The sequence below is a fragment of the Candidatus Polarisedimenticolia bacterium genome, from assembly GCA_036001465.1.
Taxonomy (GTDB): domain Bacteria; phylum Acidobacteriota; class Polarisedimenticolia; order Gp22-AA2; family Gp22-AA2; genus Gp22-AA3.
This window is the reverse complement of the sequence record DASYUH010000086.1, coordinates 1-57,671: the sequence shown is the minus strand read 5'-3', so window position 1 is coordinate 57,671 and position 57,671 is coordinate 1. Positions and strand designations below refer to the sequence as shown.

The following is a 57,671-nucleotide window of genomic DNA, read 5'->3' as shown; positions in this document are numbered from 1 at the left end:
ACCAACTGGGCGCCCCCCCCGTTGAGCGTCGCGAGAATCCGGTGCATATCGGCCGGCGACTCCACCCGCACCAGCAGGCGATCGTCCCGGCGCGACACCACCTGTCCGCAGGGGAGGTTGCCGTTCTTCACGCCCTGGAGCGCCACCTCCCAGTACGGGATGTCGCGCGAGACCAGGTCGTCGATGCGCCCCACCGCCTTCAGCGATCCGCGCACCAGGAGCCCCACCCGGTCGCAGATCATCTCCGTGTCGGACAGGATGTGCGTCGAGAAGAACACGGTGCGGCCGCGCCCCTTCAGCTCCAGGATGATGTCGCGGACCTCGCGTCGGCCGATCGGGTCGAGCCCGGACATCGGCTCGTCCAGGATCACCAGCTCGGGGTCGTTGATCAGGGCCTGCGCCAGACCGATACGCTGCAGCATCCCTTTGGAGTAGTGCCGCAGCTGGCGATCGCCGCGGTTGGCAAGTCCGACCCGGCCCAGGAGCTCGCGGACCCGCCCGCGCCGCGTCGGCGCGTCGATGCCGAACAGCCGCGCGTGAAAATCGAGGAACTCCTCCCCGGTCAGGTAGTCGTAGAAGTACGGGTTCTCTGGAAGGAACCCGACCCGTCGTCGCGCCTCCGCCGGCACCCCCTCCTCGCCGAACAGCCCGACGCTTCCGGAATCCGGAAAGATCAACCCGAGGGCGAGCTTGATGGTGGTCGTCTTGCCGGCGCCGTTCGTGCCGATGAACCCGAAGATTTCCCCCGGCTCGATCGACAGGGAAAGTCCGCGGAGGACCCAGTGCTTCCGGATCGACAGGTGCGAGCGGTAGCTCTTGTGAACGTCTCTCAGCTCGAGGACCGGCATGACACCGCCAATATAGTCTTCCTGCCCATCATTTCAAGACGTTACCCCTCAAGGGGTTACGAACGAATCAGGATGCCGCGGCGAGGTTCCCGCCTCCGGGGCGGGCGATCGGGGCATCATTATTAGTAATGCTGGAACGGCCGCCGGACACGTTCCTCCGATTGCGGGTGATCTCCAGGTACAGCCGCTCCTGAGCCCGCACCATGCCGTCCATGTCGAACTCCGGCAGGACGGCCCGGGCCCTCCGGGCGAGGGCGGATGCGAGGTGCCGATCGTCGAGAAGACGGAGGACGCCGGACGCCATTCCCTCGGCGTCGAGCGGCGCGCAGACGATCCCGGTTTCGCCGTCCCGCAGGATGTCGCGCGTCCCGTCGACACCGGTCGCGACGATCGGCACGGAGGCCGCGATCGCCTCCGGCAGGACGCGCGGCAGCCCCTCCCAGAGGGAGGTGTGCAGGAGCACGTCGAGCCCCGCCATCAGCCGCGGGACGTCCCGCCGCCAGCCGAGGAGGCGCACGCCGGCGGAGAGATTCAAATCGCGGATGCGTCGTTCGAGTTCCCGGCGCAGCTCGCCGTCGCCGGCCAGGACGAAGACCGCCCGGGGCGCCTGCCGGACCACGCGGGCCGCGACCTCGACGAACGTCCGGGGCGACTTCTGGGGCTTCAGGCAGGCGATCATCCCGATCAGGGGCGCATCGGGCGCCACCCCGAGCTGCCGGCGCAGGGCGTCACGCGCCTCGCGTCGCGCGCCGCCGCGGGTCGCCTCTTCGAACGCCTCGAGGTGGACCCCGCTCCGGATCAGGGTGACGCGATCGCGCGCGAAGAGCCCGAGGGCGATCCCCGTCTCGAGGTTGGCGCGCGACACGGCGATGAAGTGCGACGTCGCGCGCGCCGCCAGCCGCTCGGCGCCGACCAGGGCACGGCGGATCGGCCACGGCTGCCCGGCGTGGAATCCGAACCCATGGATCGTGTGCACGACGTGCGGCACGCCGGCCAGGCGCGCCGCCAGCCGTCCGACGACCCCCGCCTTCGACGAGTGCGTGTGCACGATGTCGGGTCGCATCTCCCGGAAGAGCCGATGGAGGTGAACCAGCGCCGCCAGGTCCCGGTGCGGCCTGATGGGGCGCTGCAGGGAAGGGACGAACCGGACCGGCACCCCCAGGCGCGAGGCCTCTTCGTCCAGGATGCCGCCCGGACCGCAGAGGAGGCTCGGCACGAACGGCGCTCCCAGGTGGGACACGGTATACAGGGTGTTGTCCTGCGCCCCGCCGAGCTCCAGCCGGGTGATCACGTGGCAGACGCGCACCCCCCGCTCCGTCATGCCGCCTCTCTCGCCGGCGACGCGCGCCGGGACTGCAGCCACAGCTCCAGGACCAGGAGCGTCCAGATCATCTCGTCATAATTCCTCTGGCCGAGGCGGTGGATCTTGAGGACCGCCGCCACCGAGTCGGAGTTGAGATAGTCGCGCGACAGGGCACCCGGTCCCAGCAGAAGGTCATGCGCCACACCATGAAGATCGGATCGGAACCAGTGATCGATCGGCATCCCGAACCCCTTCTTGCGCGACCGGCGGACGCTCTCGGGAATGTGGCCCCGGTACACCCTGCGCAGGAACCGCTTCCCGCCCCGCGCGCCGATCTTGAGGGCGGACGGCAGGGAGGCGGCGAATTCCACCACGCGGTGATCGAGAAACGGGCTCCGGAGCTCCAGGCCGAAGGCCATCGAGGTGATGTCCGCCTTGAACAGGAGGTCGTCGGGCAGGTAATGGAGGAGATCGGCCCGCAGGAGGCGATCGATCAGGCTCTCCGATCCCCAGTCGTTGGGAATCATGCCGAGGGCGCGGGTGGGGTCGATTCCGGCGACACGCGCGGCAAACTCGGGCCGGTACAGTCGCGCGATTCGGCGCGCCCCGGGGTTCGCCATCCACAGGGCATTCCGCTCGCGCGCCGGCAGCTCCCATCCGTCGAAGAAGCGTCGCAGCCGCCCGGAGAGGTTGTGCCTGGTCTTCTCGGACGACAGCGCCTCGAGGAGGGCGTGGAACGGCGTGCGCGACACCACGCCGGGGAGCCATCCCATCCGGTCGGCGAGCCAGTGCGCCCGGTAGCGGTCATATCCCGCGAAATTCTCGTCCCCCCCGTCCCCTCCCAGCGCCACCTTGACGTGCCGGGACACCGCGCGCGCCAGGTGCCAGGAAGGCACGATCGACGGGTCGGCAAAAGGAGTTTTCAGGTGCCTCACGATGGCCCCGAGCGTGTCGATCACCGGCTCCTGGACGGTCATTTCCTCCAGGCGGATGCCGAAATAGGCGGCCGTGGCGCGCGCCCGCGGCCGCTCGTCATAATCGGTCTCCGTGAAGCCGAGGGTGAAGGCCCCGAAGGCCCCGGCGTGGTTCCGCCGGATGTGGTAGGCCACGGCGGTCGAGTCGAGCCCGCCCGACAGCAGGAGCGCCACCGGCACGTCGCTGCGCAGTCGGATCTTGACCGCGTCGTCCATCAGGAGCCGATAGCGCTCCTCCCACTCCACCGGCCGCCCGCGCGGAGGTCCGGCGTTCTGCGGCAGGGACCAGTACGGCTCCAGGCGGATCCGGCCGCTGTCGTAGAACAGGACGTGCGCCGGCGGCAGTTGCCGGATCGAGGTGTAGGCGGTTCCCGGGTGCGGAATGAAGCGCAGCGCCAGGGCGTGGTGGATCGCCCGCGGATCGAGGTCGGGATGGAAGCCCGGCTCGGCGAGAAGACCTCCGATCTCGGACGCGAAACGGATGCCGCCGTCCTCGAGCCGGTACACCAGCGGCTTGACGCCCAGCCTGTCCCGGGCCAGAAGCAGCGTGCGCCGGCGCTCGTCCCATAGGGCGATGGCGAACATGCCGGCCAGCCGGCGCAGGAAATCGGGGCCGTGCGCCAGGTAGAGCTGGAGGAGGACCTCGGTGTCCCCGGTCGAGCGGAACCGGACTCCGTGCCGCTTCAGCTCCTCCCGCAGCTCGACGTGGTTGTAGATCTCGCCGTTCCACGACAGGACCACCTGTCCGTCGGGGCTGGCCATCGGCAGGTGCCCCGCCGGAGACAAATCAAGGATCGCCAGACGGCGGCTGGCCAGGCCGATGCCCGGACCGATGTGCTCCCCCGCGTCGTCGGGGCCGCGGTGCGCCACGGCGTCGGCCATGGCGCGGAGCGCCGCCTCGTCGGGGCGGCGTGTATCCCGGTACGCGATGCCGGCCAGCCCGCACATGTCAGTCTCCCCTCACGGGCACGCCCGGCGGGCGCGCCGGCCCCCTCCGAGCGCTGCGTCCAGCCGCCCTGCGAGCTCCATGCCGGCCTGGATCGCCCCTTCCATCGAAGAGTATTCCCACGATCCGAACCGACCCGCGGAATGGATGCCGGCGGCCTGCAGCGTCTCGTGCACCCTCGGCAGGCTGCCCGCGCGGAAGCGGTCGTAGATGACGTACGCCGGATCGAGGACCTGGACACGGCGGTACACGACCCGGTCCCCTTTCCACAGGATCCCGGCGCGCCGCAGATCGTCGACCGCCGCCCCGACGACCTCGTCCTCCTCGAACGGCTCGTCGCGCAGGAGCGATCGCTCGACGTACAGGGACGAGCAGCCGCGCGGTGCCAGCGAGGGGGACAGGTTCGCGGGGAAGCCCACGCGATAGAAGGAGAACTCCGGCTCCGGGAAGTAGATCCAGTGCGCCCCGGAGATCGGATCGCGGTCCACGCCCAGGCTGATGTTGAGGACCCGCACGGCGCGCAGCCGGGCGCCGACCTCGGGCAGCCCGCCGTCGAGGCCGCGCGTGATCCTGAGAAGATGGTCGAGAGGCAGGGTCGACACCAGGGCCTCGTACCGCACCTCGCGGCCGCCGGCGAGTCGCACGACGCGGGCGCGCGCGTCCACCGCTTCGACCGTCTCGTTGAGGCGCACCTCCGTGCCGCGCCGCGCCAGCGCCTCGGGCAGGGCGCTGATGCCTCCCCGCCGGGGATAGAGAAAGACCGGGTTGTATCCGAGGCCGCGCACGGTCGCGCCGAACGCCCCGTCGAGGACCTCCTTGAGCGCCGGGCGGGGGATCGACCACGAGACCCAGCCGCACTCGATCTCGTCGAGGTCCGTGCGCCACAGCTTGGTGTTGTACGGCACCATGAAGTGCCGGGCGATGCCCGCGCCGAACGTGCGCGAGGCCCACTCCCTGAATGTCAGCTGCGTCATGTCCGGCTCCCCCTCCGCCGCCCGACGCACCAGGGCCTCGACGAATCCGCCGACGCACTCCTGCACGACCTCCGGCGGCAGGCCGTGGAGGTTGGCCTGGAACGGGTAGGGGGTGAACACCTTGTTGGAATAGATCATCGCCCGGCGCTCGTGACGCGCAAAGGCGCCCGGCAGGATGGCATCCACCAGCGATTGCACCCGGGGGTCGCGCAGGTGGAGCAGGTGCCCGGTGCAGTCGAAGGTGAAGCCGTTCTCGCTGTGGGTGCGCGCCAGACCGCCGACCTCACGCTCCCGTTCGAGCACGACGCTCGGCGTGCGCAGGTGGTAGGCGGCCGACAGGCCGGTGAGGCCCGCTCCCAGAATCACCACCGGACAGGAGTCGCTCATCCGTTGACCTCCGGTCGCACGGAAGCGCCCGTCATAAGGACATGTCGATGCGCCGGAGACACAGCGCCAGGACGATCGAAGCCAGGGCGATGCCGGCCAGGATGCCCAGGGCGACCGGCCCCCCCGCCAGCATCATGGCGATCGCCAGTCCGCCGAGCACCACGGTCGCCGCCCAGGAGGCCCGGACGGTCTCCACGGTCGTCAGCCGCCACTTGCGCAGCCGCAGGGCAAAGTGGTCCGGGCTGCCGAGAAAAACCGGCAGGCCGCGGCGGTACCGCACGTACATCACGAAGAGCATGTCGAAGATCGGCACGCCCAGAATGACGACGGGGGCGACCGAGGCCACCAGGTTCTGCCGCGTGTACGAGTTGTTCATGGCCAGCGCCCCCAGCATCAGCCCGATGAACATGCTGCCCGTGTCCCCCATGTAGATCCGGGCCGGCGGGACGTTGTAGCGCAGGAACCCGACCAGCGACCCGCACAGGGCGGCGAGAAGAATGGCGTACGCCTGCCGCCCGTTGACCGCCGCGATCAGAAACAGGATGAAGGACGCCGCGGCGGCGACACCCGCCGCCAGGCCGTCCATGACGTCGATCAGGTTGAAGGCGTTGATGATCCCGAGCAGCCACAGGAAGGACAGGACGATCGCCACGGGGGGGGGCAGGAATCCGAGCTTGATGTACACGGAGGCGTTGATCAGAGTCAGGACGGCCACCACCTGGCCCGCCAGCTTGATCCCCGGGGACAGCACTCCCAGATCGTCGATGAGGCCGAGGATCACGGCGATCGCCCCGCCCAGGAGCATCCCCAGCACCTCGGTCGAGTCGAAGCGCCGGGTCGCGGTCAGAGCCAGGAGGAACGACAGGTAGATCGCCAGACCGCCGAGGTACGGCACCGGCTCCGCCTGATTCTTCAGACGGCCGTCGGGCCGATCGACGATCCCGAAGCGCAGCGCAGCCGTGCGCATGAGGGGAGTGGTGTACAGGCTGATCACCAGGGCCAGCCCGAAGGCCAGGGCGCATTGCAGCAGCCACCCGCTCAACTCCCGCTCCGCCGGCCGCCGGCCGCGGCCGGTGCGGCCTGGCCACGGCTGCGATCGAGGAGATCACGATAATGCTCCTGGAGCTCCCGCACCATTCTCTCGATCCCGAATCGCTCGCGCGCCCGCGCGCAGCCGGTGCGGGCCAGGCGCTCCGCCAGGCCGCGGTTTCTCAAGAGAAGCCCGCACGCGGCGGCCAGGGCCGGGGCATCACCGGGCGGCACGAGGACCCCGGTCTCCCCGTCCACCACGACCTCCACAACACCGCCGACGCGGCTGGCCACGACCGGGGTGCCCACGGCCATCGCTTCGACGGCCGTCAGCCCGAATCCCTCCCACAGCGAGGGCTGCACGAACAGGTCGAAGGCGCGCATCACGTCCGGAACGTCGCGCCGGGGTCCGGCGAAGGTGGTGCAGTGGCTGACGCCCTCGCGCGCCGCGCGCGCCTCGAGGGAGCCGCGCGCCGGGCCCTCGCCGACGACGGCGAACCGGAGGCGCGGAAAGTCCCGCGCCAGAAGGCGCGCCGCCGCGAGGAAGACCGCCAGTCCCTTCTTCGGCTCGACCAGGCGGCCAAGGGACCCGATCAGCAGATCGTCCGGCGAGGCCCCGAGCTCCCTGCGAATCCGCTCGCGCGTCCGGGGTTCACGAGACTCGTCCGGGAGCTCGATGCCGTTTGGCAGGGTGCGCACCAGCCCGGCAGGCAGGCCGAGGACATTCAGCGCGTGGTGCCGCACCGCCTCCGAGCAGGCCGTGACCGAGTCCGACAGGGGGGCCGTGAGCCGCTCGATGAGGCGGTGGTAGAAGCGCATCCAGACGTCGGTGTCGTGGTGGGCCGTGACCACCACGGGCACGGAAGCGAGGCGCCCCAGGATCCGCGCGGCGACGTTGGCGCGGAACATGTGCCCCTGCAGGATCTGGATCCGGTCGCGCCTGAGGATCGACAGGAGCCGCCCGAAGGCGCGCAGATCCCACGCTCCCCGCCCTCCCAGGGCCACGGCGCGCACACCGCACGCCTCGAGCTCGTCCCCCAGGAGCCCCCAGCCCTTGAGACCGACGATCGTGACCTCGAAGCCCTCGCGCTGCAGCCTGGGTGCGGTCGTCAGGATGAGCTGCTCCGCGCCTCCGATACCGAATCCGACCGTCAGGATCAGCAGGCGGGGCCGGCCGCCCCCTGGCGCCGGATCCGCGCGCGGGGCGGAGCTCTCCTCGCGCTCCGGCGGCGGCGACGGTTGCGTCCGGGCGGAGATCATCGCGCCCTCCCCAGGACACGGGCGTAGAGGGCATCCACCCGGGCCGCCTCGGACTCGATCGAGTGTCGCTCCGCCGCCCGGAGCGCCGCCGTCTCTCCCAGCCGGCGGGCCGCGGCGGGATCGAGCAGGATCGCGATCGAAGCGGCGGCCAGCGCATCGGGATCGCCGGGAGGAACCAGGACGCCGGACTCGCCGTCGTCCACGATCTCCGGGATTCCCCCCACCCGGCTGGCGACGACGGGAAGCCCCGCCGCCATCGCCTCGAGCAGGCTCAATCCGAACCCTTCGTAGAGGGAGGGCTGCACGAAAAGGTCCAGGGCCGCCAGGACCCGTGCGACGTCCCGCCTCTGCCCGAGAAACTGCACCCGGTCTCCCACTCCCAGGAGCCTGGCCTCCTCCTCGAGCGCGCGGCGCTGTCCCCCCTCGCCCGCCAGGACCAGGCCGGCGCCCGGCAGCGCCCGGAGGATGGCGGGAAGGGCCCGCAGGAGGTGCGCGTGCCCTTTCTCGGGCGACAGCCGCCCCACGGCCCCCAGGAGGGGATCGAGAGGGCGCAGGCCGAGGGCCCGGCGCGCCTCGGCGCGCGGCACCGGGGCCACGGGGGCCGCCACACCATGCCCGATGATCGTCATCTTCCGCCGCGGCAGGCGCTCGCACGACTCCAGGAAGGAGGCCAGCCCCTCCGACACGACGATCACGGCGTCGTCCATCGCGTACGCCAGCCTCTCGAGGAGAAGAAACGGGCCGCGCTTCCAGGTGCGCCGGGTGCGAAACTCGTCGGGAGCGTGCTTGGTCGAGACCACCGCCCGGGCCCCTCCGAGCCGCGCCGCGAGCGCCCCATGGAAGTCGGCCACGTCCATGTGGGTGTGCACCAGCTGGATCCGCTCGCGCGCCACGTAGCGTCGCAGGCGGAGGCAGCAGAGCGGATCGAAGCCGGCGCACGGCCCCATCGGCACCACGGGCGCTTCGATCGCCTCGAAGTCCGGGGCCAGGAGCGGCTCCCCTCTCAGGAACGCCACCCGGAAATCGTAGCGGCGCCTGTCGAGCGCGGCCAGGAGGCGCAGGACGGAGATCTCCGACCCGCCCGGGAGAAGCGTCGAGAGGACGTGCAGGACCCTCACCCTCGCGCCGGCCGGGGCCGGCTCGAGGTCGGCGCGTTCCCGTCTCGCCGCCAGCGTCATCGCCGGACTCCCGCCGCCGCGAGGAGCGGCCGGCCGGAGGCGGCCGCGATCTCCGTCTGCAGAGACGCGAAGCGCCGGTCCCACGTGTGGCGCCGCGCGAAGTCTCGTCGCTCCATCCTCCGGCTCCCCCCCTCGAGCCTTGTCCGTTCGAGCGCGGCGGCGAACTCCTGCGGGGTCGCGGCCACCTCGATCGGCGCCCCCATGGCGGCGGTCTCGCGCATCGGAGTCGCCACCACCGGCAGGCCGGCGGCGCAATACTCGTACACCTTCAGAGGATGGATGGCGTGCGTGAGGGGGCTGAGTTGAAAGGGCACGATCCCGGCGTCGGCCGCGCCCATGTAGGCCGGCAGATCGCCGTAGGGTCGCGGCCCCAGGACGCGGACGTTCGGCAGGTCCCGCAGGATCCGGAGATCGGCCCGCGCCGGTCCCAGGAGCACGAAACCCCAGGCGGGCAGCAGCCGCGCCACCCGCGCCACGAGCCCCGCGTCGAACCAGTGATCGAGCGCCCCGACGTAGAGAGCGCGCGGCCGCGGCGTCCCGCCCAGGTCCTCAGGCTCGGGCGCGTCGGACGATTCGAACGGGGCCGGATCGCACGCATTCGGCAGATGCAGCACCCGGCGTGCTCCCAGCCCGCGGGCGCGCGCCTCGAGCGTCCGGGCGGTCGCCAGGACCAGGCCGGCGCGTCGGCACACTTCCGCCTCCAGCGCCGCGAAGCTCTTCGGCGTGTCGGGGAAGGCGGTCGTCTCGTCGCTCATGCGATAGATCGAGAGATCGTGCGGCACCTCGTCCAGGAGGGCGAGGAACGGGCTGCCCGTCGACATCCACAGGATGTCGAACCGGTCGAACCCGGCCCGCGCCAGGACGTCCCTGAAGCGCGGCAGCGTGGCGCGGAGCGTGAGGCGCTGCATGATGGGCCGATCGAACAGCGGGTAGGGGCGGTACGGCAGGAGAGTCATGGGGGCGTAGGCGAACATCCGGTCGTCATGGAGCCACGTGCCACCGCGCCGCCACAGCTGGAACCGCGCCCGGGTCTCGGCGTTCGACTTGACGAGATTGACGGGCGAGAGCGGGCCGGCGCACCAGACGACCCGCGAGCCTGCGGCCAGGAAGCGCTCGGCATAGTGGTGCCCTCCGACCTTGATCGGGCCCCCGGGCGCGAACGACTCCCACATGAGGATGTTCATCGCTCCCCCCGCACCGCCCGCGCCACGGCGAAGGTGGCGCGCATCGTCGCCTCGATCTCGTGGAGCGCGATCACCCCGTGCGGCTCGCCGCGCAGCGCCCGCCCGATCTCCTCCCACTGCCCTTCGAAACCCTTGTCCTGCCTCCCCAGGTCGAGCGATCCGCCGGCGCCACCGTGCACGGTGAGGCGGATGAAATCATCCAGGACGATGGCCGCCCCGCCCTTGAAGATCTCCAGTCTCTCTTTCGGCAGTCCCGGGTCGCCCAGGCCGCTGTAGACGAGAACGGCGCGCGATCCACCGCGGAGATCCAGGGTCGCGGCGAACGAATCGCCGTTCACCACGCCGACCCCGTCCGACGGCACCGCCGTGGCCCGCGCCGCCAGGACGTCGGGCCCCGCCAGGTACAGCATCAGATCGAGAAAATGGCAGCACTCGCCCAGAATCCGCCCGCCGCCCCGGACGGGGTCCTGCTGCCAGTGCGAGGCCGGCAGGTACCCGGCGTTCACGCGGTAGACCAGGAGCCCGGGCCCCGTGAGCCGCCCCAGGACCTCGCGCGCCCGGCGCGCCAGCGGGCTGTAGCGCCGGTTGAACCCGACGGCCAGGAGCCGCCGCGCCCGGCGCGCCTCGTCGAGAAGCGGCGTCACCTCGGATTCCTCCAGGCAGAGCGGCTTCTCGACCAGGACGTGCCGGCCTGCGCGCAGCGCCTGCAGGGCCTGCGGGGCGTGCAGATCGTGTCGCGTCCCGATCAGCAGCAGGTCGATCGAGTCCTCGCGCAGCAGGTCCTGGACGTCGGTGGTGGCCAGATCGAGGTGGAATCGGCGCGCGGTCTCCCGCGCGTTGAGCGGCGAGGCGGTGGCCACGCCGCGCAGACGGAACGCCCGGTCGCGACGCAGGAGCGGCAGGTGGACGGCCTTGACGAACTCCCCGGCTCCGACGACCCCGACGCCGATGGGGCGCGCCGTGACCAGGCGATCGAGCGCCGAAGGCGCCGGCGCGACGCCGCCCGGCCGCTCGCCGGGCGTGGCATCCCGGGTGTCCGCCGTCGCCGCGCGCGGGGCGATCGAGCCCCCTCCGTCCTCCGTCCCGGCCTCCGGAGGCGCGGGATAGCGCAGGAGGACGCCAACCGGCCTCTCCCCCGGCGTGTCCCGATCGATGGCCTCATACGCCGCCGCCGCTTCGGCGAGGGGAAAAACGCGATCGATCAGGGGGCGCACGCGCACCCGGCCGTCGCGCAGGAGATCGAGAAAGGCCGCCATGTTGCGGTTGAGCGTCCAGCGCACGTACGGAGCCGGATAGTCGATCCCCTGCTCCTCGTAGGAGGGGTCGTACCTCCCCGGACCGTAGGATGTGCTGATCACCACATCCAGCTCCTTGTCGTACATCAGCGCCCGGTCGAGATCCATCCCGACGTCCCCCACGATGACGACGCGCCCCTTCTTGCGGCACAGCCGCATCGCCAGGTTGGCCACCTCCGGGCCCCGCGCCGCCGCGCAGACCACGACCGCGTCCGCCAGGAGGCCCCCCGTCGCCCGCGGAACCTCCTCGCGCGGATCGCGCGCGCCGAAGTCGTGGGCCTCGAGGCCGAGGGCGCGGCCGAGAGCGGCCCGGCCGGGATCGGGATCGAAGCCGAGCACGCGCGCGCCCGCGGCGCGCAGGACCTGGCCGGCGAGCGTTCCAATCAGCCCGAGTCCCAGGACGACCGCGCATTCGCCGACCTGGATCCCCGACCGCCGCACGCCCTGCAGGGCGATCGACCCGAGGGTGGCGAAGGCGGCCTCGTCGAGCGGCACGCCTTCGGGCACCGGCACGGCGAGCATGCGCGGCACGGCGATCCACTCGGCATGGGAGGCGTGCCCGGCGCCGGCGCAGGCGACCGCCGTGCCGGGCGGAAGGTCGAGGACGCCCGGGCCCGCCGCCTGCACCCGTCCGCTGGCGGCGTAGCCGGGCGCCACGGCGTGCGGCTCCCGGGCGCTCCGGATCCGATCCAGGATGGCGCCGGGCCCCTCGGCCGCCAGCACATCGAGCGCCTTGCGGAGCGCCGACGGGTCGGCGATCCGGTTCAGGATCGAGGCCGCCTCGCCGGCGTGGAGCGCGGCGCGCTCCGTGCCGGCGCTGAGCACGGAGTACAGCGTGCGCACCAGCACCCGCCCCGGACCGGCCTGGGGCGCGGGAACCTCCTCCAGCACCGCCCTTCCCTCTTTGAGGAGCACCTGCTTCACGGCCACTCCTCCCGAAGCGTCCGGGCGGGCCCCCCGGAAGGGGCTCCGGGCTCGATGGCGAAGCGTGCGATGGCCGGCAGATCGCCGGTCCACTCGTAGCGCACGACGCGCGCGCGCTCGACCCGGCCGTACCCCGGCGAGAACAGATCGTCCTCCAGGTAGCCCCGGGCCCCTTCCGGCAGGGACACCGGCAGGAGACCGAACTCGACCCCGCCGCTCCGGAAACGCGACGGGCAGCCGAGATCCCGATCGGCCAGCACGCAGCGCGGTCCCAGGTGGAAGAACCATTCGATGCGATGCCGGCCCCGGCCCTCGAGTCGATCCTCGATCACGAAGCGACGCGTCCTCTTGTTCAGAAGGACGATGCGGCGATGCACGACGGGATCGGGAAGGCGGGCGTATCCGTGGTGCAGCGCCTCGGCCAGGTCGAATCCGGTGCGCGACTCGAAGCGCACGACCTCGGGGCGATCGATCCCCGGCAGCTCGAACGGCCTCCCGGGGAGCGGGTTGATCTCCTCGCCGTCGACCCGCACCGTATTATGGGCCGCAGTCGACCGGAAGCGGTCCCTGAGCGGCAGGTCCGGCGTGTAGCCCCCGGTCCCCGGATCGACGAGCAGGTCCTCCCCCAGCGCCTGGATCTCCACCGCCAGCGTATCGTTGTGGGCGTGCGTCCCGAGCCCTCCCAGGCCCACCGGGCCCGTCTCGAAGAAGGCGTACAGGTCGTCGTGCCGGAGAAGGACGGCGCCGCCCTCCTTGAAGTGCCTTCCGGTCACGCTGACCCGGGGCGCCGCCGGCGACTCCAGCCGCCGGGCGCAATCCTCTCCGAAGAACCAGAACGCTTCCTCCCAGCGTCCCCCAGCCAGGGCGAAGAGGGCGCCGTCGTCGAAGGCACACCCGCCGAGCGCCAGCAGGTGCCGGTGATCGCGCCGATCGGCGTCGTAGTCGCCGAGGATCTGCAGGCGTCCGTCGTCGTTGTCCCCCACCTGCGGCGCCAGGCCGTCCGGCTTGGTGTAGTGCGCGACGTAGCCGACCATGGCGTGCACGCGGTGCCGGAGGGCCGGCAGGCGGAAGCCGGCCCGTTCCAGGAGCAGCAGGGACGTCAGGGCCATCTCGGTCATCAGGCGGTGGTAGGAGGTCGAGGCTTCGTAGTCCACTCCGTCCGGGCCGGTCTGCCGCTCGTTTTCGCGGGCGATCTCGGTGATCGCCAGGCCCCTCCAGGAGTCGGCCTCCGGAGCGCCCCGGAACAGGAGCCCCAGGAACAGCAGCCCCACGAGATCGGCGAAATAGTGGTTGCCGCTCGGTCCCGCACCGGCCTCGAGGTTCAGGACGATGAACCGTCCGTGCACGAACAGCGAGCGGAACAGCAGGGACGCGAGCGGACGATCCGCCAGGATCTCCGGCCGGAACAGGGCGTACGCCCAGATCCAGTTGACCGCCCGGATGGCGACGTCCATGGCGCACGTCCAGTTCACGCCGCGCCCCGGGCGATTCCCCGCAATCCAGTCGAGGACCTGGGCGCGGAACTCCGCGTAATATCGCCCATCCCCGGTCAGCCACAGGGCCTGCCCGAGCGCCGGCAGGTGCTGGAAGCGGGAGAGCTCCCAGGGGACCTTCACGTCGAAACCCCTCCCGAAATCCCCTTCGAGGCGGGCGCGCAGGTCCTCGAAATGGGCGCCGGGCTCCCAGTGATGCCCCGCCTTGAAATCGGCGTGCCAGGGGATCCGGGGTCCCAGGTCCCGGTCTCCCGAGCCAAGGAGATCGAAACGGTGCGCCAGGACCCGGTCGGCCCGGGCGATGACGCGCGCCCGTCTCTCCGGGTGGCGCGTGGCGAAGTACGTCGCGGCGAATTCGCGCCGCAGGTCGCCGAGGAGCAGGCGGCTCGAGGCATCGTGCCCGGCGGCCGCCAGGAACTCCTCGAACGTGCCGAAGCGCCCCCCGAGGTCGCCGAGGAAGGCGTTCTCGGACGGCAGCGCCAGGCGCGCGCCGTCCTGCAGGCGGCGCACCGCCCGTCCGACGCGCCTCTTCAAATCGCGCGCCGCGCCGATCGGCAGCTGGAGCGCCCGGCTCAGCTCCATCGCAGAAGCCCCATGTCGCGCAGGCGTGACAGAAGCCCCTGGGCGCGCGACTCCCAGGTGTGGCGCTTCTCCGCGGCGGCGCGCGCGGCCCGGCCGAGCCGGTCTCTTTCATCGGGACGGTCGACGAGCCGCAGGATCGCGGCGGCGAGCGCCGCCTCGTCCCCCGGCGGCACCAGGAGCGCGGTCCGCCCGTCCTCGAGCACCTCGCCGATCTGCTCCAGCCGGCTGGCCACGATGGCGCGCCCCATCGCCATGTATTCGAAGAGCTTGGTCGGTGATCCGAAGAACCGGCTGCCATCCGCGTTCGCGACGTGCGGCGCCACCAGGATGTCCATGGCCGCCAGGTGACCAGGCCCGTGCTCCTGCGCGACGAGCCCGGTAAACCGGGCGCGATCCAGGACGCCAGCCTCCGCCAGGATCGCTTCCGCGGCGCCCCGCTCCGCGCCGTCGCCCACGAACAGGAAGCGCGCCTGCGGCCGCGCGGCGAGGACGCGCGACGCCGCCCTCGCCATCACGCTGGCCCCGTGCCAGACGCCGAACGTGCCGATGAACCCACAGACGCAGGATCCGCTCAGGCCCAGCCGCGTCCGGACCTCGGTGGCGTCGAGGCCGGGATGGTAGCGCTCGGGATCGACGGCGTTCGGCAGCACCACGACCCGCCCGGGCTCGACGCCGCGCGCCACGACGTCGTCCCGGAGCGCCCCGGAGACCACCGACACCAGGTCGGCATGGCGCAGGTTGATCGCCTCGATCCTCTCGTACAGCGCCCGCTGTCCGAGCGGCCGTCCCCAGTGATCGGCGATCCAGACTTCGGAGCCGTTGTATTCGAGCACCAGGGGAATATCCAGGCGGCGCGCCAGGGCGACCCCGGCGTGATTGGCCGGATCGAAGCGCTGGTACAGGAAGCCGGGCGGATTCTCCGCGAGGAGGCGGGCGGCGTGCTTCTCGAAGTGAAACGAGTGCGCCAGCGCCGCGACCTCGCGGCCGACGTTGTACAGGCGCTTCGGAGCGACCACGCGCACCTCGTGCCGGCAGATCCCGATCGCCCCGGGACGCCCCGAGGCGATGAAGCCGACCTCGCACCCGGCGGCCGCGAGCCCCGCGGCGACCCCGGCGGTGTGCCCGACCGATCCGCCCGCCCGGATGCCGGACCAGAAGTCGGTGCGCAGGTAGACCACGCGGCGCCCGGTCGCGGGCTTCGGACGATGGCGTGCCACAAGGGCCAGGCGGCGGACGCGCGCCGCCGTCCTCAGGAGGGCCCCCGCCGACGCCGCCAGTCCCGCGACGAGAAACGGCAGGTCGCGTCCGAGAAACCGCCCGGGCGACAGACGCAGGCGCCGTCCCTGCAGGTCGAGAATGGAGGTCGGCCTCCCCGCGGCCGCGGCACCGAGAGCCTGGATGCGCCAGAGCCTTTCGTGGGCGTCGAGGTCGTCGATCAGAAAGACCACCTCGGCGCACGGCAGGGACCGGAGCATCGCGGCGGCGCCCCACGGTCCGGCCCCCGCGAGGTTCTCGCGTCGCACCTCCAGGACGGCACGGCCCGGGAGCAGGCGCGGCAGAAGCCTCCCCGCCTCCGCCCGATCCCGTGCCAGGAAGACGACCGCGGCCGCAGGCTCGGGAGCACCCCTCTCTTCCCCGGGGATCGCGTCTCGCAGACGGACGGCCGCGCCGGTCATCTCAGGCGGCCTCCCGGGCGATCCAGTGATCGTACCAGCCGCTCAGGTTGTACAGCGTCCACAGGTGCCAGCTGTGGTCGCGCGCCCCGCTCCGATGCGCCTGGAACAGGCGCTCGACATGGTCGTAATCGAGGAGGTTCTCGCTTCGCAGGCGCGAGTTCATGACCCCGGAGAAGGCGGGGGCGTACAGGTCGCCGCGCAGCCACTCCTTGATCGGCGCCCCGAATCCCTGCTTGGGACGATGGATGATTTCGTCGGGAAGGATCCCGGCCATCGCCTTTTTCAGAATGTACTTGGACTGGCCCTGCCGGATCTTGAGATCCGTGGGCACGCGCATGGTGAACTCGACGAGCGCATGATCCAGGAAGGGCACGCGCGCCTCGATCGACGACGCCATGGTGATCTTGTCCACGCGCATGAGCAGGAGCTCCGCCAGCCGGTTCTTGAGCTCCAGGTAGATCATCCTCTTTCCGAAGTCGCTGTCCTTGATGCGGCTGCGCGCCGTCCGGTCGATCCCGAGGACGACGTCGTGCGAGCTCAACCCGTCGATCCGGCGGAGCACCTCGTCGGACAGCAGGCGCCTCTTTTCGGCCTCGCGCCAGGCGATCGCGCCGCCCCAGAAGAAGGTCTCGTCGAGCGCCACGGAGCGCAGGAGATCGAGCCGCTCGCCTCCCCGGCGCAGGAGGAATGCGAGGCCGCGCGCCGCATGGTAGGTCAGGGCGCGCAGCACCCGCGGCAGCCCCATCAGGGGCTTCACGAAGCGCGCCTGGTTCCTGTACATGCGCAGGTAGTGATCGTAGCCGAAGAACTGCTCGTCGCTGCCCTCCCCGACCTGGACGACGATCGTGCCGCTCCGCCTCGCAAGGCGCGCCACGTAGTGCAGGGGCACGCACACCCAGTCGGCGATCGGCTCGTCCTGGTGGAACACCAGCTCGGGCATGAAGTCGAGAAGGTCGCGCCAGCCGATCTCCACCTCGTGATGGTCGGTCTTGAACAGCTGGGCCACCTTGCGGGCGTAGGTGAACTCGTTGTGCTCCGGGTGGTCTCTGAAGCCCACGGAAAAGGTGCGCACGGGCCGGTCCATGATGCGCGCCATGAGCGCCACGTTGGCGGAGGAGTCGAGCCCGCCCGAGAGGAACACGCCGAACGGCACGTCCGCCATCATCCGCTTTTCGATCGATTGCGTCAGCAGGTCGCGGACGCGGGCGACGCAGAAGTCCTCGTCCTCGTACCGCGCCCCCTCCTCGGGCGGGGCGTCCATCGGATCCCACCAGGTCTCCGAACGGATGGTCCCCCGGCTGTCGATGATCACGCGGGTCGAGGGCGGCATCTTGTGGACCCCCTGGAACAGGGTCCGCGGGGCGGGCGAGGCGATGAACGTCAGGTAGTGATAGAAGGCGGCCAGGTCGATCCGCCGCGACATCCTCGGGTGCTCCAGGATGGCCTTGATCTCCGAGGCGAACAGGACGGTCCCCGGCAGGACCGCGTAGTACAGCGGCTTGACGCCGATCCGGTCGCGCGCCAGGAGGAGCTCCTTGCGGCGGTCGTCCCAGATGGCGAGGGCGAACATCCCCTCCAGCTTGCGGACGAAATCGGGGCCCTCCTCCTCGTACAGGTGCAGGAGCGTTTCGGTGTCGGTGCGCGATCGATACACGTGCCCCCTGGCCTCGAGGCCGGGGCGCAGCCGCGCGTGGTTGTAGATCTCGCCGTTGAAGGTGATCCAGATCGTCCCGTCCTCGTTCGTCATCGGCTGGCGGCCGGCGGGAGACAGATCGATGATGGACAGCCGCCGGTGTCCCAGCCCCACCCGGCGGTCGGGGGACAGGTAGATCCCCGCGTCGTCCGGGCCGCGGTGCGTCATGGTGTCGCGCATCCGGATGAGGGTCTTTTCTTCGACCGCTCGCTCCCCTGGTCCGAACTCAATGACACCGCAGATGCCGCACACCGCGTGACCCCGTCATCTCTCACACAATGAAGGACTTGCGAAGAGGCAATATAGTTCCCGGGCGGGGGCTTGTCCACATTTTGACGCCGGGCATCGATCACCTCCCGGATGGCGTCGGAGGAGCCCGATCCGGGACTCGAAAGTCTCCCGGGGACCGTGGGTCCGGGTCCCCGACTGACCCGCTCAGGCGCACCTCCAGCCGCTCCCTTTCGGATCGCGAATCGGCGAGGATTTCACGGGCGTAACCGCTGTCCTGGACCTGGGCCGGCAGGCTCGAGACCGTCGTTCCGGCTGCGGCCAGGGAGGCCCGCGCTTCGTCACGCCGGCCCATGTCCAGAAGAATGGACGCCTCCAGGATGCGGGCGCGCACGAACCCCGGCTCGAGACCCAGCGCCTCGCGAATAATCAGAAGAGCCTGATCGCGTTTCCCCAGTTCGACGAGGTGCGCAGCCAGTTCGATCCGGGGGCGGGGGTCGAGGGGGGCCAGGCGGGTGGCCCGGTCGTAAAGCTCGACGGCGCGCGCGCCGGCGGCGGGGTCCGCGTACAGCCGGGGGACCAGACGGGCCTCGAGGCGCGCGCGCAGAAGGGGGAAGCGGTAGTCGATCGGCTTGAGCCGTTCCGCATCGAGGAGCTCGCTCTGGGCCCCCGCCAGGGAATCGGGCGAGAGCGGCTCGGAGTTCAGGAGGGCCATGGCGAGGTCGTGGTGGTACTCCGGCTGGAACGGCACCAGGGCGGCGGCGCGCTGCATGTGGCGCAAGCCTTCGCGGCCGAGTACGTGGGCGATCCGCGCCTCCCGGTCCGCCAGGAACGGCAGGAGAACCGCCAGCAGGAACAGGTAGGCGAGGCCGGCGGCGATCAGAAGACGGGCGGGACGCGCCGGACTCCAGGACAGCACGGCGGGGGATCGGCGCAGGACACCCAGGGCCGTGCCGGCGAGCAAGGCCGGAAGGATCGTCAGGGCCGGGCGCTCCTGCAGGTCCTCCACGGTGGCGTGGACGAGGAGCGCCAGGATCGCGAGGCCGACGCCGCTCAGGCTGCCGTCGAGATCGATGGCGGCCGCTCTCCCTTTTCTCCTCAGCAGGGCGAGAAGACTGGCCACGGCGGCCGCCGCGAAGCACGCCGCCCCGGGCGCCCCGGCTTCGGCGACGAGAGTCAGGTAGGCGTTGTGCGCCCCGTGAAAGGTGCGGCCGTAGCGCACCGGGCCGTCATCGATCGGGAAATTGTAGGCCGGTGACACATGCGGGAAATTCGCCGGCCCGTACCCGAGAAGCGGGCGATCCCGGACCATCTGCCACGCCGCCTTCCAGATCTCGACCCGCCGATAGCGGTAGGGATCCTCCGCGCGCGCGAACCGCTGGTGCAGGACCAGGCTCATGGTCAGGCCGAGAAGCCCGATCATCAGGAAGGCGATCGCGCGCAGCCGAGGCCTCATGCGCCGGCGCTCGCGGATGGCGAACACCACGAGCCCGGCGAGAAGGGCCAGGAACGCTCCCCGCGACTCCAGAAGGCCGATCGACAGGAGATGGAGCGCCGCGGACGCGGCCCACAGGAATCGCGCGCGGGGCCGCATGACCGGCGCCGCCGCCGCGGTGGCGCTCAGGAAGAAGCCCAGGTTCAGGAAGGCGGCCAGGTGGCTCGGGTTCAGGAACGACGCGCCCGCCGCCATCGCCCCGCCGCCGGGATACCTGGCCAGAACCAGGAGCGCCTGCGCCGCGGAGGAGACGGCCACCAGCGCGCGGAGTCGACTGAGGTCCGCCTCGGCGGTGGCGGCGAGAGCCGCGACGGCAAGCAACAGGCAGGGCATGAGGAAGTCGCATGCCCCAAGGCCCGCAGCGTACGGGTACGCGGCGGCCAGGGCCGAGGCGCCGGCCGCGGCCAGGGCGGCGCCCATCGCAAGAGCCACCGGAACGAGGGGATCGGTGAAATCGGGACGACCGATTCGGATCGATCGCATCCAGGCCGGGGACGCCACCGCCACGTACAGAAGCACGAGGCTGTGCAGAAGGAAGAGCGCCGCCGGGTCGCGTCCCCCCTCGCGGAACGGAGCCAGAAGGACGATTCCCGCGCCGACGGCAAGAAGCGAAAACCTCATCATCGGTTTCGAGCCTCGAACGGACGCAGGCCCGCGCGGTAAAGCTCCTTGAGCGGGTAGAGGCGATGCGCCGCCAGCAGCTCGCGATAGGCATCGGCAGGGCGTTCCGCGGCCGCGTGGTAGAGCGACAGGGTGTAGTGCCGGATGGCCGATTCCGGGTCGAGCCTCGCGGCCAGGAGCGCGGCGCGCTCCCCTTCGGCCCCAAGCGCCATGTCTCGCATGCCGTGCGCCAGGACCCACTCCGAGATGAATGCCGGGGGGGACGGATCGGACGGACGGCGGGCCGCCGCGAGGCGCGCCAGCGCCAGGGCCGTCCCCGGTTCCCCGTCCGAGGCCGCCTCCTGCGCTCGCTTCAGCAGATTCCGGGACAGGGCGCCCGCGACGGCGTGGGCCGGCAGCGCCAGGGCCAGGACGAGCGCCAGGGCGGCCGGAGCTCGTCGTGACGTTCGCTCTCGGTCCCCCTGGGTCGCCAGGCCGGCCCCGAGAAGTACGCTCGCCGGCAGCGCCACGCCCGGCAGGAAGGCGGTGAAATCGATCAGGTTGTGCACCAGGAACGCCGCCCCGGCGGCGAGCACCGGCAGGTCTCCTCCGCCGGCGCGCCAGGCAGAGCGCAGCCGCGACCCCACGGCCGCGGCGAACAGGATCAGAGGCACGATCGCCCACGCTCCCCAGCCGGCCACGGCTTGAAGATACGAATCGTGCGCGTAGCGCGTCTCGTTCATCCCGGGCTCGATGTACCGGGGGTAGAAGGTGCCGAACGATCCCGGCCCGGTGCCGAACAGCGGATGATCGCGGATCATCAGCACGGCGGCGCGCCAGTTGCCCGCCCGCAGGAGGAATGGATCGGAGCCGGGCGAGCCGATCTCCCCGCGGCGCGCATACAGGAAGAAGGCCGCGCCGGCGATCGCCAGCGCCAGCACGCCCGCGCGCAGCCGGGCCGGGCGCCCCGGAGCGATGAACGGGAGCGCCAGGACGATCGAGACCGTGGTCGCCAGGAGCGCCCCGACCGATCGGGTCAGAAAGAGCGCGTATCCCTGGAGCAGCGCCGCCAGGAGGATGCCGGCCCGTGCGACGGTCCCGGGCGCGCGCCTCATCAGGGCGAGGGTCAGGGGGAGACTCATCGCGAGGAACCCGCCCAGGGCGGCGGGGAGCGTGAAGGGCCCGGACGGGCGGCCCGCCTCGAGACGCGCCAGGACCAGGGCCGATCCCTCTCCTCCTCCGGCGCGCAGGGCGCCCGCCTCGATCGGGTAGATCACGTGGTGCTGCATGACCGCGCGAAGGGCGGCGACGCAGGCGAGAGTCACCAGCAGGCCGACGAAGGCGTCACGAGCCCGGGGCTCCGTCGCCATCCTGCGGCCGATCAGGGCGGCCAGGATGAGCGCCGTGGCATCGCTCGCTTCATCCAGCGCGCGCGCGCGGCAGGCCGCGGTCGCGATCGCCACGATGGCGAACGGCAGGAGGCCCCAGGTCCAGGCCGGGAGAAACGCCGGCCGATCCCCGCCCTCCAGGGCGAGGAGGCCGATCGCTGCGGCCAGGAGCGCCTTGCACGCGGCGCCCGCGATCGGGTCGATCTCGGGGGGGAGGAGCACGGCCAGCGCCAGGACGGCGCAGCCGAGCGCCGCAACGAGGAGCGGGACGCGGGCGGGCCGGATCGGATCAGGCGGCACCGGTCACTCCCCGCGCCTTCGGGCGGCGGCTCGAGGCGGCCCGGGACGCGCGCAAAAAAATGCGGGCGGCCCGTGGAGGCGCCGCCCGCCTGATTCTCGGTGCCCGGACCTTTAGGTCTGGGTACCCTGCGGCCACTGGAAGAACTGGCCGTTGGCGAACAGAATGTCGCAGACGAAGTCGCCGGTCTGGCCGCCCGTCTGCACACCCTGCGTGCCGTCCTTCGCCGGGCTCGTGATCGTGTACTGCGCGCCGGTCGCGGTCGAGTCGACGTCCCACGCGTTGTTCCAGCCGTCGGTCGACGGCACCGTCTTGATGTAGATCGGGGACACGTGCGTGCTGAGGGCCGCCGCCGCGATGCTGGCCATGCCCTTCGGGTAGAAGTTGTTGTCTACCGCGTAGGACTCGATCGACGTACCGAGCGACCGCATATCGGCCATCGTCCTCTTCTGCTTGCCCCGGTCGATGGCATTCAGCAGGTTCGGTATCGCGATGGCCGCGATGATCCCGATGATTGCCACAACGATCAGGAGCTCGATCAGTGTGAAGCCTTTCTCCTTGCGCATTCGAGTTGCCTCCTTTCGGCACCCTACCTAGAGCAAGCCGGATGCCACGCGGAGGCGCGGCCGGGATGGCCATTGCAAGTAACTGGATCACGTGAGGTTGCTCCGCCGGTTTCGAACTCGAAACGCCGTATCGCAGGGCCCGGCCGGCCGATATTAACAAGATTCGTCAGGTGGACAGACGCCCGCTGACACTGTCTGTCACCTCCCCGGAAGCGGGGCGATGGCGTCGTTCTTCGTCGTCTCCAGGACTCCCTGGAACTTCGCGAGCAGGAACCGGGCGCGGACCGAGCCCGGCTCCTCGCGGAGCTTCCGCTCCAGATCCTTCACGATCGGGCCCGGATCGACGCGGCGGGCCAGGACACCTGCCAGGACGTACAGCCAGTCCTCGGGCTGGACCGCCCGGTACTCCAGGCGGGCGATCACGCCGTCGTTCGCAGGCGTACGGCGCGCGAAGATCATCGCGTCATCGTCCCAGTAGACCAGCGCCCAATCCTGCCGGGGGAAATGGTTTGCGGAGAAGGCGCGCTCGAGCACTCGGTCGGGGCGCCCGTTCGCTCCCGGGATCATGACCCGTTCGAGTGCCGGGGAATAGCGCACCAAGGCGGCGTCGATGCCGTGCCCCTCCAGGAAGGCCTGCCAGGCCCGCGAGTCGTTGAGCGAGGCGAAGACCTCCCGCAGGAGCCGCGGATAGACCTCATTCCGTCCGTCGATGAACACGGGATGTTCCGGGAAGCGTCTCCAGATGAGATAGCCGCCGAAGCGGACGTCGTTGTACAGGCGCCGGCCGAGCCCCTCCCGATCGAGAAAATCGACCGCCCGGGACGGCTCGTTGTCCGGAGCGACCCCGAGCCCCCACGCGGTCTGCGGCGGCAGGACGGTGAGGAGCGGGACGGCTGTCAGAAAAACCAGGACGGCCAGGATGAAGCGGGGCCGGATGCCGGGCAACGGCGGAGCCTCGCCGGACGACCGGGCCGCCGGCCGCAGGGACGCCAGCCAGCGTGCCGGCGCGCTCGCTGCGAGCCGATCCGAGACGGCGCGGGCCGGGCGCGCGAGGCCGAACGGGAGAAGGACGAAGAACAGCCCGATGTTTCGCAGGTGCGCGGCCGCCAGCAATCCCGAGAGCGCGAGCGCCGGCGCGGCAATCGGATCGAGGCGCCGCCCCGCGGCCAGCAGGACGATCACCGTCAGGGCGGCGGCTCCGTAGAACAGCGGGAAGTCGGCGACTCGTGGCCGGGCCCACTCCAGGTTGGGGGACGGCAGCGACGCGAGAAGGCGCGACAGGTGCACGGGGACTTCGTAGATCCGGAAGCCGTACGGGTTGGCCGCGGCGCACAGCGCAGCGGCGGCCGCGGTCAGCGCCAGCCGCGGCGCGAAGCGACCGCGCGGCTCCCTTCGCTCCGCCCCCGCGGCCCGGAGCTCGAGGCGTTCCCACAGGAAGGTCACAGCGCTTCCGGCCGCGAGCACCAGGGGCGCCAGGATCACCCCGGGGTGGAGGTTCGACCAGAGGACGACGACTGCCGGCACGAACCACAGGAGCCGATTTGGGCCGGGGTCCCGCGCGCGGATCGCCAGCCAGACGATGAGCGGCAGCGCCAGAAGACTCACCAGCTCGGGCCGCACGTCGAAGCGAAAGGAGGCGCCCAGAAGAGCGGTTGACGTCAGGATGGCCGTGCCGGCCGCCAGGTGCCCCTCGCGGCGAGCGTGGTGCGCCATGAGGAGGGCGAGGCCCAGGACGAGGAGAGCCTTGATCGCGACGAGCGCGGCGGGTCCCAGCTCCCGGTGCCCGAGATAGGACGCGACCTGGAACAGCCATTCGTGGTCGACCCACGGCTCCCCGCGCGCGGTGAAGGAAAACGGATCGGCGCGCGGGACGTGTCCCGTCTCGAGGATGAGGGCGCCTGTCTTCAGATGCCACCAGTAGTCATAGTTGCGGATCGGGCTCCACGCGGAGGCGAGCGCCACGAGCGCCAGGAGGAGGACGAGGAGGATCCGGTCGCCGCGCGTGCCGGGGTCCGTCACAGTCTCCTCGCCGCGGCGGTGATTCCGAGGAGCGCCGTCACGAGGAGGGCCGCGAGGCTGAGTCCCAGGCCTGCCCTGACCTCCGCCGGTCGATATACCATCTCCAGCTCGTGCCGTCCCGCGGCGACCGCCACCGCCCGGAACAGCCCGTCGGCCCGCAGGATCGGAACGGTCCGTCCGTCCAGGATCGCCTGCCACCCGGGCGCGAAGGCGTCCGCGACCACCACGAAACCGGGTTCCAGGGCGGACACGGTGAGCACCAGGCGCTCCGGCGACTCCAAGGCGACCGACGCAGCGCCGGGGCCGCCCGGACGGGGCGTCTCCTCCCCGATCGCCGCCTCGAGCCCCTCGATGAGGACTTCACGGTTCGGATCATAGCCGGTGTCGGACAGGACGTCCGCCAGCGATCGGCCGGGCGGCAGCGGCCGCGCCCGTCCGACCCACCGCACGCGCGGCACCACACCGGGCACCCGGTAGACGCGCAGGGGGGGCCGGCTGAATCCTTCCAGGATCGGCCCGTCCAGGAGTCCCCCGTCCTCGGGGGGGGCGAACGACAGGAGGAGCCCCACCCGACAGGCGGCGAGCGCCCGGACCCGCGCCGCGGACGGGAGCCGGGCCAGGGCCCGGCCGAGGTCGGCGCTGTCTTTCAGGTCCATCCGGTCGGTCGCGGCATCCAGGGCCGTCGGCACGTGCTCGGGATGCCCCGTGTACAGCGCGTAGGCGAAGCGGTCGAACCGATAGCCCCAGATCAGCTCGTCGGTTTTTGCCCAGACGCTCAGGTCGGGCGGCCGCGCGGCATGGTGCAGCCGCGGCGCCGACGCCTCGTGGCCGACGACCACAGCCAGCGGCGAGGGGGCGGACAGCCAGCCGGGGGCCGCGCTGGACAGCGCGGGGGCCGCGGCGAGGATCATCGAGCCCCCCGAGACGAGAACCACCACCCACCCGATGCCCCGTGCCAGGAAGGGCCGGTGGCGCCCCAGCAGGGAGACGGCGATGGCCGCCAGGAAGGCCGTCTCCGCGAAGGCCCACAGGGCCGATCGAAGCAGGCCACCGCGGACCACGGGCGCCGCCTCGGAGGCGAGAAAGAACGCCGGGACCTGCGCGACGGCCGCGAGCATCCGGTCGGCGAGAGGGGGCGTGGCGACCGCGGCCGTCAGGGCGAAGGCCCCCGTCGCCGCGGCCACCGCCGCGAGGGCGGCGCGCCTCGACGGAGGGCCGGACCGCAACCGGTCGAGGCCGTATCCGGCAAGAAGCGCCAGCGCCAGGAGGGCCACGAGCACGAATCGCTCCGGATAGCGTACCTGCCGGAGAGGGCCAACGGCATGAAACAGACCCCGGTACAGGGCGCTGTGGGCTCCGAGGGCGAGCAGGAGCGCCGACGCGGCCGCCGCCGCGAGTCCCCGGCGGCGCGCGCCGTCACCGCCCCGGTGCAGGGCGCCGATCAGCGCGAGGACGGCGGGGATGGCGCCGACGTAGAGCGACAGCAGGAACGGATAGTGCCCCTCGAACAGGAACCCTCCCCACCAGGCGGCCGGCGACAGGCGCGTCGGATCGCCGAACAGCCGCGGCAGGACCGCCTCGAAGAGCCGCGCCGGAGCGAGCGACCACTTCATCCCCTCCGCCGCCCCGAACCCCGCCCCGCGTTCCGCCAGGGGCAGGAGGGCGCGGGCCGGGAGGATCTGGGCGGCGGCCAGGAAGACCGCCAGGATCAGGACGAGCGAGAGGGCGCCGAGCGCGGCGAGCGGAGCGGCGGTCCGCCCGGCCGCGGCCCTCGAGGTCGTCCCGAGAACGGCGCCGACGAGAGCCAGCGCCAGGAGCGAGGCCGGCTCCGCCGCCACCAGGACGACCGCGGCGCACAGGGCGGCCGGCGCAAGGAGCCAGCGACGGCCCGGCTGCAGACCCCGCAGGAAGGCCCAGAGCGCCAGCGGCACCCAGGCGGCCGCGGACAGGAGGTTCTGCATGCTGGCGAGAGACGCCGCGGGACCCGACAGGGACAGGACGCCCGCGGCCAGCGCAGAGGCTTCACGCCCCAGGCCCACGGCCCGGCCCAGCAGGTACCCTCCCGCAGCCAGCAGGACGAACTGCAGGACGATCGACAGGGTGAAGGCGACGTGGAACGGCAGGATGAAGAACAGCAGGGTGATGGGATGGAAGACGAGCGCGTTCGGATTCGCGAGGAGCGGCGTGCCTCCGCCATGATACGGATCCCACAGCGGGAGCGAGCCGGCGCCGAGGCGCTCGGTCACGTACGCGCGCAGCGGCGCGTGGTTCTGGGAGATGTCGCGCAGGTAGAAGAGGCGTCCTCCCAGGGCGCCGTGAAACGCCAGCAGCAGGAGGAGCGCGAGGAGGGTCCACGGAAGCACCGCCTGCAGGCGCGCCCCGGCCCGGTCGTTCCCCGCATGGTTCGCCGGCACGCGTCGCCTCGCAGAGGTTCTGGAATCAGCCCACGTCGGCCCGGGACTCCTTGCGCCCGTCCAGGAGGCGGTACTTCTTGGCGAAATAGCGGAACGAGCGGAAGCTCATCCCGAGAATCTCCGCCGCCTTCGTCTGGACGCCCTGGGCACGGCGGAGCGCCTCGTCCATGTAGTGCTCGCGCAGCCGCTCGAGCTGGCGCTCGAGGTCGATGCCGCCGTCACCGAGCGCCAGCGGGAATTCCTGGGGGGGCCGGCCGCCGCTCTTCACGTCGCGCGACAGGCTCTCCACGGTGATGGCGTCGGAGGTCTCCAGCGCCACGGCCCTTTCGAGGACGTTCTCCAGCTCGCGGACGTTCCCCGGCCAGTCGTGCGCGGTCAGCCGGCTCATCGCGTCCTCGTTGATGCGCGTGATCTTCTTGCCCATGATCCGGCTGTACTTGATCAGGAAGTGCAGCGCCAGCTTGGGAATGTCCTCCGGCTTCTCCCGGAGCGCCGGCATCCGGATCTGGATGACGTTGATGCGGTAGTACAGATCCTCGCGGAAGCGCTTCTGCTTGACCATCTGCTCGAGGTCCTGGTTGGTCGCCGCGAGGACGCGCACGTTGACCTCGATCTCGTCCGTGCCGCCGACCCGCCGGATGCGGCGCTCCTGGAGAACGCGCAGGAGCTTGATCTGCATCGCCGGGGTCGTGTCGCCGATCTCGTCCAGGAAGATGGTGCCGCCGTCGGCGACTTCGAACAGCCCCTTCTTGGCCGCCACCGCCCCGGTGAACGATCCGCGCGTGTGGCCGAAGAGCTCGCTCTCGAGGAGCTCGTCCGGCAGCGCCCCGCAGTTGATCGAGACGAAGGGACGGTCCCGGCAGGGGCTTCCCGCGTGGATGGCGCGGGCCACCAGCTCCTTCCCCGTTCCCGACTCGCCCGAGACCAGGACGGTGCTGTTGGTCGGGGCGATCTTGGCGATGAGATCGAAGACCTCGCGCATCCGGGCGCCGTCCCCCACCATCTCGTCGAAGCGCAGCTTTTCCTTCAGCTCCCGCTTCAGCGCCCGGTTCTCGTGCTCCAGCCGGCGCTTCTCCAGGGCGTTGCGCACGACGGCCTTCATTTCCTCGACGTCGAACGGCTTGACGATGTAGTCGTAGGCCCCGAGCTTCAGGGCCTCGATGGCGCTCTCGGTCGAGGCATAGGCGGTGATCAGGATCACGGGCGTGTCCGGGTTCGCGGCCTTGGTCTGCTTCAGGACCTCGAGCCCCGACTTGCCCGGCATGGAGATGTCGCTGATGATCAGGTCGAATTCCCCCTTGCCGATCTGCTCCGCCGCCCTGTCCGCGGACTCGGACTGGGCCACGGCGTACCCCTCCTTCTTCAGGAGAATCGAGAGGAAGTCGCGCATCCCCTTCTCGTCGTCGACGATCAGGACGCGGTCCACTGTCTCTCCTCCGGGGCGGCGACCGCCGATGCGGCGCGCGGCATGTGCAGCACGACCTCGGCCCCCGCCCCCTTGCGGCTCTTCACCCGGATCTTCCCGCCGTGCTCCTCGATGATGCGGTAGACGATCGCCAGGCCCAGGCCGGTGCCGCTCGGGAACGAGCCGTGGAACGGCTGGAAGTTGCTGGCGACATCGTCCTCCGACATGCCGATCCCGGTGTCGGCGAAGCTGACCGTCACCTGGCCGTCCCCCAGATCGAGGGCGCTCACCGTCAGGACCCCGCCCTCGGGCATGGCGCGGAGCGCGTTCTTGGCCAGGTTCCAGAACACCTGCTTCATGCGGTTCACGTCGAAGGCGAGGTGGATGGACGGGGGACGGAACCGGGTCTCCACCCTGTGGTGCGGCCTCATCTCCTCGCTGTTCTCCAGGAGGCTCAGCGTCTCACGCAGCACGCCCACCAGGTCGGCGGTCTCGGCGTGGAAGCGTCCCGGCTTGGCGAACAGCAGGAAGTCCCGGATGATCTGGTCCAGTCGCTTGGATTCCTTGATCACGATGTCCATCAGCTCTCCGGTCTCGCCCTGCGGCTTCAGATCGCGCTTCAGGACCTGCACCGAGCCGCTGATCGAGGCGAGGGGATTCCGGAGCTCGTGCGCCACGCCCGCCGCCATCTCTCCGAGCGCCGCCATGCGCTTCTTCAGCGCCACCTCATCCTCCAGCGCGCGGATCTCGGTGAGGTCCTGGAAGATGAAGATCAATCCGAGAGGAACGCCGGTCCCCTCCCGCAGCGTCGAGACGGTGAATCCCAGGAACAGCCGGCGGCTGCGCGTGTCGTCGTAGTCGAGCTCCACGCGGAATCGCCGCTTCTGCTCCAGGGCTATGCGCACCCGCTGCAGGAACTCGGGTGGCTGGCCCAGGACCTGCAGAATGTTGCGACGGACAAGGTCCGCGGCCCCCCGTCCGGTGATCTCCGCCGCGCCGCGGTTGGCGAAGGTGATCGTTCCCTCCCAGTCGGTCGTCAGGAGCCCGGAGTTCATGCTTTCGATGATGTGGTCGTTGTAATCGCGCAGCTGCGCCAGGTCTTCCCGTCGCATCTCCAGCTCGTGGCCGGTGCGGCGCAGGTTCTCCGTCAGGTACGACGCCAGGTAGGCCACGGCGAAGAACGAGACCAGGTGCGACACCAGGGAATACAGGAGGCGCACCATGGCCTCCTCGCCGTCTCCGGCGTCCGTCGGGAGCCGCCGGAGCCAGCCGTGCTGGATGAGGAGGACCATCGAGGCGTACATCAGCCACGAGCACGCCGCCACCAGGAACCCGCCCCGACGGACCAGGAGCAGGCTGCCGATGATGATCGTCAGGAGGTACAGGAAGGAGAACGGGCTCCCCGCCCCGCCGGTCAGGTAGACGAACCCCGACACGACCCACAGGTCCCCGATCAGCTGGACGTACACCTGGGGCCGCACCGCGCGCAGCGTGCGCGACAGGACGGCGTAGGCGATCGTCATCGCATAGGTGACGACCGCCAGCAGGTAGAACGGCTGCAGCGACAGGAGCGGCCGGTACAGCAGCTCGATGACGAAGGTCGAGGCCATCAGGGTCGTGATGATCACGACCCGGAAGGTCATGAGCCAGTCGAGCTGCCTGCGAAGCTCCCGCTGCTGCAGTTCCATCCATGCGCCTAGGAGATCTTGCCGAGCAGGCTGAACATCGGCATGTACATGGAGATGACGATGCCGCCGATCATGATCCCGAGGAACAGGATCATCACCGGCTCGAGGAGCGCCATCAGGTTTTCGACGGCCTCATCCACCTCGTCCTCGTAGAAGTCGGCGATCTTCGAAAGCATGGCGTCGAGGGCGCCGGTCTGCTCTCCGACGCTGATCATCTGGACGACCATCGACGGGAAGACGCCGGTCTCCTCCAGCGGCCCCGAGATCGTCTTCCCCTCCTCGATGCTCTTGCGGGTCGCCATGATGGCGTCCTCGACGATGGAGTTGCCCGAGGTGCGGGCGGTGATCTCGAGTCCTTCGAGAATCGGCACGCCGGACTGGATCAGGGTGCCGAGGGTGCGGCAGAACCGCGCCACGGCGATCTTGCGCATGAGCTCGCCGAGCACCGGCATCTTGAGGATGAAGGCGTCGATCTGGCGGCGCCCCTTGTAAGTCTTGTAGTAGCGGTTCAGGAAGTAGCCCGCGGCGCCCAGCGCCAGGACGATGATCGGCATGTAGCGGCCGAGGAAGTTGCTGACGGCGATCGTGATCCGCGTCGGGAGGGGCAGCGTGGCGCCCAGCCCCTGGAACAGCATGGCGAAGGTCGGGATGACCTTCCACAGGATGATCACCACGACGCCGACGGCGATCGTGATGACCGCCACCGGGTAGATCATCGCCGAGCGCACCGCGGCCTTCAGCTTGACCGCCTTCTCGATGTAGGCCGCCAATCGCTGCAAAATCGTATCGAGAATACCGCCCGACTCGCCGGCCGCGATCATGTTGCAGAACAGGTCATTGAAGGTCTTCGGGTGCTTGCGCAGCGAGTCGGACAGGGTCGAGCCGGACTCCACGTCCTGGCGCACCTGGAACAGGACCTTCTGGAACGTGCGGTTCTTCTGCTGCGAGCCGAGGATCTCGAGGCATTGCACCAGCGGCAGGCCGGCGTCGATCATGACCGAGAACTGGCGGACGAAGATGGCGATCTCCTTCTGGCTGACTCCGCCGCCGAACTTGGGGACGGCGATCTCCTTCCCCTTCTCGGTGACCGCCGACACCATGACCTGCTGGCGGCGCAGCAGGGCGATGACCGCCTCCTTGTTCTCGGCGGCGACGGTCCCCTCCTGCATCTTCCCCATCCGGTTCTTGCCCTTCCAGGTGTAGTTCGGCATCGGGTCTCCCTTCCGGCTCGCTCGCGTCCTTACTTGCGCGTGGCGGCGCGCGCGGCCGCCTGGCTCACCGCGGTCGGCTGGCTGATGAGCCCCGCTCCGCGATTGATCATTTCCTGCAGTTCGTCCGGGTTGCTGCTGTGCGACAGCGCCGTCGTCAGGCTGATCTGTTTCTTGAAGTAGAGGCTGGCCAGGGACTGGTTGAAGGTCTGCATCCCGAACTGGGCCTGCCCCGTCTGCATCATCGAGTAGATCTGGTGAATCTTGTCCTCGCGGATCAGGTTCCGGATGGCCGAGTTGGGCACCAGGATCTCCATCGCCAGGCAGCGCCCCTTGCCCGAGGCCTTGGGCAGGAGCGACTGGCACATGATCCCCTCGATCACGAACGACAGCTGGGCGCGGATCTGCGACTGCTGGTGCGCCGGGAACACGTCGATGATGCGGTTGATCGTCTGCGCGGCCGAGTTCGTGTGCAGGGTGCCGAACGTCAGGTGCCCCGTTTCCGCGATGCGCAGCGCGGCCTCGATCGTCTCGAGGTCGCGCATTTCGCCGATGAGCACCACGTCCGGGTCCTGCCGCAGGACCGACTTCAAGGCGTTGCTGAAGGAGTGGGTGTCCGCGAACAGCTCGCGCTGGTTGACGATGCAGCTCTTGTGGCCGTGCAGGTACTCGACCGGGTCCTCGATGGTGACGATGTGCCCCTTGTCCTCGTTGTTGATCTTGTCGATCATCGCCGCCAGCGTCGTCGACTTGCCCGAGCCGGTCGGCCCGGTCACCAGGATGAGGCCGCGCGGCTTGTCGCACAGCCCGGACACCACCTCCGGCAGCCCCAGGTCCTGGAAGTTCTTCACCTCCCAGGGGATCGTCCGGAAGGCGGCCGCGACCGCTCCGCGCTGGCTGAAGATGTTGGCGCGGAACCGCGCCAAGCCCCGCACGCCGAACGAGAAGTCCAGCTCCAGGTTCTCCTCGAACCGGTGCTTCTGGTTGTCGGTGAGCACGCTGTACGCCAGCGCCTTGGTTTCGGGGGCCGTGAGCGGCGGGAGCTGCAGGGGCACCAGCTTGCCGTCCACGCGGATTTGAGGAGGCGAGTTGGTCGTGACGTGCAGGTCGGTGCCTCCCTGCTCGACCAGCGTTTTCAGCAATTGGTGCAGCGTCACCGCCATGGTCATCCCTCCCCGGGATCTCTTAGAGAACCGTCTCGCGCACGACCTCTTCCACGGTCGTGAGCGCCGCCTGGATCTTGCGCAGCCCCGAGCCGCGGAGCGTGATCATCCCTTCTTCAATGGCCTTGTTCTTCAGCTCGACGGACGAGGCGCCCGTCAGAATCATTTCGCGGATCGAATCGGAAATCTCCATCACCTCGTACAGGCCCACGCGGCCCTTGTAGCCGGTGCTGTTGCACGTGCCGCACCCCTTCCCCTTGTAGAGCTTCACCTTGGGGGCGACCTCGGGCGCGTACCCGATGTCCATGAGCGCCTGGGGCGGCATGCCGACCTCCTCCTTGCAGTCCTTGCACAGCCGTCGGACCAGGCGCTGCGCGCAGATGAGATGCACCGAGGTGGCCACCAGGTACGGCTCGATCCCCATGTTCATGAGCCGGTTGATGGTGGAGGGTGCGTCGTTGGTGTGCAGGGTCGACAGCACGAGGTGCCCCGTCAGGGCGGCCTTCACGGCGATTTCCGCCGTTTCGAAGTCGCGGATCTCTCCGACCAGGATGATGTTGGGGTCCTGGCGGAGGAAGGAACGCAGCGCCGCGGCGAAATTGAGCCCGATCTGCTCCTTCATCTGCACCTGGTTGATGCCGTGCAGGTTGAACTCGACCGGGTCCTCCGCCGTGATGATGTTCGTCTCGGGGGTGTTCACCTTGCTGATGGAGGAATAGAGGGTGTTGGTCTTGCCCGATCCAGTCGGGCCGGTGACCAGCACCATGCCGTACGGTTTGAAGATGGCCTTTTCGAACTTGTTGAGCGATTCCTGCTCGAACCCCAGCCGGGTCATGTCCAGCATGAGGTTTTCCTTGTCCAGGAGCCGCAGGACGATCTTTTCCCCGAACAGCGTCGGGAGGACCGAGACGCGGTAGTCCATCTCCCGGTTCTTTCCCTGCAGCTTCATCTTGATCTTGATGCGGCCGTCCTGCGGCAGTCGCTTCTCGGAGATGTCGAGTTTCGCCATGATCTTCAACCGGGACGTGATGGCGTCGCGCAGTTTCATCGGGGGCTGCATGATCTCGTAGAGCACGCCGTCGATGCGGAAGCGCACGCGGAAGTCCTTCTCGTACGGCTCGATGTGGATGTCGGAGGCGCCGCGCTTGATGGAGTCGGTCAGGATCAGGTTCACCAGCCGGACGACCGGGGCCTCCTCCGTCGCCGCCTCCAGCTTTTGGAGGTCGACCTCCTGCTCGTCATCGAGCAGCTCCAGGTTCTGGTCGGCGGTTTCCTCGTGGGCCAGGTCGTCCATCACCTTCTTGAGCTCGAGGGCGTGGATCGAGCCGTAGTAGCGGTCGATCCCCTCCTTGATGGCGACTTCGGACGCGACGACCGGCTCGACGTTGTAGCCGGTCATGAACTTGATGTCGTCCATGGCGAACACGTTCGTCGGGTCCACCATGGCGATGGTGAGCGTCGCTCCGGTCCGGCTGACCGGCATGATCAGGTATTTCTGCGCGACCTCGCTCGGGATCAGCTTCACGACCGAGTCGTCGACCTCGATTTTGGACAGATTGATTGCGGGGACCCCGTACTGCTGGGACAGGACGCGGGTGATGTCCTCTTCCTTGACGAGGCCGAGCTTGACCAGGTTCAGTCCGAGCTTGCCGCCGTTCGTCTTCTGGTACTCGAGCGCCTCCTGCAGCTTCTGCGGCGTCAGGAGCCCCGCCTTGATCAGCATCTCGCCCAGCTTGACGGCCATTCAGATCCCCATCGCGGCAGGTTGAACAGGCACTCGGACCAGCCTGAACACACACCTATTCAAGTACAGGTGACAAATTATGTACCTGAACAATTTATGTCAAGCCAATCATGGAAATATGACTACGAATATTTGACAATTCGTCAATACCAAGTTGAAACTCGGATTCGAATCAATCAAGCTGTGCGTTGACAATACTTTGCACAAGTCGATTGAATTTGCTGCAGGGGGCGTGTCGGGGCTGTTACATCAGACTCAACGCAGAGGGTCAGTCAGGCTCGTAGCGCAATTCCATCGAGGAGCGAGTTCCGAGGGCGCGCCGCAGCAGGGAGATGAGGGCCGGGTCCCCCCCATGTGCCTCGAGGGCCCCGATAGCGGCCGGGTTGATGCTGTAGGTGTACTCGTCGAGACTCTCCTCGACCAGCTCCTCGATCAGGAACTCGAGCTGCTCGTCGCTGATGGCGCCGAGATCGGCGTCCGTGTCGTTGTCGAACAGGTTGATCATCGTCCCTCTCCACGCGTGCCGGTCGCGGCGCCGCGCTCCGGCCCATCACCCCGGCCGCGTTTCTGCCGGAGCGTCAGGAAATACAGGCCCAGGCCTCCCGCCAGGGCGAGGGACACGGTGCCGCGGATCCAACCGCCCCCCGCTCCGGCCGCCCGCCAGCCGGCCAGCTCCCGCAGGCCATAGTAGACGAACAACGCGACGGCCGAGCCGATCAAGATGCGATGTGCCGTAAGAAGCGTCATGCTGTTTACGCCCCGACGAGGAGGCGATCCCCCAGCCAGCGAGGCAAGCCGGCGGCCAGGATCTTCTCGCGAGCCAGGGCCGCCGGATACTCGTCCCTGTGAAAGGTCACCTCACGCCGCGCCTCGTCGTAGATGCCGAAGCCGCATCGGGTGTCGCGATCCCGCGGCTGCCCCACCGAGCCCGGATTCACGAGATAGCGCCGTCCCGGCTCGAGTCCGATGACCGCGCCGCCACCCGCCGTTCGCCTCAGGGCGCGGAGCCCGTCCAGGACGAAGGCCCCCGGGTAATGGCTGTGCCCGAAGAAGCAGACCTCGAAGTCCAGGCGCTCGAAGCAGCGCTGGGCCTCGTCTTCCTCCAGGAGGTACCCGTCCTCGTCCAGAGGCGTGCCGTGGCACAGGTAACGCCCGGGCGCGAACTCCAGGGGGCCGCGCGGGAGCGCCTTCAGGAAGGCGAGGTTCGCGGGAGTCAGCGCCCGCCGGGTCCAGTGCGCCGCCTGGCGCGCCGCGTCGTTGAAATCCTCCCCGTCCTCGAGCCCGGCGGCCACCTTGTCGTGGTTGCCCCGGATCGCCACCAGCCCCGGCAGCGCGCGCAGCCGATCGATCACGGGATTCGGGTCGGCCCCGTATCCCACGATGTCTCCCAGGACCAGCGCGCGGTCGTATCCCAGCTCCAGGGCGTGGGCCATGGCCGCCTGCGTCGCCTCCAGGTTGCTGTGCAGATCGGACAGGATCAGGTAGCGCATCAGAGCATCCCGGCGATCCGCTCGGCGACTTCCTCGGCGGTCAGGCCGTCGGCGTCGACGTGCAGTCCGGCGGCGCGGTAGGTCGGGAGCCGCCTCCGGTAGAGCGCCTCCGCCTGGGACTCGTCCTGCAGGAGGGGGCGCTCATCTCCCGGGGGGCAGCGGGCGAGCGCCTGGTGGAGGGGCACCTGAACCCAGACGGCGCGACCCATGCGGTCGATCAGGAGCCGGCTCTCGTCGTTCGCATAGGTCCCGCCGCCGCAGGCCACCACCAGGCGGGTCCGTCCCCGCAGGGACGCCAGGACCCCCCGCTCGAGGCGGCGGAAGTAGGCCTCCCCCTCCTGGGCGAAGATGGCGGGGATGCCGCGTCCTTCGGCCTTCACGATGATCTCATCGAGATCCACGAAGTCCCATCCCAGGAGGCGCGCCAGGATCCTGCCGACGGTGGTCTTTCCGGCACCCATGAAACCCACCAGAAACACGGTGCCCGGATGCTCACCCATGGCCTGCCCGGACCGCCCGATCAGGAGGCGACGGCGGCTTCCTCCTTGCGCTCCAGGAGCCGGTCGAGGAAGCCCGTGTTCAGATTGCCGCGGATGAAGTCCTGGTCGTCCATGATGCGCCGGTGCAGCGGAATGTTCGTCCGGATGCCTTCCACCACCATGACCTCGAGCGAGCGGCGCATCCGGGAGATCGCTTCCATGCGATTGTTGCCGCGGGTGATCAGCTTGCCGATCATCGAGTCGTAGAAGGGGGAGATGGCGCACTCGGGATGCGCCGCCGTGTCGACCCGCACTCCGGGACCGCCGGGGAGGTGGAAGGTGGTGATCTTCCCGGGCGACGGGGCGAACGTTTCGGGATCTTCCGCGTTGATCCGGCATTCGATCGAGTGCCCGGTCGTCTGGATGTCCTCCTGCCGGAAGGAGAGCGATTCGCCCGCCGCGATCTTGATCTGCTCCTTGATCAGGTCGATGCCGGTCACCATTTCGGTGACCGGGTGCTCGACCTGGATGCGCGTGTTCATCTCGATGAAGTAGAAGCGTCCCTCCTCGTCGAGCAGGAATTCCACCGTGCCGGCGTTCTGGTAGCCGACCGTGCGCGCCACCTTGAGCGCCGCGTCCGACATGCGGCGGCGGAGCTTGGGGGTCAGGACCGTCGAGGGCGCCTCCTCGACGATTTTCTGGTGACGCCTCTGGATCGAGCATTCGCGCTCTCCCAGGGTCACGATGTTCCCGAACGAATCGCCCAGGATCTGAAACTCGATGTGGCGCGGCGACTTGAGGTATTTCTCCAGATACACATCGGGGACGCCGAAGGCCGCCTTGGCCTCGGTGCGCGCGGCGGACATCGCTGCGGCGAGCTCCTCGGGAGAGCCGACCAGCCGCATCCCCCTGCCTCCCCCGCCGGCGGCGGCCTTGACGATCACGGGGTAGCCGATCTTGGCGGCCAGCGGCAACGCCTCCTGCTCGTCCGCGATCGTCCCCCGGCTCCCCGGAATGATCGGCACGCCCGCCGCCGTCATGGTCTCGCGCGCCTTCGCCTTGTCTCCCATCAGCCGGATCACGTTGGGTCCCGGGCCGATGAACCGGATATGGCAGGCCTCGCACACCTCGGCGAAGTGGGCCGACTCGGCCAGGAAGCCGTACCCGGGATGGATGGCGTCCGCGTCGGTGATCTCCGCGGCCGCGATCACCGCGCCGATGTTGAGGTAGGAGTCGGCATTGCGCGGCGGTCCGATGCAGATGTCCTCGTCCGCGAACTTGACGTGCAGCGAGTCGGCGTCCGCGGTGGAGTAGACCGCCACCGTCTGGATGCCCAGCTCCCGGCAGGCCCAGATGATGCGAAGGGCGATCTCGCCGCGATTCGCGATCAGGATCTTCTTGAACATGGAGTGGCGCGGCGCCCGGTCATGCCGGGGCGCCCTTGCGAATCTTGAACAGCGGCTCTCCGTACTCGACGGGCTGGCCGTTCGCCACGAGCGCCTCGAGGATCTCGCCGTCGCAGTCCGACTCGATTTCGTTCATCAGCTTCATCGCCTCGATGATGCACAGGACCTGGCCCTTCTTCACCCGGTCCCCGATCTCGACGAACGATCGGGCGGTGGGCGACCCCGCCCGGTAGAACGTCCCGACGATGGGAGACTTCACCACGTGGAGGTCGGGGGCATCGACCACGGCCGGGCGCGGGACGGGCGCCTCGGCGGCCTGGGTCACCGCCGTGGCCGCGGCCACCTGCGCGGCCGGGGAGACCGACGGGGCCGCGCCGTTGGTGAGGGGCGACCGCTTCACCAGCTTGATCTTGAAACCCTCGCGCTCGAGCTCGAACTCGACGAAGCTGCTGGCCTCGATATACTCCATCAGCTCCCGGATTTCGCTGTCCAATGCTCCTCCGCCCATGCGGGATCTCCTCCGCCTCGGAAGCCGCGGCGGCCTCTGGGGCCCTGGGGGTCGCGACCCGATGCCTGCATCATATCTCAATGCCGCCAGGAACGCCGGGGGCCCGCCGGGACAGCGGCGGATTCCGGATGTGCCCGGCGGCGGTTCAGGCGACGGCGTGCTCCAGCTGCCGGCCCGCCCTCCAGGCCTCGAAGCGGGCGCGCCCCGGGATTCCGTCCGGGCCGACCACCAGGCACAGGTAGTAATCGCCTCCGATGGATCGGAGAATCGTCAGCCCCGATCGGCAGATCACGGAAATCTCCTCAAGACCGTCCGTGCCGCCGGCCCCGGCGGGCCGCACCCGTCTGGCCAGGGCGATGGCCTCGGCGGACGCCAGGTCGATGTTGAACGAGGGCTGCGCGGACACCTTCTCGACCGTGATGCCGTCCATCCCGACCACCGCGGCCCCGCGGGCTTCGGGAATCCGGTCCAGCAGTTCCAGGAGGAGCGCCTTCATCGAGAGTTCGCCTCCCTGGCGGTGCCGGAGCGCATCGTCTCCAGCCAGCGTTCGAGCCGGTCAATCCTGTGATCCTTCGTCTTCGCGACGGGTCCGGTCGGAGCCGTCGCGGGGGGATCGGGGCTCGTCCGGCTTGCCGCGACGGGCTCCGGCCTCTCGATCGCGGGGGCCGTTCGCAGACCGGCGGACACCGCGGGCGCGGCGCCGGCCGACTCGAGATCGGCCAGCCTGCGGGCCGCCTTCAGGTTGTCCGGATCCACGCGCAGCATCGATCGGTAGACCTCGACCGCCTTGTCCACGAGACCCTGCCGCAGGTAGAGCTCGGCGAGCGTATTGGTGTGCAAGGCGTCGTCGCCATCGCCGGGGCTATCGGGAGCGTCCGCTCGACCGGCAGGTGGCGTTCCCCACGGACCGGATGGACCCTCGGTCAGCCCGCCTGCCAGGAGGCCCGCTCCGTCCAGGTCGCCGGCCTGGAAGTCGACCGCCGGATCGGCGGGGCGGGGAGTCGCCGGCGCCGGTGGCGCCGGGGCACGAACTGCCGGGGCAGAAGGTCCCGACGCCGCGGGCACCGCCGCGGCGGGGGCCGGGGCCGCGCGGGGCGGCGCCGGCGGCACGGCGGCCGGCCCGACCCGTGCGGGCTGCGCCGTGTCGGCTATCGGCCCGCCCAGCATCTCCGCCAGGAGGACCTGGACCTCGCGGTCTCCCGGATAGTAGCGCAGGATCGTGCGGTAGGTCTCCGCGGCTCCGGCTCGATCGGAGGTCTTCTTCTGCACGTCCGCCAGGAGCTTGCCCGCCAGGTGGTTTTCCGGCTGCAGGTCGAGCACCTCGGAGAAGGCGCGCTTGGCGTCCACCAGGTTCCCCGCTTCCATGAGCGTCCGGCCGAGGGAGATGCGGGCCGTGTGGTACGTCGGGTGCCGTTCCAGCCCCTCCAGGCAGACCCGGACCGCCTCCTGGTAGCGCCCCTCCTTGCGATACTCCTCCGCGAGCTGCAGGAATGCCCGCGAGAGGGGATCGCGGGCGATCCTCTCCTTCAGGGACTCGATCGAGGAATGGCGCTCGGATCCGGGTCGGGCCATCGTTTAAGCCATTGGCTTCATTGAGGTAAGCATTTCACCGAGGCCGCGTCGGAGTGATTATAGGAAATGATGGAAAGGGTTGTCAAAAACGAAGCGCCCCCGCCTTCGCGGGGGCGCTGCAATTCCGGACCGGAAGAGCACACTAGGGGACGATTCGGACAGGGACCGCAAGGCAGAGGGAGACGCCCCCCTCACCGGTCACTGCCGGGCCTCCTGAGGCGCCTCCGCCTTCTTCGCGATCCGTGGCGTGATGAAGATCAGCAGCTCGGTGTTCTTCCGATTGACCGACTTGTTCTTGAACAGCCAGCCGAGACCCGGGATCTTCCCGAGACCCGGGACGCTCGCCTGGGTGACCGAGTCGTTCAGCTTGAAGATGCCGCCGATGACCGCCGTGCCCCCGTCGGTGACGAGAATCTGCGTCTGGGCGCGCTCGGTGATGATCGGAGGCACATCCCCCACGCGGTTCACGAAGTCGGGAGACGAATTGTCCACCCGGATGTCCATGATGACCGTACCCTCCTTGGTGATCTGCGGGGTCACTTCCAGCTTCAGGGAGGCGGAGATGAACTCGACGTTGATCTGGGTCGCCGTGGTGCTGACGACCGGGATCTGCACGCCCTGCTCGATCACCGCCTTCTGGTTGTTCTGCGTGGCGATGCGCGGAGACGACAGGACCTTGACGTCGCCGTTCAGCTCGAAGGCTTCGAGAGTCATTTGCAGGTGGAATCCGTCCAGGGCCAGGCTCCCATAGGAGATCCCCAGTGTGCCGGCCGTGACCGGCGATTCCAGGTTCACGTCGTACGACAGGTCGGTCTGCCTGCCGCGAATCGTGGTGCGCTTCTGAGCTCCCCAGAGGACACCCAGGTCGCGTTCGAACTCGCGGTCGGTCTCGACGATGCGCGCCTCGATCACGACCTGCGGCGTCTGCTCGTCGAGGGTGTCGATCAGGCGGTTGATCGGGTCCTGCCGGTCGCGCAGATCGCTGATGATGAGCGTATTGGTTCGCGCATCCATGATGACCTCGCCCCTCTTCGACATGATCTTCTTGATGATGGGCGTGACCTGCTCGGCCTTGGCGTACGACAGGCTGCGCGTGAAGGTGATCGGCTCCTCCTCGAGCTCCTGCGCTTCGAGGAGCGCCTTCCTGGCGGCCGCCTCCGACGCCAGCTTCTGCGTGGTGGCGATGCGGATGACGTTGTTCTCGAACACCTTGTCCAGCCCGTTGTTCTTCAGGATGATGTCGAGCGCCTGGTCCTCCGGGACGTTCTCCAGGACGATCGTCAGGGTCCCGGCGACGGCCGGGTCCAGGACGATGTTGTACCCGGTGATCTCGTGGAACAGCCGGAACACGTCCTTCAGGTCCGCATCCTTGAAGTTCAGCGAGATGCGCTTCCCCGTGTACTTGGGTCCGGTGTCGGAGATGGCGCGGGAGCGGAACCGGTTGCCCTGGGAAATGATCACGTTCCCGCTCGCGTCCCGCTCCGTGGGCCGGAAGGCCACTTCCTGGCCGGCCGGGCGGGGCTCGAACTTCACGCCGCCCGCGGCCACCAGGGGGTTGACCGGCTTCTCGGCGGACGGGACCTCGGCCGGCTCTCCGGTCTCGGGGACCGGCACCGTCTCGGACGCGGCTCCTGCTTCGGCCGGAGAGGACGTCGCCGCCCCCTGATCCGCGCCGGCGACCGTCCCGGCCGGCGTCTCGGCGGCCACCGCCGCCGCCGGCTCCGGTTGAGGCTGCGATCCGGTCTCGAGGGCGTGTCGCACGCCCTCTTCCGTGAAGTCGACGACCAGCCCGTTCTCGGTCGGCACGATCGCGTAGGGCTGCGGTCTGGTCATGTCGAGGACCACGCGCACGACCGGCTTCGGCCGCGTCGCGAACTGGGCCACCCTCACCCGCGACAGGCCGCCGGACCCGACCGCCACCGTCTTGGTCGAGGTCTTGTCCACCACGCCGACGAGATCGAGGACGAGGCGCGGCGGGTTCTTCAGCTCGAAGTGCTCGTGCGCCAGTCCCCCGTCTGCAGTCAGGACGACGGTGCGACCGGCGTCGTCTCCGCGAGCCTCCACTGCCAGGAGAGCCTTCGCGCGGGCGCCGCCCGGCGCCGTGCCGCGCGTCACCTTGACGGGCTGAGCGCTCGAACGATCGGCGGACGGGGCCTCTGCCACAGCGGGGGCGCCCGATTCCGCGGGCGTCTGCGCTTCGCCGGTCCCGGTCGAGGAGGCCGAGGGCGCCTGCCCCACGGTCTCGAGCGGCGCGCCTTCGGAGTTCTCGGAGGGGGACGTTCCGGCCGGAGCCGCGCCTTCCTGCCCGGGCGTCTCGCCGGCCGCCTGGCCTTCGTCCGCCACCACCGGCGCCTCGGGGGCGTTCCCCGATTCGCCGAGCGAGGGGAAGTCGACGATGAGATCGTGCCCTTCGAGTCGGATGGAATGCTGGGACGCCAGGACGTTCCTGAACTCGAACTTGGCGATCTTGCCGCCGTCGACGCTCTCGACGGAGCTGACCCGCACCCCTTCGACCTGGGGCGTCCCCAGCTGGACCTCCTGCGCCAGCCCCTCGACATGCACGTCGAGGAGCTCGAGGACCAGGGTCCTCGGATCCGGCTGGTAGGACGTGTAGCTGAACGGATAATTGCCCCTCAGGACAACCTCGGTGCCCGCCGGCGTCTCCTGGTGGTCGATGGCGTTGATGACCACCGCGGACGGCGCGTTGAGCACCGTCTGACCCGGCTCGCTGACGGGCGGATTGCCCGAGCATCGCAGGGCGGCCGCGGCGATCGTGATCAGGATCGCGACCTTCCCGTACCTCATAAGCTACCCTCCTCCGCTGTCGTCAGCCTCTTCGATACGTCCCTGTATGGTTTGATGCTGCGGGGATCGTTGATGTCCTGGCGGAACACGACCGTCCCGGTGTTGCGATCGATCCGGATGATCTTGCCGTCGTAAAGGGTGTCCCCCACCTTCATGAAATAGCCCTTGTTGTCGCTGCCGTTGAAGAACGCGATGTGGGATTTTCCCTTCTGGACGATGCCGACCAGATCGACCTCGGAAATCAGCATCCCGGCGATGCCCCGGGGCCTGGGTCCCTTGCCGAGGGCGTTCATGGCGTCGACCAGGGAGCGGAACGGATCGCGCCGGCCGGCCGGGTCATACGTGAACCCGCGGCCGCTCAGCATCGCCTCGTTGTCCTGCATGATCCGGTTGATCGTCTCGGTGTCCTGGGGCGCCGCGGTTCCCTGCGGCGCCGACGCTCCTTCCGGAGCGGGGGCGGCCGCGGGCGGGTCCTCCGCGAGCGCGCCGGTGACGAGAACGAGAGACAGGCCGAGGGCCAGGGCGACAGGACGGAGCAGGTGCCGGCTCACTGGGTCGCTCCTCCCTTGTCGTCGTAGACGAAGGTGGTGGCGGTGAAGGTCGAGTGGATCGAATGCGTCGCGCCGCCGACGGCGTTGATCGCCACGCCGCTGACGTTGATGATGCGCGAGTACTTGCTGATGCGATCGAAGAAGACCCCGAGGTCGTGGTAGTCCCCTTCCACGTCCATCAGGATGGGAAACTCCTTGTAGAACTCCACGGTGCGCAGCGCCCCGGGGTTGAACTGTCTCAGATCCAGGTTGGACTGGTCGGCCAGGTTCTTGACCCACTTGAGCAGCTCGCCCGTTTCCGGCTCGGTCGGCAGGATGGCCAGGAGGTCGTTGAGCTTGAGCTGGAGGTTCTCGATCTCCTTCTCGAACTCGGGGAGCTTCGCCTCGATCGCCTGTCCCTTGCGGATCTCGGTCTGCAGCGCCTCGAGTTCGCTGCGGTAGGCGGCGTTCTTCCTGGCCATGTCGGAGAAGTTCGGGTAGGCCCAGAAGGCCACCGAGACGAGGGCGATCGCCATGCCGGCGACCACCGCGAATTGACCCCAGAACGGCAGCTTCTTGAAGTCCATCGTCGCCCTCTAGCCGCCTGCCGGCGGGCTGTCGACACTCGCCTCGACCGGCACGTCCGGATGCGGGAGAAACTGGCACGTGAGGGAGAAGGTCACGCCGACGGGGATGGCGGAGATCGCTCCCAGGACGACGTTCTGGAAGTACCGGGACCCCGTCAGGTTGTTGTAGAAGTTCGACACCGCGTTGTAGGTCGTCGCCTTGCCGGAGATGGTGATGCTCTGTCCGGACTCGTTCATGGTGTCCAGCCAGAGGAAGTCGGGCAGCTGCTTGCTCACTTCGTCGAGGAGATGCACGGGACCGCTCTGGTTGCGTTTCAGCTGGGTGATCAGGCTGATCTTGCGCTCCAGGAGCTCCTTCTTGGCCTTGTACTCCTCCCCCTTCTTGATGATCGCCTGCAGGCGCTCCTTCTCGGCCTGGGCCTTGACGATCTCGCTCTGCAGGGACCGTCTCTCGCTTTCCAGGCTGTACCAGCGCCAGCCGATGAACATCAGGGCGAGGATCACCACGCCGGACATCAGGACGTTCTGGCCCAGCGAGCCCACGCCCTCGAACCTCGGGGTCTTGACGGCGCGGGCCTTCGCCTTCTCGGTTCCGGCGAGGAGGTTGATCTTGATCATCGGTTGTCCCCCACACGTCGCGCGGCGAGCCCGACGGCGATCGACACGCTCGAGCCGAGCTCTTCAACCATCTCCGGGGACACGCCCTTGCCGACCTGGACGCGGTTGAAGGGGTTGAGGAGCTCCACGGCGATGCTGAAGCGCTCGGCGAGCGCCTCGCGCAGGTGCAGGATGCGAGACGAGCCGCCGGCGATGATCAGGGTCTCGATGTTCTCCCCGGGCGTGGTGTTCTTGAAGAAGTCGATGGTCTTCTGGATCTCGGCGCCGATGAAATCGTTCACGGAGGTGATGATCGGGCTGACGTTTTCGACCGGGATGCCGTCGACCTCCTCGCCGCGCTTCAGCGCCTCGGCCTGCTCGAAGCTCAGGTTCAGCTCCTTGCGGATGGCGTCGTTGTAATGGTTGCCCCCCACCGAGATGTCGCGCCAGAAGATCGACGTGGCCCCCTTGAGGATGGCGACGTTGGTGGTGGAGGCCCCGATGTTCACCAGGGCGCGGGCCACCCCCGGATCCGAGTCGTAGTTCATCTCGTAGCAGTTCTGCAGGGCGAACACGTCGACGTCGACGACCACCGGGTTCCGTCCGGCCTGGCTGACCACCGAGGTGTAGTCGTTGATCTTGTCCTTCTTGGCCGCCACCAGAAGCACGTCCATGTTCCCCTCGCCGCCGGAGGCCCCCTTCAGGACCTGGTACGCGAGGTTGACGTCCTGGACGTCGAACGGGATGTACTGCTCGGCCTCCCAGGGGATGACCTCCGCGAGCTCCTCCTCCGAGGTCGCCGGGATGGAGATCTTCTTGATGATGACGCTGTGACCGGACAGGGCGATCGCCACGTCGCCTCCCTTGATCTTGCGCGACGTGAAAGCCCGCTGGACCGTGTCGACGACGAGGCCGGCGTCCATGATGGCTCCGTCCACGATCGCCTCGGGGGACAGCCGCTCGAGAGCCACGTTCAGTAGCTGATACCCGCGCCCCTTGCCGAGGTCCTTGAGTTCCACGACCTTGACGGCGCTCGAACCGATGTCCAGGCCCACCAGATTCTTTGGCTTTGAGAAAAACACCGCGGGGCTCCTTTAACCTCTGGCGTTTCGGCAGGTTGCAGCCGACCGATCCCGGCGCTCCTTTTTCACGAAAGTTCAATATATTCCGCGACTCCATTTTTGCAAGTTGGGGGCCCAAAAACGCCCACGATGGACCAGAATGACGCATATGTCATTTTACCCGGATGAAATATGCCAGCAGGGCTCACCTGTCGGTGGAGATGCCAGGTGGCTCTTTTTCAGAGGTTTGATCGCAGTGGGGGGGCTGTGGTAGAGTCCACGCTTCCGACGGAAGGTGCAGGCCTTCCGATCCCCCTCAGGAGGACGACCGAGTGGCCCGTTCGTGTGAGGTTTGCGGCAAGGGACCCGTGCACGGGCACCAGATCAGCCACGCGCACAACGTCTCGCAGCGGGTATGGTATCCGAACATCCAGAAGGTCAAGGTCGTCGTCGGCAAGACGCGGCGCCGCATGAAGGTCTGCACGCGCTGCCTGCGCTCGGGGGCCGTGGTGAAGGCCGCGTCCGGGCGATCGGCCAAAGCCGCGCCCTAGTCCGCGTCCTGGGCCGGCTCCCGAAGCCCCTCCCCTGAGCCGGGTCCGGCGAGAGGGTCAAGCCAAAACGGCGATCGCGTCGATCTCGACTCGCGCCCCCTTCGGCAGGGCCGCCACCTGGACCGTCGAGCGGGCCGGACGGTGCGCCCCGAAGTAACGGGCGTAGATCTCGTTCATGGCCGCGAAGTCCTCCAGGCTCGTCAGGTAGACGGTGGTCCGCACGACGCGGTCGAGCCCCGATCCGGCCGCCTCGAGCACCGCCTTCAGGTTGTCCATGACGCGCGTGACCTCCTCCTGAACCGTCCCCTGCACCAGGAGCCCCGTCCCCGGATCGAGCGGCACCTGGCCTGAGAGGAACAGGAGACCCGAGGCCGCGATCCCCTGCGAATACGGTCCGATGGCCTTCGGTGCCTTGTCCGTGCTGATCGTCCGCATGCTCATGTCCGCTCCTATGCGACCTGCCGTTCCACGTGGTACACGCCGTCGATCCCCTTGACCCTCTCAAGAATCGCCTCGAGGTGGGACACATCGGCGATGTCGAGGATGAGGGTGATTTCGCCCCGTCGGTCCTCGAAGGTGCGCGCCTCGACGTTCTTGATGTTGGATTTGGACTCGGCGATGGCGGACGTGATCTTGGCCAGCATGCCGGGCCGGTCCTCGGAGAACACCGTGATCCGGACCTCGAAGCGCGAGGCGTCGGCGCTCTCCCAGGCGACCTCGATGCGCCGCTCCGGATCGTACAGGAGCTTCTCGAGATTGGGGCAGCGCTCGCTGTGCACGGTCACACCCCGGCCGCGCGTGATGTAGCCGACGATGGCCTCGCCGCGGATCGGATTGCAGCACCTCGCCAGGGAGATCAGGGCGTCGTCCAGGCCGCGCACGGTGACCTTCTTCCCGGACATGCCCAGGGCCTTCTTGACGGCATGCGCGATCGGGCCCTCCGTGGGCTCGTGCGGCTTGGCCTGCGGATCGAGCTTTTCGATGAGCGTCCTGGGCGCGAGCTTGCCGTACCCCACGGCGGCGTAGAAGTCGTCCAGGCTGGCGCAGGCCATCTCGTGCAGCACCGCCTTGAGGCGCCCCCCTTCCCCCTGGTGCTTGCGCAGGTTGAGGCGGTATCTCTTGAACTCGCGGTCGGCGACGGTCTTTCCGAGGTCGATCGAGCGGTTGCGCCGGTCGATGTTGAGCCACTGCCGGATCTTGGCGCGGGCCCGCGATGTCTTCGCGATCGTCAGCCAGTCCTGGCTCGGATGGTGGTTCGGCGAGGTCAGGATCTCCACGATGTCGCCGTTCTTCAGCTCCGTGCGCAGGGGCACCAGCTTGCCGTTGATCCGGCCCCCGACGCACCGATGGCCCACCTCGGTGTGCACCGAGTAGGCGAAATCGATCGGCGTGGCCCCGCGCGGGAACGACTTGACCTGTCCCTGCGGGGTGAAGCAGTAGACCTCGTCGGGATAGAGGTCGACCTTGACCATGCTGAGGAACTCGCGCGGGTCCTTGAGGTCCTGCTGCCATTCCATGATCTGGCGCAGCCACTGGATGTTGGCGTCGCTCTCCTTGCTCCCCTTCCCCTCCTTGTACTTCCAGTGGGCCGCGATCCCCTCCTCGGCCACCCGGTGCATCTCGTGGGTGCGGATCTGGACCTCGAACGGCACGCCCTTGTCGCTGATCACCGACGTATGCAGGGACTGGTACATGTTCGGCTTCGGCATGGCGATGAAGTCCTTGATCCGCCCCGGCACCGGGCGCCACATCCCGTGGATGATCCCGAGGGCCCCGTAACAGTCCTTGACGCTCCCCGTCAGGATCCGGAAGGCCAGGTAGTCGTACACTTCCCCCACCTCGATCCGCTGGCGCTTGATCTTCCTGTAGATGCTGTGCAGGTGCTTGCGCCGGCCGTAGATGTCGCAGGCAATCCCCGCCTTGTCGAGCTCGGACCTGAGCGTCGTCTGGATCTCCCTGATGAACTCGTCGGTCAGCTTGCGCTTCTCCTCCATCGCCTGCACCAGGCTCTGGAACCCCGCGGGATCGAGGTACTTCAGCGCCAGGTCCTCCAGCTCGTTCTTGACCTTGGCCATGCCGAGGCGGTTGGCGATCGGAGCGTAGATGTCGAGTGTCTCGCGCGCGATGCGCTCCTGCTGGCGCGGCGAGAGATGCTCGAGCGTGCGCATGTTGTGCAGCCGGTCGGCCAGCTTGACCAGGACGACCCGGATGTCGTCGACCATCGCCAGCATCATCTTGCGGAAGCTCTCGGCCTGCTGCTGCTCCTTGGAATTGAAGCTGATCCGGGCGATCTTGGTCAGGCCCTCCACCACGTGGGCGATGTCGCGGCCGAAGTGCTCCTCCACCGCCTCGCGCGTCGTCAGGGTGTCCTCGAGGACGTCGTGCAGGAGGCCGGCGACGACACAGGTCATGTCGAGCTTGAGGTCGGCGAGGATGTAGGCGACCGACAGGGGGTGAATGAGGTACGGCTCGCCGGACGAGCGCGTCTGGCCCTTGTGCTCCTTGGCGGAAAAGACGTAGGCCTTGCGCAGCAGCTCGAGATCGGCCGCCGGCATGTAAGCCTCGATCTTCTCCTGGATGTCCTCGAAGCGAATCATCGGATTCCCAGCGCCGGGAGCGCCGCTTCCCGTCCGTTGTCCCTGGTCGTGCGGGGGGGTTCGCGCAGACTGGCGGCACTCGCCACGGATAGGGAAGTATAACAAAAAGACGCCCGCCGACCCTTCCCGCTCCACCCGCTGCGACACGGGCGGCCGGGCCTGGGGCCGCGGCCCCGGTTCAGGTCAGGTCCGCGGGCGGACCTCAGGATTTGACGTATTTAAGGCCGAACCGGCGGTAGGCGACGACCAGCAGGGCGGCGGCGACGAACACCGAGGAATACGTGCCGAACGCGACCCCCACGAGCAGGCAGAACGACATCGGGTTGAGCTTGTCGCCGCCAAACATGAGGAGCGCCACGAGGGCCATCAGCAGGCTGAGGGAGGTGAGCATCGTCCGGCTGAGCGTCTGGTTCACCGAGGCGTTGACGATGTCCTCGAATTCGTGCTCGCGGTAGAGGCGCAGGTTCTCCCGGATGCGGTCGAACACCACGATGGTGTCGTTGATCGAGTACCCGAGGATGGTCAGGAGGGCCGCGACCACCGTCAGGGAAAACTCCTTCCCCGTCAGGGAGATCATGCCGGCGGCGATGAACACGTCGTGCATGAGCGCGATGACCGACGTGACCCCCCACATCCACTTGTGAAAGCGGAACCAGACGTAGATCAGAATCCCCAGGATCGACAGCAGGATCAGCCACGCCGTGTTCTGCAGGAGCTCCTTGCCGGCCGTCGGTCCGACGAACTCCACGCTCCGGAGCGCGAAACGGCCGACGATCGACTGGGAGGCAAGAAGGGAGGCCGCTTCCGGCGTCACGCCAGGGATCGCGGCAATCTCCGCCGGCGACGACAGGAGTCCCTTGTGCTCCGTGCGGTAGCGGACCACGGCGTCGGCGACCTCCGCCGCGTTCGGCAGGCGCGTGCCGAGCCATTCCTGGAGCGTCGTGCGGGACGCCATGTTCAGATCGATTTTTCCCGCCTGGGTCGCGGAGCGCTCGTCGGGCGTCTTCAGCGCCTCCAGAATGCGCGTGCTGATCTCTCCCCCCTCGCCTCCGGCCGTCGCCTCCACCCCCCGCTGCTGCTCGACCCGGATCAGCACCTCGTTGTCGTCGGCATTGCCGATCTTCTGGATGTTGACGTCTCCCAGGCCGGAGGTCTCCAGCGCGGCCCGGAGCTCCTCGACGCGCGGCGGCTCGAGGAACTTGACCTGCACCGCCGTACCGCCGGCGAAGTCGATCCCGAGGTTGAAGCCGTGGGTCGCCATGGCCCAGGCCGAGACGAGAATGGCGCACGCGGAAATGGCGATGAAGTACCACTTGGTGCCGTACATCATCCGGAAATTGGCGTTCGTGAAGACCTGCAGCATGCCGTTCCTCAGATGCTCAGCCGGTCCATCCTCGGCCGGAGAGTCAGAAGCGCATCGAACAGGGCGCGCGACACGAACACGGCCGTGAACAGGTTGGCCAGGATGCCGACGCTCAGGGTCAGGGCGAAGCCGCGCACCGGACCGGTCCCCTTGGCGTACAGGAAGAACGCCGGAATGAGCGTCGTCAGGTTGCTGTCGACGATGGTGGTGAGCGCCTTCTCGAACCCGGCGCCGATCGACGCCTTCACGGTCCGCCCGTTGCGCATCTCCTCGCGGATGCGCTCGAAGACCAGCACGTTGGCGTCGACCGCCATGCCGATGGTGAGCGCGATCCCGGCGATTCCGGGCAGGGTCAGGGTCGATTTGAAGTAGGCCATGGCCGACAGCAGGATCAGGACGTTGCATGCCAGCGCAAACACCGCGTTCGCGCCGGACATCCTGTAGTACACCAGCATGAAGAGCACGACGAGAATCGACCCGATGATCGACGCGACGATGCCTTGCCGGACCGAGTCGGCGCCGAGCGACGGTCCGACGGTGCGCTCCTCGAGGACCTCCATGCCGGCGGGAAGCGCTCCGGAGCGCAGCTTGAGCGCCAGGTCCTCGGAGCTTTCCAGCGTGAAGTTGCCCCCCTCGATGATCCCCGAGTCCGCGATGACGGCGTTGATGCGCGGCGCGGAGATGATCTTCCGGTCCAGGAGGATGGCGAGAAGCTGCCCCTGGTTCTTGCGCGTCAGGTCCTGGAAGCGCCTCCCGGCGTCCGCCGTCAGCAGGAAATTGACCGCCGGCCCGCCGAAACGATCCTGGTCGCGGCGCGCGTTCTTCAGATCATTCCCGGTGATCGGCGAGTTCTTCGTGACCGGCCAGAAGACCTGGAGCGGCTTGCCGTCCTGGCCGACCAGGTCCTGAGGCAGGGCCTCCACGTCTTCGGGGAGCGTGCCGCCGAACATCTTGGCCAGCGCCTCCGCATTGTCCGGTGGCCGGAACTGGTCCGCCACGACGCCGGGCGGAACCTTCACCAGCTTCCATTCCAGGAAGGCCGGCGAGCCGATGAGGTCCTTGACCCGCTCCGGATCCTCGACCCCCGGAAGCTGGACCAGGATGCGGTCGGCGCGCGCCCCCGTCCCCTGCCGCTGGATGGTGGGCTCGGCGACTCCGAAGCGGTCGACGCGCGTGCGGATGGTCTCCAGGGCCTGCCGGACCGCGGAATCGCGGATGCCCGCTTCATCGGCCGGCTTCAATTGGGCCCGCAGGCTGCCCGGCCCGGGAGCCGAAATCTGGAATTGCGGGAACTGCCGCCCCAGGAGATCCCGGACCTCTCCGGTGCGCGCCGGATCGACGCCGTCCAGGAGCAGGGCGTTGATTCCGTCGGGTGCAACGCGCTGCGGCGCCAGGCCCTTCTCCCCCAGGGCCGCGCGGATGCGCTCCTGCGACAGATCGATCTCCGCCCGGACGGCATCGTCCGTCTTCACGCGCATCACCATGTGGATGCCGCCCTTCAGGTCCAGGCCCAGATGGATCTTCCCGGCCGGCGGATAGAGGACCAGGCAGGACACGACCACAATCGCGAGGGTGATGAGAAGGCGCCAGCGAATGTCGAGATTCATCGTGCTCCCGGCCGCGGCGCCGGGTGCCGCGCGCCTGAAGGCACTTCGCGGGCCCGGCTCACGATTCCGTCCGGGCGGACGTTTCCTGGTCCTGCAGACCTACGATCGAGCTCCGCGTGACGTCCACCTTGACCTTGTCGGAGATCCGGAGCTGCACGATGCCCGTGTCGAGTCCGACCACCGTCCCCAGGAGCCCTCCCGAGGTGACGACCTTGTCGCCGGTCTTGAGCGAGTCCAGCATCTTCTGAACCTGTTTCTGTCTGGTCCTGGCCGGTCGGATCAGCAGGAAGTAGAAAATGACGAAGATGACGACGAGCGGGACCATCTGCAGCCAGGCGTTGGTCTGACCCTGCCCCGGCGGCGGCGCCATGAATCCCCAGACCAGCACCTTGACAGACCTCCCTTCGTCCGACAAAAAAAGGAGGGGTTGACACCCCCTCGTCGCCCGCGCCCCACATCCGGGCCGCACGGTCGCCCGGGCAGTCCTTGACCCCCGCTGCGGCCCGCAAGATTGCCCGAAGCGGTCGGGCTTGTCAAGGCAGCATCCACTCGCCTACTATGCAATCCGCCATGCCGATCGCCCGCGCCGCCACAGCCCGCAGTCCGACGGACGCGGCGAGCCTCGTGGGATCCGGCCCCGCGCGCCGGATCGAGGTGCCGATCCTCTCCCAGGTCGAGGGACTCGCCCACCTGTTCACGGTCCGGGGCTCCGCCGCCCCGGAGGCGCTGGCCGAGGCTCTGGGACGCCCCGCCCCGATCCTGTCGCTCCGGCAGGTTCACGGCTCGGATGTCTCGGTCGTGGACGGTCGCTCGTACTCCGCGGCGCGCGCCGGCGCAACCGCTCCGCCGCCCGCGCCCGAGGGGGATGCCCTGGTCGTCGCCGAGCCGGGCCTCGCGGTCGCCGTGTGGGTCGCCGACTGCGTGCCGGTTCTCATCTGCGACGAGAGGACCCGCTCGGCGGCCGCGGTGCACGCCGGATGGCGGGGGACGGTGAAGGGGATCGTCGGCGCCGCCATCGCCGTCATGCGCGCGCGATTCGGAGCCGACCCCGGGGACCTGCGGGTCGCGATCGGGCCCTGCATCGGGTGCTGCTGTTTCGAGGTGGGGGACGAGGTGGGCGAGGCCCTCCTGGCCGCGTTCCCGGATGCGGCGGCCTGCATCCTGCCGGGCGCCAGGAAACGCGTCGATCTCGTGGAGGCGAACCGGCTGCAGGCGCAGGCCGCCGGTGTCCCGGTCGGGCGAATCCAGGCGGCCGGCCTGTGCACCATGTGCCGGCCGGACCTGCTGGAGTCCTACCGCCGCGGTCGCGGCCGCGCCGGCCGCATGGCAGGCATCATCGCCTGGAAGAGCGCGCGGCAGGACACGACATGACGAGGCCGAAGCAGGGGGCGGACTCCGGCGGGGACGCCGCCTCACGCATCCAGAGGGCTCATCGCGAGCACGCCGAGGCCGCCCGGATCTTCTTCGAGACCGGGACCGGCGTGGTCGAGCGGATCGCGGAGACGTTCATCGCGGCTCTGCGCGCCGGACGCACGCTCCTCTTCTTCGGCAACGGCGGCAGCGCCGCCGATGCTCAACACCTTGCGGCCGAGTTCGTCAATCGATTCGTCGTGGACCGGCCGGGGCTCCCTGCCCTGGCGCTCACCACCGACACCTCCGTCCTCACCAGCATCGGGAACGACCAGGATTTCACGCGGATCTTCTCGCGGCAGGTCGAGGCCCTGGGCCGCCCGGGGGACGTGGCGGTCGGGATCAGCACGTCCGGGAGCTCCGCCAATGTTCTGGAAGGCCTGCGCACGGCGCGGGCCAGGGGACTGGTGACGGTGGGACTCACGGGCGGGCGGCGGGCACCGCTCCAGGCGCTCTGCGATCACCTGGTCTCGGTCCCCTCCGGGACGACCGCGCGCATCCAGGAGGTCCACATCCTCGTCGGCCACGTCCTCTGCGAGCTGGTGGACGAGGCGTTCGTCCCGCACGCCTGAGGACTGGACTCCGCGCCCCCTTGCCCGGGGCGCTCACCCCTTCAGCGCGACGATCATCTCCTTGATTTCCTTGGCGTCGGGGGCTCCGGGGCTGAGCTTCAGGTACTGCTCGTAGTGCTTGACGGCGCCGTCGAAGTCCTGCATCCGGGTGAGGGTGCGCGCCAGCTCGCGATGGGCCGCCGCGTAGGAGGGATCGACTTCGATCGCCTTCCGGAACGCCTGGGCCGCCTCGCGGTCGTGGTTCTCGTTCCAGGCATGCACGCCGATGTTGAAGAAGGAGGACGCGGCGTTCTTCGGATCGAGCGCGATGACTTTCTGGTAGGCCTCGTCCGCCTTCGCGCGGTCCTTCTTCTTCTCGTAGATCGCGGCCATCTCCATGTAGGCGTCGGATTTCGAGGGATCGATGGCGCTGGCTTTTTCCAGCGCCTCGAGGGCCTTGTCGTCCTGCCCCGCCCGCGCCAGAGCCTGCCCCAGCTGGAACCACACCCGGTCGTTGTCGGGGGCCAGGGTGGTCTCCTTCTCATACTCGGCGGCCGCTTCCACGAAACGGTCGCCCCGGAGATGAATGTTTCCGAGGAAGAAGTGCGCGTACTTCATGTCGGGCTTCAGCTCGCTCGCCTTGCGGAATGCCTGCTCCGCCGCCTGGTCGTCCTTGGTCTCGAACAGGCTCTTGCCGAGATAGTAGTAGACGGCGGGATTCCCGGTCGGGTCCTTCGTCAGGAAGGCCTTGTAGAGCTCGATGGCCTCCGGGTGCCGGCCCGCGTCGGCGAGCTGCTTCGCCTTGGTCAGCGACTCGCCCGAGACCGCCGGACCGGCCGGCGCCCCGGGTGCAGCGGCCGCGCCGGGCGCGCTCCCCGCCACCGCGGGGTCCGCGGACGTCGTCCCCGCGGGGGCCGCGACCGCGCCGCCCGAAGCGGCCGCCTCTCTCGCCTTCTTCTCCGCCTGGACGGCCGCCAGGAACTCCGAGTCCTTGGCGACCACGAAATCGACGAGGTTCCGGCCCAGGTCCCCGACGAGCGCGAACGAGAGTTCCGGGTACTCCTGCTTGGATCCCGGGATGTTGTCACCGCTTCCCCGCTCCTGTTTCTCGGAATCGAAGATCTCGTAGTGGATCTTGACCGTCTTGTACCCGGGCAGATCGGGGATGACACGCCATTTCTTCGCCACCGAGATGTCGAGAGTGGCGATGACGTACACCCCCTCCTTGTTCGTTGTGACGGGGCCGATCTTCCTCTTGATGTCGGCGGCCTCGAAGAAGACCTTGATCTTGGGCATCGGCTTGCCGTTCACGTCCTTGATGGTCCCGCGCACCCGGGTGATCGCCTCTGCGTGCGCCGGGTCGAGCGGCGCGGCGGCCGACGCCAGAGCCAGTCCGAGAGCCAGCATCAGAAGCGTTCGTTTCGTCGATCTCATGGTTCGCCCTCCAGGGGTCCGGCCGGCCGGCCCGTCGCCTGAAGCCGGGAGTACGATCCTATACCCCGTCCTCCCGGACAATCAAGGCAGCGCCCGGACGAGCCGCCGGTTCCGCGGACGTCCCGCACCGCTGCCGTTGGCTCCCCGTCGCCCGTTCCGGGAGGCGACGAGGTGACCCACGAACAGCACGACGTAGAGGGCTCCACCCGCCAGATGGATGATGGACAGGATCCGGCGCGGGACCGGATCGGTCAAGACCTGCATCAGGTAGCCGGAGACGATCATCGGGGCCGCCAGGGACACGGCGAGAATCCCCGTGGCACGCCCGCGGCGCTGGCGCGATTCGAGGAGGTAGCCGAGGATGTGATCGCGCGCGATCAGGCCCAGGGAGAAGACCAGGATCGGGGCCGACAGGACGTGCAGCGAGAGCGCATGCGGCTGGAGGGGATGGTGGATGACGCTGTACGGATCGCCCCCGGTCATCACGTACTTCATGAAGAAGTAGACGCTTCCGCTCAAGGCCACGAGCCAGGTCGAGGCGTGGAGGAGCGTGCGCTCGAACGGGCTCACCGTGGCGTCTCGCCCGAGACGCCGTCCGCCGTGGCGGCGCCCGGCGCCACGAACAGGCGGTGCAGGGCCAGGACCCGCCGGACCGCCTGGGTGACGGCGCGCGACGAGAGGGTCGCTCCGCTCAGGGCGCGGATCCCCTGGCGGACTCCGAGGTCCTCCAGCCGCCTGCCGGGGAACTGCTGCAGCCAGCGACTCGACGGCAGGTAGTCCTCGGGTTCGTCGAACGACACGACGTCGATACGCGCCACCTTCCCATCCGGCGCCACGAGGATCAGGATGGTCTCCGGGAGGGTCCGCACCAGGTGCGTGTCGAAGTAGGCGTACCCGGTGACGCGGCCGTCGCGGCTGCCCACGTAGTACGGCAGGACGCGGCTTTCGACCGGGGCCCCGGCCGCTTCCGCGGCGCGCTTGGTCTGTGCCTCGTCCAGGTAGAGGGTCCGGCGCTCCACCCTGGCCGGCGGAGGAAAGGCGGCGTCCAGCGCCTTCGGCACGGTCAGGTAGACGCGGGCCTCGGCCTGGCCTGCCACCAGACCAAGAAGGAGGGCGCACACCGCGAGGTTCCGCATCAGAAGAGATATCCCAGCGCGAGGTTCCACTGGTCCACCGCCGTCCCGGCACGGTTGGCTGCATCCTGGAAATCGACCTTGATCGCCACGTTCGGAATCGGCTTCCAGGTGACGCCGTACGTCGTGATGGTCCGGTCGTTCACCGGGTCCCGCGCGAAGCCGGTCGCCACGGACGCCTGCGTGTCCAGCGCCTCGTACCGCACGAACGGACTCAGATCGCGGTCTCCCTTGCCCAGGAGGGACAGGACGTTCCAGGCCACCTCACCGTACCATCCCCGCGAGCGACTGCCTATGGCCGTCAGTCCCGAGGGATCGATCGACAGGCTGACCGCCCCGGCGTCCTCGAGGTGTCCGCGCGCGCAGACGCCCCGCACCTGAACGCCGTGCGTCCGCCACTCCGCGTGGGCGTCCCACAGGGTCAGGCGGGCGCCGCCGATGGACGCGTCCCCCTGGCCCGTGTCCCCGGCGAAGGCCGATGTGCCGAGCAGCAGCCCCGGCACAGGCGTGAAGTCCCCTCGAACGACGAGCGCCGTATCCCGCGCCAGCGACTCGGCCCCCTCCTGCCGCCCCTCGCGGATCCCCTCGTCGGGGGTGAACCCCGAAGCGTTCAGGCTGGCGATCAGATAGGCGCGGTAGGAGAACGGCCCCGCGTCCCCATACACCCCGAACCCGTTCTCGCGCCAGGTCGACGGGAGGATCACGCGCTCGACCTCCGGACGGCGCGCGCCGAGGAAGATGGGGGGCTCGTGCAGCTCGGTGATGAATCCCATGGGCACGAGGAGCAGTCCGCCCCGCAGCCCGAAGGCCCGCCGGGGACGGTAGTCGAGGTAGGCGAACTCCACGGCCGCCTCGCCCGGTGCGCCGTCGCCCGCCACGGCGTGCTCGAACTCGATCTCCGAGTTGAACAGCAGATGATCGGAAAACTTGTAGCCGAAATAGAAGACGGCGCGCAGCAGGTCGGCGGTGTCGGTTTCTCCGGATTGCGTTCCGTCGTCGGCTCGCGGATCGAAGTTCTGGTAGAGCATCTCGCCATACCCGCCGATCGACACGCCGCGCCGTATCCCGTAGACCTTCGCGGCCGCGGGCCCGAAGCCGGCGATCGTCGTTCCGGCCGCGGGCGCCGCCGCCTCGCCGATGCGCAGGCGCTCGATCTCCTGCGCCAGCGCGTCCATGCGCTTCTGCATCTCCGCCAGGGTCGCCGGCGATCCGGCCGGCGCCGCACCCGCCATGGAATCGCGCAGGACCTGGATCTCCGCGCGCAGCGTCGCCACCAGCGCCTCGAGCTCCGCCAGGCGGGCTTCGACCCCTTTCGTCTCGGAAGCGCTCTCGGCCGCGGCGGCCGCCAGGACCTGACGGGAGCCCAGGGCGGCCGCAGCCGAAAGCGCGACGAGGGCGGCCAGGATGAAACGGCCGAGGGGACGTCGAGGGGTGGTTCGCGTTCGAGTGTCGACTGTCGTGGTCACGATCGCTCCTTTGTTCTTCCGGTCAAGGGCCGCCGTCCGTGCCGTCGGCCGGGCCCCATGGGGGTTCAGTGCTCGATCGACCCGGACCATCCGGGAAAGCTCTCGTCGAACGCGCGTGTCGCTCTCCGGCCGAGCGACCCGTCCGGATCGCGCCAGAGGTACAAGGCCGCGATGCGACGCCCGTCCGCCCAGCGGGGCCCTTCGTCCGGTCCCATCACGAACAGCGCCGTCGAGAGGGCGTCGGCCGACGTGCCGTCCACCGCCACCACGGTCACAGATCCCTGGAAGGCCGCCGACCTCTTCGACACGGGATCCAGAATGTGACCGATCGGCCCCTCCGGACCGGCGGCCGAACGCTCCCCGTTGCCGGACGTGGAGATCGAGACGTCCGAACCGGAAATGACCGCGACCGGGACGTCGCGATCGAGCGGGTCGGCGATGCCGACCGGCCAGCCCGCGGAGCCCCGCGGCCGTCCCATGGCCAGCACCTGGCCGCCGAAATCGAGGAGCGCGACCCGCACGTGGTGCCGCTCCAGGATGCGCGCCGCGGCGTCGAGGGCGA

The 57,671-nt window shown here is 69.2% G+C and carries 48 protein-coding genes (1 of these 48 running past the window's edge); 3 read left to right on the top strand and 45 right to left on the bottom strand.

All coding sequences use genetic code 11. The features are described from left to right. The 35 genes from VGV60_15730 to pilM form a co-directional block, all read right to left on the bottom strand. Positions 1-848: the 5' portion of an ABC transporter ATP-binding protein gene (locus tag VGV60_15730; protein ID HEV8702725.1), read on the bottom strand. 103 nt of this gene lie to the left of the window's left edge; the window shows 848 of its 951 coding nt (coding positions 1-848); the start codon lies at positions 846-848; its stop codon lies beyond the left edge, outside the window. Between the two features lie 67 nt (positions 849-915). Next, complete coding sequence (locus VGV60_15725; GenBank protein ID HEV8702724.1) at positions 916-2,169, bottom strand: glycosyltransferase family 4 protein; 1,254 nt, start codon at positions 2,167-2,169, stop codon at positions 916-918. After that, positions 2,166-4,073 carry an asparagine synthase (glutamine-hydrolyzing) gene (gene asnB, locus VGV60_15720; GenBank protein ID HEV8702723.1) on the bottom strand — a complete coding sequence of 636 codons (1,908 nt, stop codon included), beginning with the start codon at positions 4,071-4,073 and terminating at the stop codon, positions 2,166-2,168. Before asnB (VGV60_15720) ends, VGV60_15725 begins: the two co-directional genes overlap by 4 nt. A 12-nt stretch (positions 4,074-4,085) precedes the next feature. Next, a complete protein-coding gene (locus VGV60_15715) occupies positions 4,086-5,432 on the bottom strand; it encodes an FAD-dependent oxidoreductase (protein ID HEV8702722.1) in 1,347 nt (448 codons plus the stop codon). A gap of 31 nt (positions 5,433-5,463) precedes the next feature. Beyond that, positions 5,464-6,474: an MraY family glycosyltransferase gene (locus VGV60_15710; protein HEV8702721.1), complete on the bottom strand. Its 1,011-nt coding sequence runs from the start codon at positions 6,472-6,474 to the stop codon at positions 5,464-5,466. Further along, a complete protein-coding gene (locus VGV60_15705) occupies positions 6,471-7,721 on the bottom strand; it encodes a glycosyltransferase (protein HEV8702720.1) in 1,251 nt (416 codons plus the stop codon). Before VGV60_15705 ends, VGV60_15710 begins: the two co-directional genes overlap by 4 nt. Further along, a complete protein-coding gene (locus tag VGV60_15700) occupies positions 7,718-8,899 on the bottom strand; it encodes a glycosyltransferase (GenBank protein ID HEV8702719.1) in 1,182 nt (393 codons plus the stop codon). Before VGV60_15700 ends, VGV60_15705 begins: the two co-directional genes overlap by 4 nt. Continuing rightward, positions 8,896-10,083 carry a glycosyltransferase gene (locus VGV60_15695; GenBank protein ID HEV8702718.1) on the bottom strand — a complete coding sequence of 396 codons (1,188 nt, stop codon included), beginning with the start codon at positions 10,081-10,083 and terminating at the stop codon, positions 8,896-8,898. Before VGV60_15695 ends, VGV60_15700 begins: the two co-directional genes overlap by 4 nt. Further along, positions 10,080-12,302: a Gfo/Idh/MocA family oxidoreductase gene (locus VGV60_15690; protein HEV8702717.1), complete on the bottom strand. Its 2,223-nt coding sequence runs from the start codon at positions 12,300-12,302 to the stop codon at positions 10,080-10,082. The genes VGV60_15695 and VGV60_15690 overlap by 4 nt, the downstream gene beginning before the upstream one ends. Continuing rightward, positions 12,299-14,377, bottom strand: a complete 2,079-nt coding sequence (locus tag VGV60_15685) for an alginate lyase family protein (protein HEV8702716.1) — start codon at positions 14,375-14,377, stop codon at positions 12,299-12,301. The genes VGV60_15690 and VGV60_15685 overlap by 4 nt, the downstream gene beginning before the upstream one ends. Then, positions 14,368-16,053, bottom strand: a complete 1,686-nt coding sequence (locus VGV60_15680) for a glycosyltransferase (protein ID HEV8702715.1) — start codon at positions 16,051-16,053, stop codon at positions 14,368-14,370. Before VGV60_15680 ends, VGV60_15685 begins: the two co-directional genes overlap by 10 nt. A 1-nt stretch (position 16,054) precedes the next feature. Continuing rightward, positions 16,055-17,998, bottom strand: a complete 1,944-nt coding sequence (asnB, locus tag VGV60_15675; GenBank protein ID HEV8702714.1) for an asparagine synthase (glutamine-hydrolyzing) — start codon at positions 17,996-17,998, stop codon at positions 16,055-16,057. A 97-nt stretch (positions 17,999-18,095) separates the two neighbouring features. Continuing rightward, entirely contained in the window at positions 18,096-20,093 is a 1,998-nt protein-coding gene (locus VGV60_15670; protein ID HEV8702713.1) for an O-antigen ligase family protein, read from the bottom strand. Then, entirely contained in the window at positions 20,090-21,757 is a 1,668-nt protein-coding gene (locus VGV60_15665; GenBank protein ID HEV8702712.1) for an O-antigen ligase family protein, read from the bottom strand. The genes VGV60_15670 and VGV60_15665 overlap by 4 nt, the downstream gene beginning before the upstream one ends. A gap of 111 nt (positions 21,758-21,868) precedes the next feature. Further along, positions 21,869-22,321, bottom strand: coding sequence for a prepilin-type N-terminal cleavage/methylation domain-containing protein (locus VGV60_15660; GenBank protein HEV8702711.1), 453 nt, complete (start codon positions 22,319-22,321; stop codon positions 21,869-21,871). Positions 22,322-22,519: 198 nt separating this feature from the next. Further along, positions 22,520-24,340 (bottom strand): hypothetical protein, encoded by a 1,821-nt coding sequence (locus VGV60_15655; protein ID HEV8702710.1) that lies wholly within the window; start codon positions 24,338-24,340, stop codon positions 22,520-22,522. Further along, positions 24,337-26,754, bottom strand: a complete 2,418-nt coding sequence (locus tag VGV60_15650) for a hypothetical protein (protein HEV8702709.1) — start codon at positions 26,752-26,754, stop codon at positions 24,337-24,339. The genes VGV60_15655 and VGV60_15650 overlap by 4 nt, the downstream gene beginning before the upstream one ends. Positions 26,755-26,779: 25 nt before the next feature. Next, a complete protein-coding gene (locus tag VGV60_15645) occupies positions 26,780-28,180 on the bottom strand; it encodes a sigma-54 dependent transcriptional regulator (GenBank protein ID HEV8702708.1) in 1,401 nt (466 codons plus the stop codon). Next, positions 28,165-29,847: an ATP-binding protein gene (locus tag VGV60_15640; GenBank protein HEV8702707.1), complete on the bottom strand. Its 1,683-nt coding sequence runs from the start codon at positions 29,845-29,847 to the stop codon at positions 28,165-28,167. The genes VGV60_15645 and VGV60_15640 overlap by 16 nt, the downstream gene beginning before the upstream one ends. An 8-nt stretch (positions 29,848-29,855) precedes the next feature. After that, positions 29,856-31,058 (bottom strand): type II secretion system F family protein, encoded by a 1,203-nt coding sequence (locus tag VGV60_15635; GenBank protein ID HEV8702706.1) that lies wholly within the window; start codon positions 31,056-31,058, stop codon positions 29,856-29,858. A 29-nt stretch (positions 31,059-31,087) separates the two neighbouring features. Next, complete coding sequence (locus tag VGV60_15630) at positions 31,088-32,218, bottom strand: type IV pilus twitching motility protein PilT (GenBank protein HEV8702705.1); 1,131 nt, start codon at positions 32,216-32,218, stop codon at positions 31,088-31,090. Between the two features lie 22 nt (positions 32,219-32,240). Then, positions 32,241-33,962, bottom strand: coding sequence for a type IV-A pilus assembly ATPase PilB (gene pilB, locus VGV60_15625; protein HEV8702704.1), 1,722 nt, complete (start codon positions 33,960-33,962; stop codon positions 32,241-32,243). A 268-nt stretch (positions 33,963-34,230) separates the two neighbouring features. Beyond that, positions 34,231-34,467, bottom strand: a complete 237-nt coding sequence (locus VGV60_15620; protein ID HEV8702703.1) for a galactosyldiacylglycerol synthase — start codon at positions 34,465-34,467, stop codon at positions 34,231-34,233. Beyond that, positions 34,464-34,709 (bottom strand): hypothetical protein, encoded by a 246-nt coding sequence (locus VGV60_15615; protein ID HEV8702702.1) that lies wholly within the window; start codon positions 34,707-34,709, stop codon positions 34,464-34,466. The genes VGV60_15620 and VGV60_15615 overlap by 4 nt, the downstream gene beginning before the upstream one ends. A gap of 5 nt (positions 34,710-34,714) precedes the next feature. Next, positions 34,715-35,452, bottom strand: coding sequence for a metallophosphoesterase family protein (locus VGV60_15610; protein HEV8702701.1), 738 nt, complete (start codon positions 35,450-35,452; stop codon positions 34,715-34,717). Next, positions 35,452-35,952, bottom strand: coding sequence for a shikimate kinase (locus VGV60_15605; protein HEV8702700.1), 501 nt, complete (start codon positions 35,950-35,952; stop codon positions 35,452-35,454). The genes VGV60_15610 and VGV60_15605 overlap by 1 nt, the downstream gene beginning before the upstream one ends. Positions 35,953-35,972: 20 nt before the next feature. Continuing rightward, positions 35,973-37,337, bottom strand: coding sequence for an acetyl-CoA carboxylase biotin carboxylase subunit (accC, locus tag VGV60_15600; protein HEV8702699.1), 1,365 nt, complete (start codon positions 37,335-37,337; stop codon positions 35,973-35,975). A gap of 19 nt (positions 37,338-37,356) precedes the next feature. Then, positions 37,357-37,845, bottom strand: a complete 489-nt coding sequence (gene accB, locus VGV60_15595) for an acetyl-CoA carboxylase biotin carboxyl carrier protein (GenBank protein ID HEV8702698.1) — start codon at positions 37,843-37,845, stop codon at positions 37,357-37,359. A gap of 145 nt (positions 37,846-37,990) precedes the next feature. Further along, positions 37,991-38,341: a hypothetical protein gene (locus VGV60_15590; protein ID HEV8702697.1), complete on the bottom strand. Its 351-nt coding sequence runs from the start codon at positions 38,339-38,341 to the stop codon at positions 37,991-37,993. Beyond that, positions 38,338-39,417 carry a tetratricopeptide repeat protein gene (locus tag VGV60_15585; protein HEV8702696.1) on the bottom strand — a complete coding sequence of 360 codons (1,080 nt, stop codon included), beginning with the start codon at positions 39,415-39,417 and terminating at the stop codon, positions 38,338-38,340. The genes VGV60_15590 and VGV60_15585 overlap by 4 nt, the downstream gene beginning before the upstream one ends. Positions 39,418-39,615: 198 nt before the next feature. After that, positions 39,616-42,222, bottom strand: coding sequence for a type IV pilus secretin PilQ (gene pilQ, locus VGV60_15580; GenBank protein HEV8702695.1), 2,607 nt, complete (start codon positions 42,220-42,222; stop codon positions 39,616-39,618). Continuing rightward, complete coding sequence (locus VGV60_15575; GenBank protein HEV8702694.1) at positions 42,219-42,773, bottom strand: hypothetical protein; 555 nt, start codon at positions 42,771-42,773, stop codon at positions 42,219-42,221. Before VGV60_15575 ends, pilQ begins: the two co-directional genes overlap by 4 nt. Further along, entirely contained in the window at positions 42,770-43,339 is a 570-nt protein-coding gene (gene pilO / locus VGV60_15570; protein ID HEV8702693.1) for a type 4a pilus biogenesis protein PilO, read from the bottom strand. The genes VGV60_15575 and pilO overlap by 4 nt, the downstream gene beginning before the upstream one ends. A 9-nt stretch (positions 43,340-43,348) precedes the next feature. Further along, positions 43,349-43,957 carry a PilN domain-containing protein gene (locus tag VGV60_15565; protein ID HEV8702692.1) on the bottom strand — a complete coding sequence of 203 codons (609 nt, stop codon included), beginning with the start codon at positions 43,955-43,957 and terminating at the stop codon, positions 43,349-43,351. After that, a complete protein-coding gene (gene pilM / locus VGV60_15560; protein ID HEV8702691.1) occupies positions 43,954-45,018 on the bottom strand; it encodes a type IV pilus assembly protein PilM in 1,065 nt (354 codons plus the stop codon). The genes VGV60_15565 and pilM overlap by 4 nt, the downstream gene beginning before the upstream one ends. 311 nt (positions 45,019-45,329) lie before the next feature. Here pilM and rpmB point away from each other — a divergent pair, with 311 nt between their 5' ends. Beyond that, positions 45,330-45,548 (top strand): 50S ribosomal protein L28, encoded by a 219-nt coding sequence (gene rpmB / locus VGV60_15555; GenBank protein ID HEV8702690.1) that lies wholly within the window; start codon positions 45,330-45,332, stop codon positions 45,546-45,548. Positions 45,549-45,605: 57 nt separating this feature from the next. Here the strand turns inward: rpmB and VGV60_15550 are convergent, their stop codons facing one another. The 5 genes from VGV60_15550 to yajC form a co-directional block, all read right to left on the bottom strand. Beyond that, a complete protein-coding gene (locus VGV60_15550) occupies positions 45,606-45,983 on the bottom strand; it encodes a RidA family protein (GenBank protein HEV8702689.1) in 378 nt (125 codons plus the stop codon). Between the two features lie 14 nt (positions 45,984-45,997). Beyond that, the gene (locus VGV60_15545; GenBank protein ID HEV8702688.1) at positions 45,998-48,145 is read right to left on the bottom strand and encodes a bifunctional (p)ppGpp synthetase/guanosine-3',5'-bis(diphosphate) 3'-pyrophosphohydrolase; all 2,148 of its coding nucleotides are present in this window, start codon (positions 48,143-48,145) and stop codon (positions 45,998-46,000) included. Positions 48,146-48,347: 202 nt separating this feature from the next. Next, entirely contained in the window at positions 48,348-49,508 is a 1,161-nt protein-coding gene (gene secF / locus VGV60_15540; protein HEV8702687.1) for a protein translocase subunit SecF, read from the bottom strand. Positions 49,509-49,516: 8 nt separating this feature from the next. Further along, the gene (gene secD, locus VGV60_15535; protein HEV8702686.1) at positions 49,517-51,115 is read right to left on the bottom strand and encodes a protein translocase subunit SecD; all 1,599 of its coding nucleotides are present in this window, start codon (positions 51,113-51,115) and stop codon (positions 49,517-49,519) included. 58 nt (positions 51,116-51,173) lie between these two features. Continuing rightward, the gene (yajC, locus tag VGV60_15530) at positions 51,174-51,503 is read right to left on the bottom strand and encodes a preprotein translocase subunit YajC (GenBank protein HEV8702685.1); all 330 of its coding nucleotides are present in this window, start codon (positions 51,501-51,503) and stop codon (positions 51,174-51,176) included. A gap of 182 nt (positions 51,504-51,685) precedes the next feature. Here yajC and pgeF point away from each other — a divergent pair, with 182 nt between their 5' ends. Together pgeF and VGV60_15520 are read left to right on the top strand one after the other, a co-directional pair. Beyond that, complete coding sequence (gene pgeF / locus VGV60_15525) at positions 51,686-52,486, top strand: peptidoglycan editing factor PgeF (protein HEV8702684.1); 801 nt, start codon at positions 51,686-51,688, stop codon at positions 52,484-52,486. Continuing rightward, positions 52,483-53,097: a D-sedoheptulose 7-phosphate isomerase gene (locus VGV60_15520; GenBank protein HEV8702683.1), complete on the top strand. Its 615-nt coding sequence runs from the start codon at positions 52,483-52,485 to the stop codon at positions 53,095-53,097. Before pgeF ends, VGV60_15520 begins: the two co-directional genes overlap by 4 nt. A 33-nt stretch (positions 53,098-53,130) precedes the next feature. Here the strand turns inward: VGV60_15520 and VGV60_15515 are convergent, their stop codons facing one another. The 5 genes from VGV60_15515 to VGV60_15495 all read right to left on the bottom strand — a co-directional run. Continuing rightward, on the bottom strand, positions 53,131-54,510 hold the full coding sequence (locus tag VGV60_15515) for a tetratricopeptide repeat protein (protein ID HEV8702682.1): 1,380 nt from the start codon (positions 54,508-54,510) through the stop codon (positions 53,131-53,133). 81 nt (positions 54,511-54,591) lie between these two features. Beyond that, the gene (locus tag VGV60_15510) at positions 54,592-55,080 is read right to left on the bottom strand and encodes a hypothetical protein (protein HEV8702681.1); all 489 of its coding nucleotides are present in this window, start codon (positions 55,078-55,080) and stop codon (positions 54,592-54,594) included. Further along, positions 55,077-55,646 carry an FMN-binding protein gene (locus VGV60_15505; GenBank protein HEV8702680.1) on the bottom strand — a complete coding sequence of 190 codons (570 nt, stop codon included), beginning with the start codon at positions 55,644-55,646 and terminating at the stop codon, positions 55,077-55,079. Before VGV60_15505 ends, VGV60_15510 begins: the two co-directional genes overlap by 4 nt. After that, positions 55,646-57,109, bottom strand: coding sequence for a hypothetical protein (locus VGV60_15500; GenBank protein ID HEV8702679.1), 1,464 nt, complete (start codon positions 57,107-57,109; stop codon positions 55,646-55,648). The genes VGV60_15505 and VGV60_15500 overlap by 1 nt, the downstream gene beginning before the upstream one ends. Positions 57,110-57,174: 65 nt before the next feature. Further along, positions 57,175-57,671: FAD:protein FMN transferase (locus VGV60_15495; GenBank protein HEV8702678.1), on the bottom strand; the 497-nt coding region annotated here is incomplete at its 5' end.

Excerpts from the sequence above, each read along its gene's own strand:
- pilO (HEV8702693.1), bottom strand. The coding sequence starts at position 43,339 with ATGGACTTCAAGAAGCTGCCGTTCTGGGGTCAATTCGCGGTGGTCGCC.
- pgeF (HEV8702684.1), top strand. The coding sequence starts at position 51,686 with ATGCCGATCGCCCGCGCCGCCACAGCCCGCAGTCCGACGGACGCGGCG.
- VGV60_15545 (HEV8702688.1), bottom strand. The coding sequence starts at position 48,145 with ATGATTCGCTTCGAGGACATCCAGGAGAAGATCGAGGCTTACATGCCG.
- VGV60_15725 (HEV8702724.1), bottom strand. The coding sequence starts at position 2,169 with ATGACGGAGCGGGGGGTGCGCGTCTGCCACGTGATCACCCGGCTGGAG.
- secF (HEV8702687.1), bottom strand. The coding sequence starts at position 49,508 with ATGCTGCAGGTCTTCACGAACGCCAATTTCCGGATGATGTACGGCACC.
- VGV60_15640 (HEV8702707.1), bottom strand. The coding sequence starts at position 29,847 with ATGGAACTGCAGCAGCGGGAGCTTCGCAGGCAGCTCGACTGGCTCATG.
- VGV60_15515 (HEV8702682.1), bottom strand. The coding sequence starts at position 54,510 with ATGAGATCGACGAAACGAACGCTTCTGATGCTGGCTCTCGGACTGGCT.
- VGV60_15620 (HEV8702703.1), bottom strand. The coding sequence starts at position 34,467 with ATGATCAACCTGTTCGACAACGACACGGACGCCGATCTCGGCGCCATC.
- VGV60_15605 (HEV8702700.1), bottom strand. The coding sequence starts at position 35,952 with ATGGGTGAGCATCCGGGCACCGTGTTTCTGGTGGGTTTCATGGGTGCC.
- VGV60_15705 (HEV8702720.1), bottom strand. The coding sequence starts at position 7,721 with ATGATCTCCGCCCGGACGCAACCGTCGCCGCCGCCGGAGCGCGAGGAG.
- VGV60_15585 (HEV8702696.1), bottom strand. The coding sequence starts at position 39,417 with ATGGCCCGACCCGGATCCGAGCGCCATTCCTCGATCGAGTCCCTGAAG.
- VGV60_15630 (HEV8702705.1), bottom strand. The coding sequence starts at position 32,218 with ATGGCGGTGACGCTGCACCAATTGCTGAAAACGCTGGTCGAGCAGGGA.
- VGV60_15505 (HEV8702680.1), bottom strand. The coding sequence starts at position 55,646 with ATGCGGAACCTCGCGGTGTGCGCCCTCCTTCTTGGTCTGGTGGCAGGC.
- VGV60_15695 (HEV8702718.1), bottom strand. The coding sequence starts at position 10,083 with ATGAACATCCTCATGTGGGAGTCGTTCGCGCCCGGGGGCCCGATCAAG.
- VGV60_15590 (HEV8702697.1), bottom strand. The coding sequence starts at position 38,341 with ATGAAGGCGCTCCTCCTGGAACTGCTGGACCGGATTCCCGAAGCCCGC.
- VGV60_15670 (HEV8702713.1), bottom strand. The coding sequence starts at position 20,093 with ATGATGAGGTTTTCGCTTCTTGCCGTCGGCGCGGGAATCGTCCTTCTG.
- VGV60_15520 (HEV8702683.1), top strand. The coding sequence starts at position 52,483 with ATGACGAGGCCGAAGCAGGGGGCGGACTCCGGCGGGGACGCCGCCTCA.
- VGV60_15615 (HEV8702702.1), bottom strand. The coding sequence starts at position 34,709 with ATGACGCTTCTTACGGCACATCGCATCTTGATCGGCTCGGCCGTCGCG.
- VGV60_15685 (HEV8702716.1), bottom strand. The coding sequence starts at position 14,377 with ATGGAGCTGAGCCGGGCGCTCCAGCTGCCGATCGGCGCGGCGCGCGAT.
- VGV60_15700 (HEV8702719.1), bottom strand. The coding sequence starts at position 8,899 with ATGACGCTGGCGGCGAGACGGGAACGCGCCGACCTCGAGCCGGCCCCG.
- VGV60_15660 (HEV8702711.1), bottom strand. The coding sequence starts at position 22,321 with ATGCGCAAGGAGAAAGGCTTCACACTGATCGAGCTCCTGATCGTTGTG.
- accB (HEV8702698.1), bottom strand. The coding sequence starts at position 37,845 with ATGGGCGGAGGAGCATTGGACAGCGAAATCCGGGAGCTGATGGAGTAT.
- VGV60_15550 (HEV8702689.1), bottom strand. The coding sequence starts at position 45,983 with ATGCGGACGATCAGCACGGACAAGGCACCGAAGGCCATCGGACCGTAT.
- VGV60_15565 (HEV8702692.1), bottom strand. The coding sequence starts at position 43,957 with ATGATCAAGATCAACCTCCTCGCCGGAACCGAGAAGGCGAAGGCCCGC.
- pilB (HEV8702704.1), bottom strand. The coding sequence starts at position 33,962 with ATGGCCGTCAAGCTGGGCGAGATGCTGATCAAGGCGGGGCTCCTGACG.
- accC (HEV8702699.1), bottom strand. The coding sequence starts at position 37,337 with ATGTTCAAGAAGATCCTGATCGCGAATCGCGGCGAGATCGCCCTTCGC.
- VGV60_15635 (HEV8702706.1), bottom strand. The coding sequence starts at position 31,058 with ATGCCGAACTACACCTGGAAGGGCAAGAACCGGATGGGGAAGATGCAG.
- VGV60_15680 (HEV8702715.1), bottom strand. The coding sequence starts at position 16,053 with ATGACCGGCGCGGCCGTCCGTCTGCGAGACGCGATCCCCGGGGAAGAG.
- asnB (HEV8702723.1), bottom strand. The coding sequence starts at position 4,073 with ATGTGCGGGCTGGCCGGCATCGCGTACCGGGATACACGCCGCCCCGAC.
- secD (HEV8702686.1), bottom strand. The coding sequence starts at position 51,115 with ATGAATCTCGACATTCGCTGGCGCCTTCTCATCACCCTCGCGATTGTG.
- VGV60_15715 (HEV8702722.1), bottom strand. The coding sequence starts at position 5,432 with ATGAGCGACTCCTGTCCGGTGGTGATTCTGGGAGCGGGCCTCACCGGC.
- VGV60_15610 (HEV8702701.1), bottom strand. The coding sequence starts at position 35,452 with ATGCGCTACCTGATCCTGTCCGATCTGCACAGCAACCTGGAGGCGACG.
- pilQ (HEV8702695.1), bottom strand. The coding sequence starts at position 42,222 with ATGAGGTACGGGAAGGTCGCGATCCTGATCACGATCGCCGCGGCCGCC.